The organism is Flavobacterium sp. UBA7682 (genome assembly GCF_002482945.1).
In the GTDB taxonomy this organism is placed as follows: domain Bacteria; phylum Bacteroidota; class Bacteroidia; order Flavobacteriales; family Flavobacteriaceae; genus Flavobacterium.
Map to the genome: position 1 here is coordinate 173,015 of NZ_DLGY01000046.1, position 50,765 is coordinate 223,779.

At 36.6% G+C, this 50,765-nt stretch carries 38 protein-coding genes and 1 tRNA gene (1 of these 39 cut by a window edge); 23 read left to right on the forward strand and 16 right to left on the reverse strand.

Features of this window, described 5'->3' with window-relative positions; translation table 11 throughout:
- Positions 1-822: the 3' portion of a diacylglycerol/lipid kinase family protein gene (locus B3C16_RS14540; RefSeq protein WP_291132885.1), read on the forward strand. 48 nt of this gene lie to the left of the window's left edge; only the last 822 of its 870 coding nucleotides appear in the window; its start codon lies off the left edge, out of view; the stop codon is at positions 820-822.
- 5 nt (positions 823-827) lie between these two features.
- Here B3C16_RS14540 and B3C16_RS14545 read toward each other — a convergent pair whose 3' ends face one another.
- Both B3C16_RS14545 and B3C16_RS14550 read right to left on the reverse strand, forming a co-directional pair.
- A complete protein-coding gene (locus B3C16_RS14545) occupies positions 828-1,841 on the reverse strand; it encodes a peptidogalycan biosysnthesis protein (RefSeq protein WP_349680465.1) in 1,014 nt (337 codons plus the stop codon).
- 188 nt (positions 1,842-2,029) lie between these two features.
- Positions 2,030-2,518, reverse strand: coding sequence for a DUF1761 domain-containing protein (locus B3C16_RS14550; protein ID WP_291132889.1), 489 nt, complete (start codon positions 2,516-2,518; stop codon positions 2,030-2,032).
- Between the two features lie 216 nt (positions 2,519-2,734).
- Here B3C16_RS14550 and B3C16_RS14555 point away from each other — a divergent pair, with 216 nt between their 5' ends.
- Entirely contained in the window at positions 2,735-3,589 is an 855-nt protein-coding gene (locus tag B3C16_RS14555) for a leucine-rich repeat domain-containing protein (protein ID WP_121311753.1), read from the forward strand.
- Positions 3,590-3,657: 68 nt separating this feature from the next.
- Here the strand turns inward: B3C16_RS14555 and B3C16_RS14560 are convergent, their stop codons facing one another.
- Entirely contained in the window at positions 3,658-4,104 is a 447-nt protein-coding gene (locus tag B3C16_RS14560) for a KTSC domain-containing protein (RefSeq protein ID WP_121311752.1), read from the reverse strand.
- Between the two features lie 61 nt (positions 4,105-4,165).
- Positions 4,166-4,238, reverse strand: a tRNA-Met gene (locus B3C16_RS14565).
- Positions 4,239-4,354: 116 nt separating this feature from the next.
- Between B3C16_RS14565 and era the strand changes: the two genes are divergently transcribed.
- The gene (gene era, locus B3C16_RS14570) at positions 4,355-5,239 is read left to right on the forward strand and encodes a GTPase Era (protein WP_121311729.1); all 885 of its coding nucleotides are present in this window, start codon (positions 4,355-4,357) and stop codon (positions 5,237-5,239) included.
- On the opposite strand, the gene B3C16_RS14575 is transcribed toward era, so the two are convergent.
- Complete coding sequence (locus B3C16_RS14575; protein WP_291132893.1) at positions 5,240-5,749, reverse strand: hypothetical protein; 510 nt, start codon at positions 5,747-5,749, stop codon at positions 5,240-5,242. It abuts the gene before it with no gap.
- Positions 5,750-5,846: 97 nt separating this feature from the next.
- Between B3C16_RS14575 and der the strand changes: the two genes are divergently transcribed.
- Together der and B3C16_RS14585 are read left to right on the forward strand one after the other, a co-directional pair.
- Positions 5,847-7,157, forward strand: a complete 1,311-nt coding sequence (gene der, locus B3C16_RS14580) for a ribosome biogenesis GTPase Der (RefSeq protein ID WP_291132895.1) — start codon at positions 5,847-5,849, stop codon at positions 7,155-7,157.
- A 145-nt stretch (positions 7,158-7,302) separates the two neighbouring features.
- On the forward strand, positions 7,303-10,074 hold the full coding sequence (locus B3C16_RS14585; protein WP_291132897.1) for an outer membrane beta-barrel protein: 2,772 nt from the start codon (positions 7,303-7,305) through the stop codon (positions 10,072-10,074).
- Positions 10,075-10,149: 75 nt separating this feature from the next.
- On the opposite strand, the gene B3C16_RS14590 is transcribed toward B3C16_RS14585, so the two are convergent.
- From B3C16_RS14590 to B3C16_RS14610, 5 genes are all read right to left on the reverse strand, one after another.
- The gene (locus B3C16_RS14590; RefSeq protein WP_121311725.1) at positions 10,150-10,953 is read right to left on the reverse strand and encodes a TPM domain-containing protein; all 804 of its coding nucleotides are present in this window, start codon (positions 10,951-10,953) and stop codon (positions 10,150-10,152) included.
- Entirely contained in the window at positions 10,950-11,390 is a 441-nt protein-coding gene (locus tag B3C16_RS14595) for a TPM domain-containing protein (protein WP_121311724.1), read from the reverse strand. Before B3C16_RS14595 ends, B3C16_RS14590 begins: the two co-directional genes overlap by 4 nt.
- Before the next feature lie 86 nt (positions 11,391-11,476).
- Positions 11,477-12,070 (reverse strand): LemA family protein, encoded by a 594-nt coding sequence (locus B3C16_RS14600; protein WP_291132900.1) that lies wholly within the window; start codon positions 12,068-12,070, stop codon positions 11,477-11,479.
- Between the two features lie 65 nt (positions 12,071-12,135).
- The gene (locus tag B3C16_RS14605; RefSeq protein ID WP_121311722.1) at positions 12,136-12,468 is read right to left on the reverse strand and encodes a MerR family transcriptional regulator; all 333 of its coding nucleotides are present in this window, start codon (positions 12,466-12,468) and stop codon (positions 12,136-12,138) included.
- 55 nt (positions 12,469-12,523) lie between these two features.
- Positions 12,524-13,504, reverse strand: coding sequence for a M23 family metallopeptidase (locus tag B3C16_RS14610; RefSeq protein ID WP_291132903.1), 981 nt, complete (start codon positions 13,502-13,504; stop codon positions 12,524-12,526).
- A 323-nt stretch (positions 13,505-13,827) separates the two neighbouring features.
- Here B3C16_RS14610 and alaS point away from each other — a divergent pair, with 323 nt between their 5' ends.
- From alaS to B3C16_RS14675, 13 genes are all read left to right on the forward strand, one after another.
- Entirely contained in the window at positions 13,828-16,464 is a 2,637-nt protein-coding gene (gene alaS / locus B3C16_RS14615; RefSeq protein ID WP_291132905.1) for an alanine--tRNA ligase, read from the forward strand.
- 200 nt (positions 16,465-16,664) lie between these two features.
- A complete protein-coding gene (locus B3C16_RS14620) occupies positions 16,665-17,462 on the forward strand; it encodes a hypothetical protein (RefSeq protein WP_291132907.1) in 798 nt (265 codons plus the stop codon).
- A gap of 126 nt (positions 17,463-17,588) precedes the next feature.
- A complete protein-coding gene (locus B3C16_RS14625) occupies positions 17,589-18,545 on the forward strand; it encodes a GSCFA domain-containing protein (RefSeq protein ID WP_291132909.1) in 957 nt (318 codons plus the stop codon).
- A 76-nt stretch (positions 18,546-18,621) separates the two neighbouring features.
- Positions 18,622-18,993, forward strand: a complete 372-nt coding sequence (locus B3C16_RS14630; protein ID WP_291132911.1) for a hypothetical protein — start codon at positions 18,622-18,624, stop codon at positions 18,991-18,993.
- A 25-nt stretch (positions 18,994-19,018) separates the two neighbouring features.
- Positions 19,019-20,860, forward strand: coding sequence for a PQQ-binding-like beta-propeller repeat protein (locus B3C16_RS14635; RefSeq protein WP_121311716.1), 1,842 nt, complete (start codon positions 19,019-19,021; stop codon positions 20,858-20,860).
- A 67-nt stretch (positions 20,861-20,927) separates the two neighbouring features.
- Positions 20,928-22,355 carry a hypothetical protein gene (locus B3C16_RS14640; RefSeq protein WP_291132913.1) on the forward strand — a complete coding sequence of 476 codons (1,428 nt, stop codon included), beginning with the start codon at positions 20,928-20,930 and terminating at the stop codon, positions 22,353-22,355.
- Between the two features lie 75 nt (positions 22,356-22,430).
- On the forward strand, positions 22,431-22,961 hold the full coding sequence (locus tag B3C16_RS14645) for a DUF6252 family protein (RefSeq protein WP_291132915.1): 531 nt from the start codon (positions 22,431-22,433) through the stop codon (positions 22,959-22,961).
- A gap of 158 nt (positions 22,962-23,119) precedes the next feature.
- Entirely contained in the window at positions 23,120-23,335 is a 216-nt protein-coding gene (locus B3C16_RS14650) for a hypothetical protein (RefSeq protein ID WP_147406794.1), read from the forward strand.
- Between the two features lie 50 nt (positions 23,336-23,385).
- Complete coding sequence (locus B3C16_RS14655) at positions 23,386-25,275, forward strand: tetratricopeptide repeat-containing sensor histidine kinase (protein WP_291132917.1); 1,890 nt, start codon at positions 23,386-23,388, stop codon at positions 25,273-25,275.
- Positions 25,217-27,238: a tetratricopeptide repeat-containing sensor histidine kinase gene (locus tag B3C16_RS14660; protein ID WP_291132919.1), complete on the forward strand. Its 2,022-nt coding sequence runs from the start codon at positions 25,217-25,219 to the stop codon at positions 27,236-27,238. Before B3C16_RS14655 ends, B3C16_RS14660 begins: the two co-directional genes overlap by 59 nt.
- A gap of 248 nt (positions 27,239-27,486) precedes the next feature.
- Complete coding sequence (locus B3C16_RS14665) at positions 27,487-28,134, forward strand: response regulator (RefSeq protein ID WP_291132921.1); 648 nt, start codon at positions 27,487-27,489, stop codon at positions 28,132-28,134.
- A 102-nt stretch (positions 28,135-28,236) separates the two neighbouring features.
- Entirely contained in the window at positions 28,237-29,685 is a 1,449-nt protein-coding gene (locus B3C16_RS14670; protein ID WP_291132923.1) for an SUMF1/EgtB/PvdO family nonheme iron enzyme, read from the forward strand.
- A gap of 73 nt (positions 29,686-29,758) precedes the next feature.
- Complete coding sequence (locus B3C16_RS14675; protein WP_291132925.1) at positions 29,759-32,872, forward strand: T9SS type A sorting domain-containing protein; 3,114 nt, start codon at positions 29,759-29,761, stop codon at positions 32,870-32,872.
- A gap of 43 nt (positions 32,873-32,915) precedes the next feature.
- On the opposite strand, the gene B3C16_RS14680 is transcribed toward B3C16_RS14675, so the two are convergent.
- The 5 genes from B3C16_RS14680 to B3C16_RS14700 form a co-directional block, all read right to left on the reverse strand.
- Positions 32,916-33,224 carry a rhodanese-like domain-containing protein gene (locus B3C16_RS14680; protein ID WP_121311707.1) on the reverse strand — a complete coding sequence of 103 codons (309 nt, stop codon included), beginning with the start codon at positions 33,222-33,224 and terminating at the stop codon, positions 32,916-32,918.
- A gap of 61 nt (positions 33,225-33,285) precedes the next feature.
- Positions 33,286-35,049, reverse strand: a complete 1,764-nt coding sequence (locus B3C16_RS14685) for an aromatic amino acid hydroxylase (protein ID WP_121311706.1) — start codon at positions 35,047-35,049, stop codon at positions 33,286-33,288.
- 246 nt (positions 35,050-35,295) lie between these two features.
- Complete coding sequence (locus B3C16_RS14690; protein WP_121311705.1) at positions 35,296-35,829, reverse strand: DUF4136 domain-containing protein; 534 nt, start codon at positions 35,827-35,829, stop codon at positions 35,296-35,298.
- Between the two features lie 117 nt (positions 35,830-35,946).
- Positions 35,947-37,929 carry a urocanate hydratase gene (locus B3C16_RS14695; protein ID WP_291132927.1) on the reverse strand — a complete coding sequence of 661 codons (1,983 nt, stop codon included), beginning with the start codon at positions 37,927-37,929 and terminating at the stop codon, positions 35,947-35,949.
- Positions 37,930-38,097: 168 nt separating this feature from the next.
- Positions 38,098-38,277 (reverse strand): DUF5522 domain-containing protein, encoded by a 180-nt coding sequence (locus B3C16_RS14700; protein ID WP_121311703.1) that lies wholly within the window; start codon positions 38,275-38,277, stop codon positions 38,098-38,100.
- Between the two features lie 719 nt (positions 38,278-38,996).
- Between B3C16_RS14700 and B3C16_RS14710 the strand changes: the two genes are divergently transcribed.
- Together B3C16_RS14710 and B3C16_RS14715 are read left to right on the forward strand one after the other, a co-directional pair.
- Entirely contained in the window at positions 38,997-39,758 is a 762-nt protein-coding gene (locus B3C16_RS14710; protein ID WP_291132931.1) for a hypothetical protein, read from the forward strand.
- A gap of 62 nt (positions 39,759-39,820) precedes the next feature.
- Positions 39,821-41,593, forward strand: a complete 1,773-nt coding sequence (locus B3C16_RS14715; RefSeq protein ID WP_291132933.1) for a T9SS type A sorting domain-containing protein — start codon at positions 39,821-39,823, stop codon at positions 41,591-41,593.
- Between the two features lie 56 nt (positions 41,594-41,649).
- Here the strand turns inward: B3C16_RS14715 and B3C16_RS14720 are convergent, their stop codons facing one another.
- Complete coding sequence (locus B3C16_RS14720; protein WP_291132935.1) at positions 41,650-46,986, reverse strand: GEVED domain-containing protein; 5,337 nt, start codon at positions 46,984-46,986, stop codon at positions 41,650-41,652.
- 549 nt (positions 46,987-47,535) lie between these two features.
- Between B3C16_RS14720 and B3C16_RS14725 the strand changes: the two genes are divergently transcribed.
- The 3 genes from B3C16_RS14725 to B3C16_RS14735 all read left to right on the forward strand — a co-directional run.
- Positions 47,536-49,335, forward strand: coding sequence for a T9SS type A sorting domain-containing protein (locus B3C16_RS14725; RefSeq protein WP_121314928.1), 1,800 nt, complete (start codon positions 47,536-47,538; stop codon positions 49,333-49,335).
- 112 nt (positions 49,336-49,447) lie between these two features.
- Positions 49,448-50,350, forward strand: a complete 903-nt coding sequence (locus B3C16_RS14730; RefSeq protein WP_291132938.1) for a 1-aminocyclopropane-1-carboxylate deaminase/D-cysteine desulfhydrase — start codon at positions 49,448-49,450, stop codon at positions 50,348-50,350.
- The coding region (locus B3C16_RS14735; protein ID WP_291132940.1) for a glucosaminidase domain-containing protein at positions 50,343-50,765 on the forward strand (423 nt) is incomplete at its 3' end. The genes B3C16_RS14730 and B3C16_RS14735, both read left to right, overlap by 8 nt.

Consider the following 50,765-nt stretch of genomic DNA (forward strand, 5'->3'; position numbering starts at 1 on the left):
GATAAAAGTGAGATTTTGAATAAAACTTTGGCTTTCGCCGAAGAGTTTCAGGTTGAGATTATAGTTTATGAAACGTCTGGTGAAAATGATGGCGAAGTCATAAAAACACTTTATAATTTGCACAAACCGGAACGTATTTTAATTGCAGGTGGCGATGGAACTATCAAAATGGTTGGCGAAGCTTTAGAAAAACAAGATGTAATTTTCGGAATTCTTCCGGCCGGTTCAGCCAATGGATTGGCAGTAGATTTGAATTTGCCTGCGACTATGGAAGAAAATCTTGCGGTGGCATTTCACAATCATTTTATGGAAATGGACATGATTTCTATAAACGGAAGAAAAAGTATTCATTTAAGCGATTTGGGTTTGAATGCCGAATTGGTGAGAAACTATGAAAACGGTTCAACACGCGGAAAGTTAGGTTACGCTTTACAAATAATTACGACTTTAACGGAGTTGGAAGAGCCTTTTTCGGTCAAAATTACAGCCAATCATCAAACAACAGAATGTACGGCAAGAATGATTGTAATAGCCAATTCTCAAAAATACGGAACCGGAGTTACCATAAATCCAAACGGTATAATGAATGACGGAAAGTTTGAGATTGTAATTTTAAAAAATCTCGATTTAATGGTTTTTGGAAAAATTATTACTGGAAATATGCCCGTAGATTTAGAAGATGTTGAAATTATTTCTACTGATAAAGCCACTATTACAACAACTTCTCCGGTTAGTTTTCAAATTGATGGCGAATATATAGGCGAAGAAACCCATTTGGACATTAGAATTTTGCCTTCTCAAATGAAAGTGGCTATTCCTTAAAATCTTTATTTAAAAGGATGACGCTGTTGCCAAGCCAAAGTAGGCTCTAATTGTGGGAATATTTTAGGCATTAATTTATTCACCCATTTATTAGTGTGATAAATAAAACCCGACATCAAAATAGGCTCGGCGCCAATAGAACTCTTGATTTCTAATGCGGTTCTTCCAAAGATAATTTTTTCAAATCGGTTTTCAATACCAAATTTGGTCATGTTGTACAGCATATTCAAATACAGCATTTTTTCCTTTTGGACTTGGTTGTCATAACCTAAGAAATAAGTTTCTAACACATTGCCATTCAAAAGCAGTGTGTGAAATCCAATTAATTCTTCGTTTAAAAAATAACCAACCAATTTAAATCGGTCACCACATTGTTTCTTAAAAGAGGAGAAATGATTTTTGGACAAGAAAAAAGTATTAAAGGGCGCATTTTTGGCAACATGATGATACAATTCGTAGATGCGTTTTTCGCTCTGAATTATTTCTTCCAACGACAATTCTTTAATCGTAATTCCTTCCGCTTTTTTATGGGAGCGTTTGTATTGATCTCGGTATTTTTTGGAAAAGGCGGCAATATAATCTTCATTGGTTTGCCAATTATTCTTCAGCTCAAAAATCATATTAGGTTGCGTGTTGAACTCGTATATATTTGAAAACTGGTGTTTTTTTAATTCGTCTGCACAATGTTGGTAGAAGTCTTTAAAGGAAACAATGTGTATTTTGATTTTTTGCTCTTTAAAGTATTTCGTGATGGCATTGGCACATTCTAATAGTAAATCACCAATATCTTTAAAATCGATTTCTTTAGTGAACTCATAACCGTTTTGCCCGGTAATCATGTTGTTACCTAAGAATAAAACGTGAGAAGCAAAATTTTTAAAGACAAAATTCCGAGCATAAGTTTTGAAACACTGATCTCTTTCGCCAAACGATTCCAGTTGGTTCAAATTGAGATATTGTGCCAGCGCCACGCCAATAAGTACTGACTTTTCATAAATACCAATGTAAAAACACTGCATGTTTGTAGGTGCAGAATCTTCAAGCACTTTTAAATAATGGGTTTGCAAAAAAATATTTTCGTGAGCAACCTTGTCCCAGGAATCTGGGAGTTGAGTAGTAGAAGAGTAAATCTTAAATGAATGTGTGTCCAAAGTAAAAAAAATCGCTCCACAAATGTAGAGCGATTGGTTTATAATAAAATGTTAAACTATTTCCAGCCACAGATGATAGCGCCCATAATCGTCATCGATACAATCCAATAACCGGCATTTACCAGAATGTATTTCCATGATTTTTGTTCGAATAAACCGTTTATGGCAGTAATCGGCAAGGCTAAAAATAATCCCGACATAAAGCCGTGTAAAGCACCGTGTTTGAAAGTTCTGAATTCATTACCATAATCCGCTAAGAAAGCAGAGTAAGAGGGTTTTGCTGTAGTTACAAATTCTGGTCCGCCAATCATTCCTAGTGCACCAAGCTGATGAACTACCAAAGCCGGCATAAGAAAGGCCAACATTAAGGAATAAAAAATAGTCAAGCCGAAAACTTTCAACATATTGGATTGTTTGGCTTTTTCTTCGGTCATTCCGGTTTCATTCATCCAAATGGTTCCGAATACTTTCGGGTTGTACCATACAAATCCAACTACAAGTGTAACTAGTGCTGAGACAAAAACTGCGTAAAAATTAAATGGCATAATGTTAGTTTTTAATTGGTTAGTGTTTCAAATGTATAAAATATTTTTTAATCTCATTTCCTCTGTAAGGAATTGTGATGGATTGTTAAATTTCAATAGTATTTGTAAGATAAGTATATTAAAATTAAAACATGAAGTGCATTTCATCGATTATATTTGTTTTTAAACGACAGTTCTTATAGTTTTACGTCGTCATTAACCTCAAATCTAAGTGATATGAAATCTATTTTTACTTGTTTAGCTGTGCTTTTGGTTTCAACCTCAGTATTCGCCGAAATATCTTCAACAGAAAAAAATGCTTTGATCAAATTATACAAAGCGACCAAAGGTTCACAATGGACCAACAAATGGGATTTAAAATCACCAACCACAACTTGGTACGGTGTTGAAATCAAAAACGATAAAGTTATAGGGATAAAATTAATGAACAATAACCTTGTAGGAGAGTTGCCAACAGAAATAGGTGATTTGACTTCCCTAGAAGTTTTAAATTTGTTCAGAAATGATATTTCTGGTGTTTTACCTGAATCTATAGGTAATTTAAAAAGTTTGACTAAATTGAATGTTGCTTTCAATAAAGTAACAGGTGCTTTGCCGGAAACATTAGGTAATGCTTCTCAATTGAAATCAATCGAAATGCATATGAACAGACTGACAGGTGTTTTGCCGGTAAATATTGGAACTTTAACAAATCTTGAAACGCTTTCTTTATTTAATAATGAAATCGAAGGTGCGATTCCAACTTCTTATTACCAGTTGAAATCTTTAAAAGTGTTGTTACTAAACAGTAATAAATTGACTGGGAAATTAGAGAAAGAAGTATCAAACCTTTCTTCTTTAGAAACCTTAAGTTTATTTGAAAACAAAATGGACGGACAAGTACCTTTCGATTTAGAAAAACTACACAACTTGAAAGAGATGAATATTTCTTACAATATGTTCAACGGTTTTGTTTCAAGAAATTTAGCTAAACTGGATACTTTAAATATGACGATGGTCAATGAGCAAGGTGTTGCTACTACTTTAAAAGTGAGTATAGATAAAAACTCAGCATTTGCTGCAGATGAATAAGATGTTTTGTGTTGGTTTATTAAGAAGAAAAAGGTCTCAACTTATTGTTTGAGACCTTTTTTTATGATTTATTCCGCAGCTACTAGTTTGGAAGTGCTTCGGTAAATGAATTCATTATAAATATGTCTTCGGGCAAAACGACTTGGTGATTCAGCGTTTACCATTTTAATGTAAATAGGTCTAAGAACACCAAAGTATTCAAAAGAATTGCCGTCTAAGAAAGTAATATACAAAACACTATTTTCATAATAAAAATCAGCAATGTTAGTGCTTGTAGTGATTCGTGTATACTCAGCTTTGTCTTTTTCCAAAGTTTCAGGGGCTATACTTACCAAGAAATGATAAGCCGCAATGATTTCTTTACTTTTTTCTTCTGCTGCCAGACGTTCAGCATCATCTGTAATAGCATCCGGATGTGAATCTTTCATGCTGTTTCTGTAAATGGTCTTTAACTCTTTAAGAGTTGCTGTCTTTGTAACACCAAGTAACGCTCTGTACTCGACAATTTTTTTCATGTTCATAAGAATACTTTTGATAAAAAAAGAAAGCCACTCTTTTCAGAATGGCTTCTCTTCGTAGCGGGAACAGGACTCGAACCTGTGACCTTCGGGTTATGAGCCCGACGAGCTGCCTACTGCTCTATCCCGCGATGTTTCGAGTGCAAATATACAACGAATATCAACACTTGCAACAAAAAAGATAAAAAAATCTTTTTTCTTCTATTGGACTGATATGACTACCTTTGCAAAAATTAAATCAAATTACATGTCACATAAAGCCGGATTCGTTAACATAATCGGTAACCCAAACGTTGGAAAATCAACCTTAATGAATGCTTTTGTTGGGGAAAGATTATCCATCATAACTTCCAAAGCTCAAACTACACGTCACAGGATTTTAGGCATCGTTAACGGAGAAGATTTTCAAGTGGTGCTTTCAGATACTCCCGGAATTATCAAACCGGCTTATGAAATGCAGAAATCTATGATGGACTTTGTGAAATCGGCTTTCGAAGATGCTGATGTGTTGATTTACATGGTCGAAATAGGCGAGAAGGAATTAAAAGATGAAGACTTTTTTAATAAAATAATTCATTCTAAAATTCCGGTGTTGTTGCTGTTGAATAAAATCGACAAATCCAACCAAGAAGAATTAGAAGAGCAAATTGAGTTGTGGAAAGCCAAAGTGCCTAATGCAGAAATCTTTCCAATCTCTGCTTTAGAAAATTTTAATGTTAAAGAAGTATTCGCCAGAATTTTGGACTTGCTTCCGGTGTCGCCACCGTATTACCCTAAAGATGCTTTGACGGACAAGCCGGAACGTTTCTTTGTAAACGAAACCATTCGTGAGAAAATCTTAATGAACTACGACAAAGAAATTCCATACGCAGTAGAAATCGAAACCGAAGAATTCTTAGAAGATGAAAAAATCATCCGAATTCGCTCCGTAATTATGGTGGAACGCGATACTCAAAAAGGAATTATCATTGGTCACAAAGGCGCTGCTTTAAAGAAAGTCGGTATGCAATCTCGTGAAGATTTAGAGAAGTTCTTCGGCAAGCAAATTCATATCGAATTGTATGTAAAAGTCAACAAAGACTGGAGAAGCAATGCGTATCAGTTGCGTCGTTTTGGGTACAACCAAAAATAATTACTCTTTGATGATGTCCAAAAAGATGGCTTCGAGTTCATCCATTTGTTCATGACCTTTTTCTCGAATCTGTCGGGCAATAACATAAAGTAAAAACCAAACAATCACCATGATAAACATCACGATGAAATCCATTAACATGGGTTCGTTAAGCGTGTAATTAGAATAAGCAAACATGCCAAATAAGGTAAAAATACCGGCGACTATGAAATGCAAAAACATAAACATCGTCCAAAGCGTTTGATCCGGACCAAACAATCCTCTTATGTGAGTGGCGTTTTTTTCATTACCTTCTTTTTCCTCTAATTCTACGCTTAAATGCGGCGACCAATAGTGTTTTTTTTCACCCGAAAAGGTAAACTGAACGTGGTTGTTTCTCACTTTCATTACGAAGTCAGTAGATTGGTTCTTTTGTCTGTAATTGACAAATTTCTCTCTGACGACAGCTATGTTTTGTTCGAGGTCTTTAAAAAACCGTGGACGAAGTCTAACCTCATGTTGGGTATCCATAAAAACGATTTTTTGGATGTTAATACGATACTAAAAGTAATAAAATAATTGAATTTGTGCTCTTTAATACTACCTTTGCACCATATTTAAAATGATTATGAACAATATTGTAGCCATAGTTGGAAGACCAAATGTTGGGAAATCGACTTTTTTTAACCGTTTAATCAAAAGAAGAGAAGCTATCGTCGACTCGGTTAGCGGTGTAACTCGTGATAGAAATTACGGTAAAAGCGAATGGAATGGAAAAGAGTTTTCTGTAATAGATACAGGTGGTTATATCAAAGGTTCGGATGATATTTTTGAAGGTGAAATTCGCCGTCAGGTGGAATTGGCGATTGATGAAGCCGATGCGATTATTTTCGTTGTCGATGTGGAAGAAGGTATCACGCCTATGGATGCCGAAGTAGCTAAGTTGTTGCGAAAAGTAACCAAACCAATCTTATTAGCTGTAAACAAAGTAGACAATGCGATGCGTGAAAAAGACGCTATCGAATTTTATAATTTAGGCTTAGGGGAATATTTTACCATTGCCAGTATCAGCGGAAGCGGAACAGGAGATTTGTTAGACAAATTAGTAGAAGTATTGCCGGAGTTACCGGAAGTTACTGATGAAGAGGAAGCTTTGCCAAGATTTTGTGTGGTAGGTCGTCCTAATGCCGGAAAATCATCTTTTATAAATGCGTTAATCGGTGAAGACCGATTTGTAGTGACCGATATCGCCGGAACAACTCGTGATTCGATTGATACCAGATACAACCGTTTTGGTTTCGAATTCAACTTGGTTGATACCGCCGGAATTCGTAGAAAAGCCAAAGTAAAAGAAGATTTAGAATTTTACTCCGTAATGCGTTCAGTGCGTGCGATTGAGCATTCTGATGTTTGTATTCTTTTGATTGATGCGACTCGTGGATTTGAAGGACAAGACCAAAGTATTTTTTGGCTGGCCGAAAAAAACAGAAAAGGCGTTATCATCTTAGTAAACAAATGGGATTTGGTAGAAAAAGACACCATGTCAACCCGTGATTACGAAGCCAAAATTCGTGAAGAATTACAACCGTTTACCGATGTGCCAATCATCTTTACTTCGGTAATAACCAAACAACGTTTGCTAAAAGCTTTGGAAGAAACGGTAAAAGTTTTTGAAAACAGAAAACAGCGTATTGCAACCTCAAAATTCAACGACTTTATGTTGAAATTGATTGAAGCTTATCCGCCGCCGGCCTTGAAAGGAAAATATGTAAAAATCAAATATTGTATGCAATTGCCAACACCAACACCACAATTTGTGTTTTTTGCCAATTTGCCGCAATATGTAAAAGAACCATACAAGCGTTTCTTAGAAAATAAAATCCGAGAAAACTGGGATTTCTCAGGCGTACCGATTGATATTTACATCAGAGAAAAGTAAAGTAAAGTCAAGTGTTTACAGATAACACTAATCTGTTAGTATTATCTGAAAATGTTAAATTTTTCGTAAGAAATTTTCACGTCACATACTAAAATAAGAATTTAGCCGTTATTAATCTTTCTAACTTAATAACAGCTATTTTTTTATGCCAAAATCTCTCTACCTCGTTTTAGCCTTTTTTATTACTTCTATTACTTTTGCACAATCAACAATTTCACTCAAAGGAAAAGTAGTTGATGAAACCAACAAATTACCTATCGAATCAGCAACAGTCTATTTGACTTCAGTCAAAGATTCTTCTGTGGTTGATTATACCATTACCAATAAAGTAGGTGGTTTTAATTTTAAGATCAGAAAATCGGATAAGCCGGTTTATCTTAAAATCTCTTACGTCAGTTATCAGGATTTTAAAGAAGACAAAGTTTCTTTAGAGGTTGACAAAGATTTTGGAATTATCGAATTAAAAGAAGCGGTAAACGCTCTTAACGAGGTAGTGATAAAATCTGAAATTCCACCGATTAGAATTAAAAAGGACACTTTGGAGTTCAATGCCGCTTCGTTTAAAGTGGGTGCCGATGCCAATGTTGAAGCCTTGCTCAAACAATTACCCGGAGTTGAAATCACACCGGAAGGTAAAATCACAGTCAATGGTCAAGAAGTCAATAATATTTTGGTCAATGGTAAACCGTTCTTTGGAAAAGATGGTAAGATCGCCACCCAAAATCTACCGGCTGAAATTATTGATAAAGTGCAAGTCGTTGATACGAAAACCAAATCGGAAGAAATTTCAGGTGAAGCTTCGGGTTCGCAAGAAAAAACCATTAATCTTACCATACAAGAGGACAAAAATAAAGGTCTTTTCGGGAAAGTTGTCGCCGGACATGGTTCGGACAAACGGTATGAATCCAGTTTGTTACTCAATTATTTTAAAGGCGAACAGAAAGTAAGTGTCTTGGCTTCATCCAATAACATCAATTCCATTGGATTCTCTATGGATGAGGTTTTTGATAATATGGGCGGTGGAAGAAATTCTTCGATTTATTATAACGATGACGGAAGTTTTGGGATCAACAATATGTCATTTGGTGGCAATCGCGGAATTACTCGTTCCAATATGGTCGGAATAAATTATCAAGACAAATGGTTGAAAAAAATTGACCAAAGCGGCAGTTATTATTTTTCAAATGCCGAAACTGAAAATGCCAACCGAACGAATAGAATCAACCTTTTGCCGGAAGGTAGAACATTCACCAATTCTAATACTATCACCAAAAACGGTAGTAATGGGCATAACCTCGATTTAGATTTTGAAATCAAAATAGATTCCTTGTCGACTATTTATGTCAATCCAAGTTTTCAAAGAAATAAAAGCTATAGTAAATCTTCCAGAAATCAAATTACGACTAATGAAACTTTTGATGAGTTGAATAGCAGTACCAATGAAGATTACAATGATAATGAATTTACTTCTTTTGGCGCCGAAGCCAGTTTCAGCAAACGTTTTTTAAAGAAAAACCGCGGATTATCGGTTAATTTTGAATCGGAATTTCAAAGAAGAGATGATTTTGTCAATACCAATTCGGCTACGCTTTTTGCCGATGCCACGCCGGATGATATCCGGAATCAGAATCGATTTGAAAAAGACAACAATGATTTTATAAAATTGGAAGTACGTTTTGGCGAACCTTTAACCGATTCACTTCGACTGAGTTTAACCTCTGAAGTAACGTATCGCAACGTTAAAAACAACTTGAATACCTTTGATTTTGACGGCGCAAATTATGATGATTTCAATGATTTGCAATCCAATGGTACATCGTCAAAAGCAACTACTTTTTTTCCTTCAACCGGATTGATTATCAGCAAATCTAAAACCAACGGTAGAATCAACTTCGGACCTGAATTTGTCACTTTTGATGCTCGTTCCAACTATTTAGGATTGACCACCAATAGAAATAAAAACTATGTTTATCCAAGAGTTAAAGGATACATCAGTCACCGTATGGGCAAATCAAAATCGATTTATTCTTTTTATGATTATGGCGTGCAATTGCCACAAGCGAACCAAGTTTTGCCAGTTGAGAATTTGTCAAATCCGTTGAGCACTTTTGTAGGTAATGATGATCTTCGACCAACACAAAAACACAATTTGTACTTTAGTTTTAACGATTATGATTATCAGTCACGTTCCGGTTATTATCTTTATTCGGGCTTTGATTTGAGTCGAGATGCCGTGGTTTCCTCAACCATTTTTGACGATAATTTTAAGTCGACAACGACTTACCAAAATGTGGATATGGTATACAATTCCTATTTAGGATTTAATTGGAATAAGTCCTATAAAAAGGAAAAGAGAACCTTGCGTTTTGGTGCGGGAATTAATTTTAACTACAATTCTAATAAAGGTTTAACCAATGCAGTAGCATTTGAGTCAAAAGGTTTACAAGTTAACCCAAAAGTCAATCTGACTTGGAGCATTGACCAATTGATTACGGTTTCGCAAAACTATAGCTATTCTTTGAATAGTACCGATTATGAAAATTATGTAATTGATAAGGCACAAAATTTTACTCATAATGCCAAATTAGAAATCACTTCTTATGTCCCAAAGCATTTTGTAATTGGAAGTGATTTTGGTTACCGTTATAATTCAAACATTGCCGATGGATTTAAGAAAGACTTTTATTTGTGGAATGTGAGTTTAGGCTACAACTTTTTCAAAGACCAATTCTTAGCCAAAGTAAAAGTCTACGATTTATTAGACCAAAACCAAAATGCTACCCGTACGATTTCCCCAACAGCCATTGTTGATGCAGAAAACACGGTATTAAAGCGCTACGTAATGTTCTCACTAACGTATAAACTCGAAAAGTTTGGCGGAAAGAAAAAAGAAGGCGGAATGATGTTTATGGATTAAATAAAAAAACTCGGTCAATTTGACCGAGTTTTTTGTTATTAAATCTGCTGACTGCAACTGCGGTCTAGGAATGAACTACCAACCGCCGCTTGCGCCTCCGCCGGAGAATCCACCGCCGCCAAAACCACCACCAAATCCGCCACCGCCGGAAGAGCCACTACCAAAACTTCCGCCGCCAAATCCGCCACCGCCGCGACCAAGACTGCTTAAGATAATTATGTCGGCTAAGTCAAAGCCACCGCCACGATTACCCGAGTTTCCACCGCTACCGCCTTTGCCTTTATTTTTGGCAATGATGAATATGATAACGATAACGATGATGATAATAGGTAATATAGGCGGGCTTCCTTTCTTAGATTTTTTTCTTTCGCCTTTGTATTTACCCTTGACAACTTCTATAATAGTCTCAGCACCTTTACTTAAACCATTATAGTAACTGCCGGCTTTGAACTCGGGTGTAATCACATTTCTGATGATTTCACCACAAATTCCTGCGGTGAGTCTGTCTTCTAATCCATAACCCGGACGAATACTTATTTTTCTGTTGTTTTTTGACACTAAAATGAATACACCATTGTCTTCTTTGGCTTGACCAATACCCCAATTTTGTGCCCAATTGGTGGAAACTACATCAATACTTTCTCCTTTTAAATCTTCTATCGTAACAACTACAATTTGGGTCGAAGTAGAATCTGAATATCTAACAAGATTTTCTTCTAATTGAATTTTTTCTTGAGGACTTAATAGCTTAGCATAGTCATATACTGAAGTTTGAAAATCAGGTTTTTTAGGTATCGTAAATTGTGCAAAACCTATTTGTGAAACCAAAAGACAAACAATGAGTTTAAGGAAAACGGGAATAGTTATTTTATAGTTCATTCTCCTTTTGATATTTCGTTTGATAATTCATCAGTGTCACCATCTTGGTAAGGAAAGTATTTCTGAAGCTGTTCTCCGGCTCTGAGTATGCCGTCAATTAAACCTTGTTTGTATTGTCCTTTTTTAAAGTTTTTGGTCATCACATCACGAGTACAATCCCAAAAATCATTCGGAACCAAATCGTTAATGCCCTTATCGCCACAAATCACAAAATGTTTGTCTTTGACAGCCAAGTAAATTAAGACACCATTTTTCAACTCAGTTTCATCCATTTTTAACAGATGGAAAACTTCCATCGCACGCTCGAAAGGATCGATGGAAGTGTGTTTTTCAATATGTACTCTAATTTCACCGGAAGTATTTTTTTCGGCCACGCGAATAGCTTCAACAATTTCTTGCTCTTCTTCTTTGGTTAAAAAATCTTCTACTTTAGACATTGTTTAGTTTTTTAAACATCAGATTTCCAAATTACCGCAAACTTCAATCTGTCTTAATTGGTGAAATCTGTGTTAGATTTATTTTTTTAGAATTTTACTTCTACCGGTTTTTCAGCACCTTCAACAGCTTGGAAATAAGCTTTTTCTTTAAAGCCAAATAGTCCTGCAAATAGGCTGTTAGGGAATGTTTTGATGTGCGTGTTGTAAGGTTTAACCGCTTCGTTAAAACGTGTTCTTGCCGTTAAAATTTGGTTTTCGGTACTTGCCAATTCGTCTTGTAATTTCAAGAAATTTTGATTGGCTTTTAATTCAGGATAAGCTTCAACCGTTACCAATAATCTTGATAATGATGATGTTACGCCTGATTGGGCTGAGTTAAAAGCGGCCAACTGCTCCGGAGTAATGTTTGTAGGATCAATTTTTACAGAAGTGGCTTTTGCTCTGGCTTCAATAACTGCTGTTAAAGTTCCTTTTTCAAACTCTGCAGCACCTTTTACAGTGTTAACTAAATTGCCAATTAAATCATTTCTTCTTTGGTATGCCGTGTTTACGTTACCCCAAGATTCATTGATTGTTTGTTCGTAACCAACTGCCGTATTATTAATTCCTTTAACCCAGCTGTAAATTCCAAAAATTACAACTGCTCCAATAATCCAAGGTAAAAATTTTTTAAAATCCATGTTTGTTTTTAATTTAAGGTTTGTTATTAGTTTTTAATTCTTTTTGTTTGTTACAAAAACCAAACCTAAAGTTGGTTCTTGATATTTAATAATTGCGCTTTCACCGTTTCCAGTTTGCTGATGATTTCATACTTGTCCAAAGTTTTCTTTTGTCCTTCTTTCAAATGTGTTTTAGCACCATCAAGCGTAAAGCCTCTTTCTTTGACCAAATGATAAATCAGTTGCAGATTTTTTACATCTTCGGGCGTGAACATCCGATTGCCTTTGGCATTTTTCTTGGGTTTAAGAATATCAAATTCTTTGTCCCAAAAACGAATCAGCGAAGCATTCACATTAAAAGCTTTGGCCACTTCGCCAATGCTGTAATATCTTTTTCCTTCTTTTAACTCTATATGCATATGTTTTATTTTTTTAACTGAACACTAAAAACTGATCACTGACCACTTTTTTAAATTAATCCAGTGATTGATTTTCCTGATTAGCCAATTTAGAAATAACTGTATACTCTGCCGCCGAAATATTCCCGTAATAAAAATTAATCGGGTTGACGACTTTTCCGTCTTTGTGTACTTCATAATGCAAATGTGGCGCTTCACTTCGGCCTGTACTTCCAACGTAACCAATGATGTCACCACGCTTTACTCGTTGTCCACGTTTGACTTTGTATTTACTCAAATGCGCATATAAAGTTAAATACCCATAACCGTGACTGATTTCAATATGATTACCAAAACCCGATTTCGAATTGTCAGCATTAATAACAACACCATCGCCGGTAGCAAAAATAGGGGTTCCGGTTTTCGCCGTGAAATCCATGCCTTCGTGCATTTTACGTACTTTGGTAAACGGGTCGCTTCGGTATCCAAAACCGGAAGCAATTCGCTTCATTTGCTCATTCTTTACCGGTTGTATCGCCGGAATCGCCGAAAGTAATTTGTTTTTCTCTTTGGCCAATTTCAAAATTTCATCTAATGATTTTGATTGAATTGCCAATTCTTTAGAAATGATATCCACTCTTTTTGAAGTATTCACTACTAACTCTGAGTTGTCAAATCCTTCTAATTCCTTATAGCGATTCACACCACCAAATCCAGCTTTTCGTTGTTCCGAAGGGATCGGTGACGTATTAAAATAAGCGCGGTAAATATTATTGTCTCTTTCTTCAACATCAGCTAAAACTTCCTGAACTTGGTCTATCTTTTTATTCAAAATAGCATAACGCAATTTCATCGTTTCAATTTCACGCGCTTGCAATCGGTCTTTGGGAGTTTCTAAATAGGAACTATTCAATAAAACCACAAAACACAGAAAACCAAATAATCCTGATGCGAGTAAAAATAAACCGATGTAACCCAGTTTTTTGGATAATTTCGGCTTGATTTTTCGGTAAGCCAAACTTTCGGTATCGAAATAATACTTTACTTTTTTCGCCATCTTTTATTTTATACTATTTTTGTGCTTGTTTTAAGAAAACAATGGTTATACGAACAAATTTAACAAATGTTTCAGTCAAACCCTAAATTTTAATTTGAAGTAGTTCAAATTAATTGTCATCTTGAGTTCAGTCGAGGGATTAGGAGCGAATGGTTCGGGCATTTTAGTAAATGCTATTCCTGCTTTTCGCAGTATCTTTTTGTCAAATCGAGCGCAGTCGAGATGCGATTAATAAAAAAGGATACTTGCTTCAATCAGGGCTAAAAAGTAAACTATTTTCTTAAATCTATTAATCTAAAGATCTAACAGTCTAATAATCTAAAATGAAATCACAAGACATTCGAAAAGCGTATTTACAATTCTTTGAAAGCAAAGGACATTTAATTGTTCCTTCGGCTCCAATCGTCCTGAAAGACGATCCAACCCTGATGTTCAACAACTCGGGTATGGCACAGTTCAAAGAATATTTTTTAGGAAACGGCATGCCTAAAAGCAAACGTATAGCCGATACGCAAAAATGTCTTCGTGTGTCAGGGAAACACAACGATTTGGAAGATGTAGGTTTCGATACGTATCATCACACCATGTTCGAAATGTTGGGTAACTGGTCATTCGGCGATTACTTCAAAAAAGAAGCACTCGATTGGGCTTGGGAATTTCTAACTGAAGTTTTGAAATTGGACAAAGACCGTTTGTACGTTTCCGTATTTGAAGGCAATCCTGCCGAAAATGTGGCATTCGACCAAGAAGCTTGGGACATTTGGAAACAGTACGTTCCCGAAGACCGAATTATTTTGGGGAACAAAAAAGACAACTTCTGGGAAATGGGTGACCAAGGACCATGTGGTCCGTGTTCCGAAATCCACATCGATTTAAGAACCGATGCTGAAAGAGCAGCTGTTTCAGGTAGAAGTTTGGTAAACGCCGATCATCCGCAAGTAGTCGAGATTTGGAACAACGTTTTCATGGAATTCAACCGCAAAGCCGATGGTTCGTTAGAAAAACTTCCGGCACAGCACGTAGATACCGGAATGGGATTTGAGCGTTTGTGTATGGCGATGCAAAACGTAACGTCGAACTATGACACAGATGTTTTTACGCCACTGATTGCTAAAATTGAACAAATTACAGGATTAAAATACACTTCCAACGAAGTCAAAAATATATCAGAAGAACAAAACAAAACCAATATCGCCATTCGTGTAATTGTGGATCACGTGCGTGCCGTAGCTTTCGCTATTGCTGATGGACAATTGCCGTCTAATACCGGAGCGGGTTATGTAATCCGAAGAATTTTGCGCCGCGCGATTCGTTATGGCTTTACGTTTTTAAATACCAAAGAACCTTTTATCAATAAATTGGTGGAAGTTTTGGCCAATCAAATGGGCGAGTTCTTCCCGGAAATCAAATCGCAACAACAATTGGTTACCAATGTAATTCGTGAAGAAGAAGCTTCTTTCTTGAGAACGTTAGACCAAGGTTTACAATTATTGGAAAATGTAGTGGCTCAAACCAAAGGAACGGAAGTTTCGGGTGCAAAAGCCTTTGAATTATATGATACTTTCGGTTTTCCGAGAGATTTAACCGCTTTGATTCTGAAAGAAAAAGGCATGTCGTTTAACGAAAGTGAATTCGATGCGTCTATGCAAGAACAAAAAAACCGTTCACGCGCCGCTTCAGAAGTTTCGACAGAAGATTGGTCGGTATTAATTCCGGGCAATGTGGAAACTTTCGTTGGTTATGACCAAATAGAAAACGAAGTAAAAATCACTCGCATCCGCAAAGTGGACAGTAAAAAAGACGGTATTTTATACCAAATCGTTTTAGACAACACGCCGTTCTATCCGGAAGGCGGTGGACAAGTTGGTGACAAAGGAACATTAGTTTCCGCCAATGAAACCATTGATATTATTGACACCAAAAAAGAAAATAATCTGATTTTACATTTCGCGAAGCAATTGCCGGAAAATATAAACGGAGCTTTTGTAGCGAAAGTTAATACCGATTTAAGAACATCAACCTCCAAAAATCACTCGGCTACGCATTTGATGCATTTGGCTTTGAGAAATATTTTAGGAACGCATGTGGAGCAAAAAGGATCGTTGGTGAATCCAAACTATTTGCGTTTCGACTTTTCGCATTTTGCTAAAGTTAGTGATGAAGAATTACGTCAGGTAGAAGCAAGCGTAAATGCCCAAATTGAAGCCCAATTGCAATTAACAGAATACAGAAATATTCCAATTCAAGAAGCTTTGGCAAAAGGCGCGATGGCTTTATTTGGAGAAAAATATGGCGATAATGTGCGCATGATTGAATTTGGTGATAGTAAAGAACTTTGTGGAGGAATTCACGTGAAAAATACCGCCGAGATTTGGCATTTCAAAATCGTTTCCGAAGGCGCAGTTGCGGCGGGAATTCGTCGTATTGAAGCGATAACGGGAGATGCCGTTAAAGATTTCTTTACACAACAAGAAAATGCCTTGGTAACCATCAAAGAAACTTTGAAAAATCCCCAAGATACCATCAAAGCTGTCGTTTCGTTGCAAGATGAGAACTCGAAATTGAAAAAGCAAATCGAGTTGTTGTTAAAAGAAAAAATAGAAGGACTGAAAAATGATTTAGTTTCCCAATTTCAAGAAATCAATGGTGTTAACTTTTTAGCAAAACAAGTCGATTTATCTATGAGTTCCACTAAAGAATTGGCGCAAGCCTTAGGAACTTCAAAAGGAAATTCGTTTGTGGTTTTAGCATCGATTGAAGATAACGCACCTAACATTCATTGTTATATTGCTAAGGAATTGGTGGCTGACAAAAGCTTAAACGCCAATGTGGTTATCAAAGATTTAGGGAAATATATCGATGGTAATGGTGGAGGACAACCATTTTTTGCTTCCGGAAAAGGGAAAAATATAAACGGTATCAAAGAAGCATTAGAAAAAGCAATCGATTTTGTGAAATAACACCTAAAATACTCATTTTAAAACCCTTTCATTTTTGAGATGAAAGGGTTTTTTTATTGGTATCATAGGTCAAAAAGTGCTAAACAACAGATATTTTAGTAGTATATCGAATGTTTTTTTGGTTTGGGAAGTGCTTATTTACATTTGAGCCGTATTAACAAAGCCCCAGCAAGTTGATATGATAAACTACTAATGCAATTATGAAAAAAGTTATACAAATTCTTTTAGTTTCCCTTTTAGTTTTAACGTTTACTTCATGTTCTTCGGATGATAATGGAAATCAGCCGGATACTAGTGTTGTATTGCTAAAAAAGATGGAATCTGATGTGATGGGCAATCACGGAGTCTATAATTTTAGTTACAGCGGAAGAAAGTTGACAAAGGTGAACTACGAAATTCATACGCCTGGTATTCAAACAGGTTATGATAAATACTTTTACACTGGTGAATTAATTACTGAGATTAAAACTTTTAACGGTAGCAATCAAAATACTTTCAGTACAGTTTTTACTTATAACGCCAATAATCAATTGGAACAAGTTGTTAAATTGAATTTACAGAACAGTACTGCTACAAAAATGGTATTCACTTATAATTCAAATGGAACGGTTGATGCTTTAAATTATACCGGAACTTTGGAAAGCCAAACAACACTTACTGCAGTTAGTGAAAAGTACTTCATTGAAAATAATGATATCGTACGAATTGAATTTACCGGTTCAATGTCACAAACAGCAATGGACTTCGAGTATGATGCAGCCAATAACCCGATGCGCAATGTAGCCGGAATGGATAAAATTAAATTACATACTTACGACAGCGATGGAAGATATGGAATTACTAAAAACCTTAAAAAAGTAACAACTTATTTTGCAACGGTTCAAAGCTCGCAAGTAGATTTCGAATTGGTATACGATGAAAATAATTATCCTTTGACAAGATATTCTTCAGAAACTTCTCCGGGACCTTTCAACTACAATTTCGAATATTATAAATAAATTAGATCAAACACCATAATCAAACCCAAAACCCTTTCAACTGTCAATGAAAGGGTTTTTTTATTCAGATTTTGTACTTTTGACCCGAGTGATAACGAACAGACGAAGTAAACAAATCAAAAATAAATGAATTTCACCACCAAAGTTCCTGTTGCCGCTTATGAATATCCAATAGATTATAGCTCTAAGATATTGTCTCTTGGATCGTGCTTTGCCGAGAATATGGGAGAAAAGTTCAATTATTTTAAATTCCAAATGACAACCAATCCATTTGGAATAATTTTCAATCCGGTATCGGTTGAGAAGTTGGTGGAAAGTATAGTGAATCAACGACTGTTTACCGAAGCTGATATTTTCTTTCACAACGATTTGTGGCATTGCTATGACGTTCATTCAGAGTTGAGTCATCCTGACAAAAAGGAGTTCTTAGAAAGACTAAATCTAACAATCCAACAATCTAACCATCTAATAATTCAAGCGAGCCACATCATCATTACTTATGGAACTTCTTGGGTTTACCGCCATAATCTGACAAATGAAATTGTAGCCAACTGTCATAAAGTACCGCAAAAAGAATTTACCAAAGAAATCCTATCGCCTGAAATCATTCAGAAATCAATTCAGAATACGATCTCCTTAATTCAAAAAGTCAATCCCGATTGTCGTTTTATATTCACCGTTTCACCGGTACGACATATCAAAGACGGTTTCCCTGAAAACCAACGCAGCAAAGCGCATCTCATTACCGCCATACATAATCTTCTTACAGATGTCACACTGAGCTTGTCGAAGTGCTACTTTCCTAGCTACGAAATCATGATGGACGAACTTCGTGACTATCGATTCTATGCTGATGATATGTTGCATCCAAGCCAAGCCGCGATTGATTATATTTGGATACGTTTTTTCGAAAACTATGTTGCACCTGATTGTTTCGAAACCATGCAAGAAGTTTGTAACATTCAAAAAGGATTAGCCCATCTCCCTTTTAATCCTAACACGGCAAGTCATCAACATTTTTTGGCAACACTTAACCAAAAGATTATCAAGCTACAAGCGCAATTTCCACACTTTCAATTTTAACAAAATACGACATTTGCCGTATTTCCTTCTTCAGTATTTCGCAATAGGTTTGTTATGTATTTAACAACCTAAAACCATGAAAACAATTAAGGCATTATTAGTATTCACATTTCTACTGTTGTCTACTCAACATGTATTGGCACAAAAACCGGTACTAACAGATGAAGAAGCGGTGACTGAAACCGTGACTAAGGAAATTGATGAGGTTTTCCAAGCAGACGATTTCCAAAAAAAGAAAAGCAAAAAATACGCAGATGTCAAAGGCACAATGGTCGTAGATATTGGCGTAGTGCAAAACGGAAAGGTTTCTTCCTTCTTTAAAGTAGACAGCGACATCAAGAACATCGATTTTATCAATTTCATGTCGGGCTACATTTTAGATCACAAATTCAAATTCAAATTGCAAAAGCAGCAACGATACAAAATTCGCTACACGATTACATTTTAACACCTAACAATAAAAACAATAAGTCATGAAGAAAATTACTTTAGTAATGCTGATGCTCTCTCTAGCCATCACATTACCGGCAAACGCCCAGTTTGGTAAATTAATGGGGAAAGGCAAAGGAGCCGGAAAAAAATCGGGAAGTTTTGGTACCGTTTGGGAATCAGAATTTGACAACAAAGCGACGCAGTTAGCAGTGGCTGTAAACGGAGGAGAATATGTTTTAGCAACAGATGATAATTCTGCTACGGTATTAGATGTCAATGGAAAACAAGTTTGGAGTGGTGATTACAAAAAAATCACAACCAATAAAACCAACAAATGTGATTACCAATACATTATCCACAAAGGCAAGGGGAAAGGCGGTTATTTATTTCTCTTTGACGAAAGAAAATTAGGAACGGATAGGGTTGCAGTCCTTGATGTTGCCACTGGGAAAGAGCTATGGAATTCAGAAGAATACCAAAATCTTATTCCTAAAGGAACTGCTGCAAAAGAAGGTTCTGACGAAGGCGAATTGGAAACGGTTAAATACATTTTCGAATTAGATGCTTTTTTAATTTCACAAAAGGCTTCTGTGATTTTGGTTAAAGCCAACACAGGAGAAAAAGTTTGGGAAACCAATCGTTTCAAAGGTGGTGTCGGCAAATATATTTATGATGGTAAAAGAAATGAAATCATCATGATTAATTTTAAACCAACCGCTCTTGGTGCTTTATTTGCCGGTTTTAAGAATCAATTGGTAAAGATTAATGCTACTAATGGAGATATTCTTTGGGATGCAACTTTTCTCGGAACTATCGAAAAAGAATTGGTTACTCGCAGAGCGATTGTCGATTTATGGATTAAAGAGGATAAATTATACATGTACTTAGATGGATTGCAGGTTTACAACATCAATAACGGACAAAAACTTTGGGAAGTGACTTATGAGAATGACATGAAGGGCGCCGGAGGAGGAATGTTCAGCGGTGGAAAACGTTCTAAGATATACAGAACTATAGCGGATCCTTTGTTTACAGACGATGCAGTTTACATTGTAATCTTGGGAACCAGAGACCGAACTAAGTATGTTGAAAAACACGATTTGGCTTCAGGAAAATTACTTTGGGCTTCAGAGAAAATCACGGGTTCATTTTGTATGCCGAATATTTATAAATCAGGAGACAAAGTTTTAGTTCAAGTTGGTGGAAAAGTCCAAGTTCAGGAGTTCAGATTAGAAGAAGTTTCTAATGGCTTCTCAGCCGGAATGGCACTTGGCGGTTTTGGTGGTGGTTCCATGAAACAATGGGTTCCTTATATCTATTGGGATTATAAAGCGCAAAAAAACTCTGTATTGTGTTTGGATGACAAAACCGGAAAAACAGCTTGGCGTTCTGAAAAATTTGACAAACGTATTACCGATTTTATTCTCGAAAACGATAAAACATTATTTGTGGGTGACGGAGATGAGTTTTACGGCTATGACATCGCTTCGGGAAATCAATTGTTTGATGTAAAACACAACGATGCTAAAGTTGGAAAAGCAACTGATGTTATCGATTTTGGAGATAAAGTAGTTGTACTTTCCGAAAAAGGATTGGCATCTTATAATAAAAAAGACGGTTCAAGAGTTTATGCTACAGAAAAGATAAGAGGTGTAGATTATTTCTATGAAATTGAAGGAAATTACTATTTGAGAGATCAAAGAAACAGCAAAAATATTATCTATGGTATTGACATGACCAATGGAGAAACCAAAGGTTCTGTTCAATCTAAGGGTAAAGGCGGAAGCCCAAAATATGGCGCCGGTATCGATATTTCAGATGATGGTGAATTCATCTTCGCTTTTAAAGGAAAAAAAGTAGAAAAAATTAAAGTTAACAATTGAGTTTTTTGAGGAAGTTGGTTGGGACTGCAATTCGTTGCGGTCCTTTCTATTTTAAATAACAATCATTATGAAAAAAATACTATTTCTTTATTCATTCTTATTAGTCTTTTATTCTGCCAATGCGCAACAAGTGCAATGGGCCAATAAACTAATTAAATTTTCATCAGATTTAGGAGGTAAACAGCATGGGATTAAAAGAATTTTAGGAAAGCCCGATGCTTTTCCTCAAGGTGGCAGTAGCCCAAATGCTTGGACACCCAAAAATGCTTTGGATGGTTATGAATGGGTGCAAGTTGGTTTCGAAAAGCCGCAGACTGTAAAACAGGTTGCTGTTTTTGAGAATCTAAATGCAGGTTGTGTTGTAAGTATTTCTGTTGATGACGGATCAGGAAAATACAAACGTGTTTGGTCGAGAAGGCCCAATTATAAAACGGTAATGTTCAAAGCGACTATTCCGGCAGACAGAAACTACTATTTCAAACGCAAAAGAAGAAAGATTCAGGAAAGCCCGGATGTTATTAATCCAGGAGTAGAATATGCTATTCTAGACGAAGCAGTTTCAGGTGTTGTGGCGGTTCGCGTGGAATTTAATTTTGCTTTGTTACCGGGACAAAAAGAAGTTGATGCTATCGGGATTTCCGATACTGAAACACCAATTCAACCTACAGTCAATACTACAGCGGCTTTTGAAAGTTTATCAACTGCCAAAACACTACAATTACCGGATATTGTTCCCACTAGTCCATCGGTGTCTTTTGATGGATTAAAACTTTTTGTAACCGGAATCAGTGAGGTGAAAAATGAGATTTTTTCTTTTACCAGAAATACTTCAGGACAATGGGCTAACAAGCAACTTGAATCTTCGCTCAATACCGGAGAACGTTATAATCACGTAAAATCTATTGGAACTCATTATTTGTTAAAAGGCGGTAATCGCTATACCAAAGGTACGACAGAAACCGGGTTTGAATTGTTTGTAATCAATAATGGAAATTATGAAGCTTTGGAACCAGTAAAAGTGACAGCTTATAACAATTATGACGAAACAGCAGAGGCTTTCCTAACTGCTGACAGAAAGATTTTAATTATGGGTATTGAAACCGATTTTTCTCAAGGCGCCAGCGATTTGTATTTCGCACAACAAAAAGAAGACGGTACTTATGGCTTACTGCAAAATATGGGCAAAGTAATCAATTCAGCGGCTGATGAAGGGATGTGCCAATTGCTGTCTGATAACAAAACGATGTTGTTTAGCAGCGACGGATTCAGCACTTTTGGTAGTTATGATATTTTTGTTTCTTATCGATTAGATGAGACTTGGAAAAATTGGTCGGAACCCATCAATCTTGGTAGTAAAGTGAATACCACAGATTTTGACGGATTGCCTTTTTATGACGAAAAAAATGAAGTGCTGTATTTCATCTCTAGTGAAAATGAAACCAATGTTTTAAAATATGTAAGTGTTCCAAAAGCCAATTTGATGAAAACTAACTAAATACGACAAATGCCTTATTGTTTGCCATTTGATAAAAGTGAAAATTTGCAGTAATAACCTTTAACTTTAAATATTATGAAAACAATTAAACAATTCGGAATCGTTTTAACAGTGGCATTGGCTACTTTATTAACAGCATGTAGTGGAAGCGATGATGGCGGTGGCGGAGGTGGAAATGCATCGTTAGGACAAGTAAAAGCCAAAGTAGCGGGTTCCAATTTCAGCTCTATGGAAGTAGCAACCTTTGCCCAAAAAATCGTTGCAGGCGGAACAACCACTATTATTGTTCAAGGCAGTACAGCGCAGGGCAAGGCAATTCAATTGATTCTTAACGGAACTAACGGTCAGCCGGGAACTTTTGAAATCAGCGATGATGCAGCTATTTCTGCTGTTGCAAGTTATACAGAGCTTAACCAAAGTAATCCTATGAATTCGCCAACTTGGGCAGCTCCTTATGAGGATTCAGGTGTAGTAGGTTCTATTACCATCAGTGAAATAAGCGATACTAATGTAAAAGGAACATTCAACTTTACCGGTAAAAACCAAAACGGAACTGATACGAAAGCAGTGACTAATGGGGCATTCAATGTGAATTTCCAAAACTAATTCATAGAAACATCTTATATAAAAATACGGCGTTTGCCGTATTTTTTTTGGCTTCTTTTTAACCGAATTTTGAAATTTATATTCGACTCAGTATGACTTTTTTTCTAATACTCGTTTTTTTAATTCAAATTGGGCTCATCTTCTATCTGAGAAACAAGATGCTCTCAGAGCGAAATGAGTTTCAATCTAAGCTAAAACCTTTAGAGGAATTTATCATTGAATTAAATAGTGAACACCAAAAGCAATCAATTCAGCTCCAACTTTCAGATGATTTAAAAATAAAGATGAAAGAAGTCAATGTCGCTTTGAGCAAAAATGTTTTCGAGTTAAATTATCAACTCTTGGAAGATTTGTATCCAAAAAAAGAGATTTAGCCATTGAAAATTTTAACATTTTTAATACATTTATGCTATACAATCTCCGGATGAAAAAATTTTACTACTTCACAATCATTGCATTGCTGTTTTCGTTTGAGACAAATGCTCAAGATATTCAAAAAATACTGATCAAAGCATTTACTTCTCAGGATTCCTCCGACTACTATTTTAAAGTAGCCAAGAAAAGCATTAAAAACACAGCCGATGAAGCACAATACTATTTTTGTAAAAATGCCCGTTGTTGTGATTATAACCAATTAGACAGCTCGATAGTTTATGGTTTAAAAGCGGAGAAACTTCTCCTAAATGGCGATTTAAATTCGCTTTTGACACTTTACAACAATCTCTCTAAAGTATACAGAAAGCAAGGTCAGTATGACAAAGCAATAGATTATTCTCTCAAAGGTATCAGAGTAGCAGAAAAAGAAAAAAAGAACAACTGGATAGCTTTTTTTAACGCCAATTTATCATTAACCTATCACGATTTTGAAAGTTATGAAAAAGGTATTTTCTATGGCAAAAAATCTTTAAAATACTGGGAAAGTCAAAAAAAGAAAGACCCAAGTATGATTAGCAATTCATTAAATGCTATCGCCATCAATTTTGATGATTGGAACAAACCTGATAGTGCGCTTTTTTACCACAAAAAAGTATTCAAATACTATAAAGGAAAAGATACTCTTCATATTGGTGAAACCTACAATAATATCGGGAATACTTTGTTGAAGCAAAAAAAATACAAAGAAGCTCAAAAATGGATTAGCACAGCTCTTAAAATCAATGATAAGAACTTTGAAATCAATAATGGTATTAAAGACGGAAATTATTATTACACAAGAGCAACCAATTATACTAATTTGGCAACCATAGCCTATGAATTGGATGATTTTAATAGAGCAGAAAAATTATTTGAAACGGCTCGTGAATATGCTGAAAAAAGCAAAAATGCGGAGAAATTAAGAGATTTTTATTACCACAGAGCACAATTCAACAAGAAAAGAAATAACTTGTCTAAAGCCGTTCTTGATCAAGAACGTTATATCAATATTAGGGATTCAGTTTTTGACATAGAACGCGCCCAAACCTTTTCTGAACTGGAAGCCAAATACCAAAATGAGAAAAAAGAAAAACAGCTCTTACAGTCCAAAGCACAAGTTAGAGAACGAGAATTGCAAATCAAAAATAAGAACACCCAATTCCTAATTCTTGGGTTGATTTCATTGGCCTTGTTGTGTATTATTTATTTAGTTTATCGCCAACAAAAGCTAAAAATCAAACAGCAAGAGCAAGAGTTTGAGCTCAAATCGGCGATAGCCAAAATTGAAACCCAAAACAAGTTACAAGAACAACGATTAACAATTTCCAGAGATTTGCACGATAATATTGGTTCGCAACTAACGTTCATCATTTCTTCGGTAGACAATATCAAATATGCTTTTGATATTCAAAATGCTAAACTCGACAAGAAACTTTCCGGGATTAGCGATTTTGCCAAATCCACCATTATAGAGCTTCGTGATACAATTTGGGCAATGAATAAAAGCCAAATCACCTTCGAAGATTTGCAAACTCGAATCCACAATTTTATCGATAAAGCCAAAGAAGCAAAGAACGAAATTCAATTCAATTTTGTAGTCGATGCCGAATTAAAAGAGCGCCAATTCACTTCCATTGAAGGCATGAATATTTATCGAACTATTCAGGAAGCCATCAACAACAGCATTAAATATGCCGATGCCGAAAAGATTGAAATTCAAGTGAAAAAATCCGAGGACAAAATCCAAATTACCATTGAAGATAACGGAAATGGCTTCGATTTAAACACCACAGAAAAAGGAAATGGCTTGCTCAATATGCAAAAGCGAATCGCCGAAATCAATGGAAAATTCGAACTGCAAAGCTCAAGTTCAGGAACCAAAATCAGCATATTATTATAAGTTTAAGAACATGGAAAAAGGTTTGGTTTTATTCTTTTTATTCCTGATTTCAATATCGGTTAGGGCGCAAAATGCTCAAAATGTTATTGATGGTTTAAAGAAAGATTTAAAAGCCAATCCGGATGCCAAAAGAACCGCAACCATCTATTCTGATTTGACTTGGTATTATTCTAAAATCGACATTGATTCTGCGTTACATTATGGTGGAAAAGCAGCTGTTGAATCTAAGAAATTAAATGATTCGACCTTAATGGCACAGGTTTATAGCGATATAGGGGCGGTTTATTTTATCAAAGGTGATTTTGTCAATTCGAAAACCAATTATTTATCAGCATACAAAATCAGAAAACTCAGAAATGATCAGAAAGGCTTAGCTAAAATCAATAATAATTTAGCCAATATATACGAAAAAACACATCAGTATAAGCAAGCTATGACTTCTTTTTTAGAAGCCTTAGCCTATTTTGAAAATACAAAAGACGAAAAAAACACGAGTATTATCAAAGGCAACATCGGTCTGATTCATCTCAAATTAAAGAACTATCCAAAAGCGTTGCAATACATCAGCGATGTAATTCAGTACCAAGAAAAAAATGATTTCAAGGAAGAATTATGTGTTTCTTGTTTGAACCTCGGGAATGTTTATTTGCACATGCAAGACACGATTAACGCCTTGAAGTTTTATGACAAAAGTGTAAAAGCTTGCACGGCTGTTGGTAACAAAAAAGGGATTTCGAGTGGATTTAACAACATTGCTTCTATCAAATCGGAACAAAAAAAGTCTAAAGATGCTTTGGCACTCTATCAAAAGTCAAAAGAAGTCAGAGAAGAACTCAATTCCAATTTAGACAAAGCCAATTTCGATTTGAATTTGGCTCTAGAATTTGCCAGGAACAAAAAATATGAGAAAGCCAAAAAGTTGTTATTGACCACCAAACCATTTTTTGAGCAAACCAATCACAACGAAAAACTACAGAAGAACTACAAATCTTTAATCACTGTTTATGCTTATTTAAACAAACCCGACAGCGTTGACTATTATTTGGACAAATTGGCGGTTTTAAATGAACAATTATTACTCAGTAAAGTCGAAAAACAAACGACCGAATTAGAAACCAAATACCAAACCGAAAAGAAAGAAAGATTACTCCAAAAATCAAAAGCCGAAATTGCTACGCGTGAATTGGAAATCAGAAAAAAAGAAACCCAGTTTTTGATTTTAGGCTTAATTTCATTGGCATTATTAATCATTGTTTATTTGGTTTATCGCCAACAAAAGCTCAAAAACAAACAACAAGAACAAGAATTTGAACTCAAATCGGCAATAGCCAAAATTGAAACCCAAAACAAATTACAAGAACAGCGTCTTGATATTTCCAGAGATTTGCATGATAATATTGGGTCGCAATTGACTTTTATTATTTCCTCTGTCGACAATATTAAATATGCTTTTGATATTCAAAATGACAAGCTGGATTCGAAACTTTCCGGTATTAGTAATTTTGCAAAATCGACGATTATTGAGCTACGAGATACGATTTGGGCAATGAACAAGAGCGAAATCACTTTTGAAGATTTACAAGCCAGAATCCATAATTTTATTGACAAAGCACAAGAAGCAAAGGAAAATATTAAATTCAATTTTGAAGTTAATCACTCACTAAAAAAAATAAAATTCACTTCTGTTGAAGGAATGAATTTGTACAGAACGATTCAAGAAGCCATTAACAATAGTATCAAGTATGCGAATGCAAGAAGTATTGCTATAAGCATTCAACCAACTGAAATAGATGTTTTAATTACTATAATAGATGACGGAAAAGGCTTTGAGATAGGAAACACAGAATTCGGAAACGGCATCAATAATATGCGAAAACGCATTGCTGATATCGGTGGTTTATTTGATATAAAATCAAGTGTAGATAAAGGAACAGCTATAAGTATAAAGTTGGAAAAGCATTAAATTCCGAATCCAACGGTCTAAGATAAATACGTCATTTGACGTATTTTTTTTATCCTTTTAATTGGTCAAATTTGACTAATCAAGTGGTATTGATTTTTCAAAGAAAAAAACACTTAGGTTGTTTTTATTGTTGTCCTTTTCATTCTGGGATTTATTCAAGCTAAATCACTGGTTTGAAAAGGACTTTTTTTGCAAATCAGTATGTTACTTGAAAAAAAATAACCAAATTTGTTATACAATTTCAAGCCATGTCAACAAGAATAGCCATAGTAGACGATAATGTTTTTTTACAAAAAGCAGTTGCTGAAAAGCTATCTTTTTTTGACGATTTGATTTTAAAATTTACGGCCATCGACGGCAATGATTTGCAGAAAAAATTAGAGGCCAATAAATGCATCGATTTGATTTTGATGGATATCGAAATGCCTGTTTGTAACGGAATCGAAGCTACCAAAATCATCAAAACCAAATACCCTCAAATTAAAATCATTATGCTGACGGTTTTTGATAACGATGAAAATATTTTCAATGCCATCAAAGCCGGAGCAGACGGTTATTTGCTCAAAGAAGTCAATCCGAAAGAATTACATCAAGGCATTATAGAAACCTTAAATGGTGGCGCCGCTATGAATCCTTCCATTGCTTTGAAAACATTGAAATTACTAAGAAATCCGGTTGATTTTGAACAAAAATCGGAACAAGAAATTAAATTAACCACAAGAGAAGTTGAGGTTTTAGAACAACTCAGCAAAGGATTAAACTACAATGTTATTGCCGACAATCTTTATCTTTCACCATCAACCGTTAGAAAGCATATTGAGAATATTTATACCAAATTGCAGGTGCATAATAAACTCGAAGCGATTCAAAAAGCCAAGAACAACAATTTGATTTAAAGTAAATTGAAAGAATATTTTTCTTAAAATACGGCAACTGTCGTATTTTTTTTTGTTTAAAGGCAAGGTAGATTTGTCTCATAACATAAAAATATAAATACAATGAAATCAAAAAATTATTTTTCGAAAATGGTTACGGCACTATTTTTTTTATTGGCATTCAATAGTAAAGCAAATAACGTCGAGATTACGGGAACGTCCGTTTCGGGTTCAAATATTACTTTCAATATCAGTTGGGAAAACAGTTGGAATGCCAGTGTTGCTCCGGCTAATTGGGATGCCGTATGGGTATTTGTCAAATTTCAGGATTGTAACACACGTTTGTGGGCGCATGCAGGTTTAAGTTCGGTTGCAGGGGATCATTCGGCAGCTTCGCCGTTGCAAGTAGATCCAGTAACTGACGGAAAAGGCGTTTTCATTAGAAGAAGTGCTATCGGTGGCGGTAATGTTTCTGCAACAAGTATTACATTAAAAATGACTATTCCGGCAGGAACATATAACTACAAAGTTTTTGGAATTGAAATGGTAAATGTACCTCAAAGTGCTTTCGAAATTGGAGATGGTTTGAGTGTAGCAACATTTAACAGTATAAGTGTTACGGCTACTACTCAATCTGCGGGAGTAACTTCTTCAGTAATCGGAGGTGGCGGACCACCAGTGCCGGCAACTTTTCCAATGGGATATAATTCATTTTATGTGATGAAATATGAAATCTCTCAATTACAATATGTTGAATTTTTAAACTCATTAACTTTTGCGCAACAACAGTCAAGAGTTACCTCAGATCCAACGAGTGTGGCGGGAACGTATGTTGCTTTTGGTAGTTATGCTTACCGAAACGGAATCGTAATTGAAACACCAGGGAATAATGCTGCAATTCCGGCTATTTTTGCTTGTGATGCCACTGCTAATGTGGTCAACAATAATAATGATGGACAAAGTGTAGCCATGAACAATTTGAGCTGGGCAGATTTAGCAGCTTATTTAGATTGGTCGGCTTTAAGACCAATGACAGAGTTGGAATTTGAAAAAATTTGCCGTGGTATAACACCTCGTGTGTCTGGTGAATATCCATGGGGAGATACTAACATTAATCCTTATTACAGTACTACAGTTATTAATCCATTGCAGCCAAATGAAATGGCAAATACTGTTTTGAATGGAAGATGTGCTCACGCTTTAGGAACTTCAAGTGGAGCGTATGGTCCATTGAAAGTGGGTGTTTTTGCAACTGCTTCTTCTGGGCGATCTTCCGCAGGTGCTTCTTATTATGGAGCAATGGAAATGGGAGGAAATGTTGTTGAGAGAACAGTATGTGTTGCTAATGCATCTGGAACTGCTTTTAATGGAACACTTGGAGACGGAACTTTAACTTCAATAGGAGATGCTAATCAGGCAACTTGGCCTTCAGTTACAACAGCAACGGGTATAGGACAAAGAGGAGGAGATTATGTTAATGTGGCAACTAATGTTAGAACTTCTGATAGAACTTATGCCAGTACTACAAATGCTGCCAGAAATTATACTTATGGCGGACGTGGCGTAAGATAACATTCTGATTTGATGTGCATTTCGATTTCTGAAATGTAATAAAATGAATTATAATAATTTAAAATCAAATTAGATGAAAACAACAAAAATATATTTAGTTGTTTGCTTAACATTTCTTTTGACACAGTTTAACACATTTGCTCAATATAACGGAGGAAACTCCGGCGGAGCTACAATTAATGAGTTAAGTGGAGCCAGTTGTTCAATTCCAGCGCATTTTTATGCCTATTTAGGAGGAATTAATGATGGTTCAGGTGTTGAAGAATTAAGTACAACAGCGTGTGGAACTGCGCCATCTCAATATGCCTATATGGGTGGGATTAATGATGGTGCAGGAACAGAAGAATTAAGCGCAATTGCCTGTGGAATTCCGCCTTCTTTCTATGCCTACATGGGAGGTGATAATGATGGTGCCGGAGTAGAAACTATAGAGAATTCAGTTTGTGCATTTCCCCCACATTTCTATGCTTATTTTGGAGGAGAAGGCGATGGCTACACTATGGATGTTACGGCACCAATTTGCCCAACACAACCGCCAGTAGCAAGTTTTACTGCTTCTACAACGGCTTTGTGCGTAGGTCAATCCGTAACGTTTACAGATACCTCTACGAATATACCATTTGTGTGGAGTTGGATTTTTGAAGGTGGAACACCAGCAACATCAACAGCACAAAATCCAACGGTTACATACAGCACTGCAGGGACTTATGCAGTAACATTTACTGCTACCAATTACAATGGCGGTGACAACGTTACTTTTACTAATTATATAACAGTAACTGCTGTTCCTGTAATTAGTACTACAACTCCAGTGAGTAGATGTGATGCCGGTACAGTAACTTTACAAGCAACGGCTACGATAGGAACCTTAAATTGGTATGATGCACCAACATTAGGTAACTTAGTAGGAACAGGCACAAGTTTTACCACGCCGAGTATTTCAACCACTACCATTTATTATGTAGAATCAGTGGTTGGTTCTTGTACGTCAACAAGAGTTTCAGTTACTGCAACGGTAAATTCTACTCCTTCATTGACTGCTACAACCCCTGCCGCCAGATGTGGAACAGGTAATATTTCGTTAACTGCTACAGCAACAACAGGAACCATAAGATGGTATGATTTACCAACAAACGGAACCCTGCTTTCCACAGGTGACACGTTGAATTTAGTTGGCCTCACTACAACAACAATTTATTATGTTGAAGTGACGAATGGTTTCTGTACATCGCCAAGAACTGCAGTTACAGCTACGATTAATTCGGTTCCAAGCGTAACTTCAACAACACCAGCGAGTAGATGTGATTCAGGAACTTTAACATTGCAAGCAACAGCTTCTGGTGGAACCTTAAATTGGTATGATGCACCTACATTAGGAAATTTAGTTGGAACCGGAACCACTTTTATAACGCCAAGTATTTCAGCAACTACTATTTATTATGTTGAAACTACTTCGGGTATCTGTAATTCTGTAAGAACAGCAGTCACAGCAACAGTAAATGCTACGCCAATTATTATTTCCACTACACCTAACAGCCGATGTGATGCCGGTACAGTAACTCTACAAGCAAGCGCAAGTGTTGGGGCTTTAAATTGGTACAATGCACCAACATTAGGAACATTAGTTGGCACCGGAAATTCATTTACGACTCCTAGTATAGCTGCAACAACAAATTATTATGTGGAAGCGGTAAATGGTCTTTGTTCTTCTGCAAGAACTTTGGTTGTTGCCACAGTTAATAACAGTCCAACGATTACGTCAACAACTCCAATGAGTATTTGTAGTGGCGACTCATTTACAATTGTTGCTACAGCAAGTGCAGGAACTGTAAACTGGTATAATTTACCTGCGGGAGGAACGTTATTGGCAACCGGTAGTAATTATTCTTTGGGAAGTTTGGGAGCTACTGCTACTTATTATGCGCAGGCCATTAATGGAAATTGTTCATCAGGAAGAACGGCGGTGGAAGTAACAGTGACCAACAGACCTACAAATACATCTTCAACTCCGGCTTCACGATGTGGCAATGGTTCGGTAACGTTATCGGCTACTTTTTCTTCGGGAACAGTTAATTGGTATGATGCGCCAACATTAGGAAACTTAGTAGGAACAGGTTCAAATTTTACCACACCAAGTTTATCTGTGACGACAAATTATTATGCGGAAGCCATTAATGCGAGTTGCACTTCTTTGGTTAGAACTGCGGTTACTGCCACTGTAAATGAACAGCCAATATTACTTTCGACCATTCCGGCAAGTAGATGTGGAAATGGTTCAGTAACATTACAAGCAACGGCAAATGTCGGAACAATAAATTGGTATAATGCTCCAACTGGCGGTACACTAGTTGCTACAGGTGGAAGTTTTACTACTCCTGTTTTAGGCATGACAACACCTTATTATGTTGAAGTAGTAAATGGCACTTGTGCTTCTGCGCGAACTACTGTGACAGCTACTGTTTATATTGTGGCAACAATAACATCAACAACTCCGGGAAGCAGATGTGATACAGGAACTTTGACCTTGAATGCAACTGCTAATTTAGGAACTTTAAATTGGTATGATGCACCAACATTAGGGAATTTGGTAGGAACAGGTACTAGCTTTACCACACCAAGTATCTCTGTTTCTACAAATTATTATGTAGAAGCAACGAATGGAACTTGTACATCATCACGAGTGGCAGTTACCGCTTCGATTGTTCCAACTGATGCTCCGACAGGATTGGCAAATCAAACATTCTGTGCAGGTGAAACAGTAGGGTTAATCAATGTTGTTGGTGCCAACGTCATTTGGTACGATGCGCCTTCAAATGGTAATGTTGTTTCATCAGGAACACCATTAGTTTCGGGAACAGTTTATTATGGTTCGCAAACGGTAGGTGCTTGCGAAAGTCCAACTAGAATTGCTGTTACGATGACTTTAGGTGGTTGTTTGGGAAGAGAAGAATTTGAAGCGAATAATTTAAAGGTTTATCCTAATCCTGTTGTTGATGTCTTAAACATCTCTTTTACAGGTATTATAGCTAAAGTTGAAGTGGTGAATCTACTTGGTCAATTAGTTGACGCCAAGTTTAACAATGCTACTGAAAGTCAAATCGATATGTCAAGACTGGCTAGTGGTACCTATTTAATCAGAATAACAATAGACGATAATGTCAAAACCGTTAAAGTGATTAAAAAATAATTAATAATTTAAATGGAAAAGCCACCTGTAAAGGTGGCTTTTTTTATAACTTATTTTCCAAACTTTGCCAACCACCACCATTAATTACTTCAACGCCGACAGATTTTAAGATTGAAACTGCTTGTGCACTGCGCATTCCGGAGCGACAACAAACAATGACCGGTTTGTCTAATTTTTTGATTTCGTTTAATTTACCGTTAATAGTGTCTAACGGAATGTTTTTAGATCCTTTGATGTGTCCGTCACGAAATTCACCAACGGTTCTTACATCAATAATAACAGCGGCTTTGTTTACAAAATCTTGAATACTTTCTGATTTGCTTCCTAAACCAAACATGCTTAATAGTCCCATATTGTAATTTTTTCAGCAAAGGTATTTGGTTGAGATTTGTTTCGCAGTAACAAAGGTTACATTAGTGCTGTAAACTTACTTTTTCTAAAAAAAGCCCCAGTCCGCCCGAGATTAAATGGGCAATTTCTGGACGATTTTGTTTTACTTTTTCGAGTTGTACTAACACATCATGAAGTAAAGTAGTATTATTGGTTTTATCGCAAAATTCTGCAATTTCAACACCAAGTAACCAATCATTAGGATGCTTTTCTTTTAGAATATCAAATGTTTTTTCGATTGAAATTACCGCAGGTTTTCCTTCGCGAATGTTTCTGATGTTGAGGTATAAGCCTTCTAATTCTTCCCTTTCAGGCGATTTTTTAGCTTTAATAGTATGACTTGAAGGTACATGATTAACCATGTCAAAACTATTCACATCAGCCGGACCTGAAAAAGCAGAAGTTACTTTTTTGCCTACAGCCATATCATAAACACCCCATTCAGGTTGGAATAAAACAATATCGTTGTGTGTTACAGTACAATTTTTAAAACTAATGATGATGATTTCGCCTTGAAGGTTTCTTGAACCGGTAATAATTTCTCCGGTAACGGTAATGTTGCCTTCAAATTCTAAAGTCACTTTTTCGGCTTCATAAATGTCATAAGCTCTTAAATCTCTTGGGCTCATATCTTCAATCGCCAAGTTGATGCCTTTTAGTTTTCCAATTGGAGAACCAAAACCTTCCGCGTGGTATTGTGTGCCGTGGCCTACTAATTCTTTTTCACGATAGGACAAAGCAGTTTTGCCGTTAGTTTGCACATAAACCGGTTTTCCTTCATGTTCAATAACATTGGTAAACAAACCTGAAATCTGAATTCCGGTACTCAATTCAATCGTTCCTAATGACTTGGAATTAATCAATTTTTGAATACCAGATAAACCTCCGGTACGCAATGCCATCGTGTTAGCAAACTCTTCCAAAACCAAACTTAATTCAGCAAAATCAGGCGTTACATACAACTGTGGTTGCGGTTTAGTAATGTCAAAACTTTGGTCTGCTGCCGAAATATCATAAGGGATTTTGGTGACATTGTCTGTCATGCACCAAGCACTTTCGCCTATCGAGGAAAGCAAACCGGCACCATAAATTTTTGGGTTATCAACCGTTCCGATTAAGCCATATTCTACAGTCCACCAATGCAGGTTTCTGATGCGGGACATTTCAGAGAGTTCTCCCATGTTATTTTGCAGAAACTCGACTTGGTCTTCGGCTTTCTTTATGTCGCTGGCAGGTGTTCCTTCCGCTTCTTTTAGGATAGATAATAAACGAATCGCTTCATACATTTCATAATCGCGCGAAGACGAAATGGCTTTACAACCAATTTCCCCAAAACGACGCAAATATTCCGCGTATTCCGGATTGGCAATAATAGGAGCGTGACCCGCGCCTTCGTGAATGATGTCCGGAGCCGGAGTATATTCGATGTGTTCTAGTTGACGAATGTCTGAAGCAATCACCAAAACGTTATACGCTTGAAATTCCATAAATGCATTGGGTGGAATAAATCCGTCCACAGCTACGGCAGCCCAACCGATTTCTTTCAAAATACGATTCATGCCATACATGTTCGGAATATTATCCACTTCCAAACCGGTTTTTTTCAAGCCTTCTAAATAAGATTCATGGGCAACTTTTGAAAGATAATCTACATTTTTACGCATCACATAACGCCAAACAGCCTGATTAATCGGAGTGTAATCGTCATAATCTTGCGGTTTGATAAACTGTTTCAAGTGCTTTGGTAATCTGTCAATCAAAGGGTTGCTTTCAAAATGGGCTTCCATAAATCTGGTTTTGTTGTGTTCGTAAATTTACAAATCTTAGGACAAACAAGTGTGATAAAAATCATAAAAAACTTTGAACAGCAATATTTTTAGGAGCTTAATCCGGCTTTCCATTATATCTTTTTCTTTTGCAAAGAAAAAGGATGCCATTGCAATCCGGGCTAGGAAAATCTGTCGTAATAAAAAAACCGTAACGTCTTGGTTACGGTTTATAGCTTAATCTGCCAACTGAATATTGAACACTGCCTACTTTTTCTGCGGTGGATATTGCTCTAATATTTTAGTCACAAACTCCTTAATCACTTCGTCTTTTTTATTGGTGTCTTTGGTTAAAACACCCTCGCCTTCACCTTGCCAAATCAGTTCTTTTTTCTTGGCATCAATAATATCGATGTAAAGTGTTCCTTCGGTGTGTCTCGATACAGAAGTGTTTCCGCCCCACAAGTAAGGATTCCAACCCCAGCCCCAGCCATAACCCCAGCCGGCATTGAATTGGTTTACATTAACTTCTTCTCTTTCCTTAGTAAAAAAAGAAACTAATAAGTCTGGTGTTTCGCTTTTAGAAAATCCTTTGGCTTCCATGGTTTCGTCAATAGAGCGAAGAATTCGTTTTTTATCCAAATCGGAAATCTCGGCTTTGTCAATTCCGGTTTTGTGAAAAGCATAAGTTTTATAAGGTGCAAAATCTACTTGCTTGTCATAATCGGAATTCACTTTGATGGAACTACACGATGCGAGAACAAAGAGTAGGAGTAACGGTAAAATTTTAATTGATTTCATATTTGTTTTTTTTTAGATTTTAGGCTTAGCTTCGCTCTGTTCGACCTTCGGTCTCGGATCTTAGATTGTTAGATTCGAAATTAATCATGATTATCTTGTCTAAGTCAGTCCAATAATCTAAAATTCTAACAATCCATCATCAACTATATTAGGGATGGTAACTTTTAATAAAGGTTGCGTCTGCATCGCTCTCTTAATAGCGAAAATGGCACCTTCATTTCGGGCCCAACTTCTTCGGGAAATCCCGTTGTTTACATCCCAGAAAAGCATTGATTCTAAACGTCTTGACGCTTCTTTTGAACCATCAAGAACCATACCAAAACCACCATTTATAACTTCGCCCCAACCAACACCGCCGCCGTTATGAATCGATACCCAAGTTGCGCCACGGAAACTGTCTCCGATAACGTTGTGAATCGCCATATCAGCAGTAAATCTGGAACCGTCATAGATATTGGAAGTTTCTCTGTATGGAGAATCCGTTCCGGAAACGTCATGGTGATCTCGACCTAAAACTACGTAACCAATTTCGCCACGAGCAATCGCTTGGTTGAAAGCTTCGGCTATTTTGATTCGACCTTCCGCATCGGCGTAAAGGATTCTAGCTTGTGAACCTACGACTAGTTTATTTTCTTGTGCGCCTTTAATCCATTGGATGTTATCGGCCATTTGTTGTTGGATTTCTTCAGGGGAGTTTTTCATCATTTCTTCCAAAACATCACAGGCAATTTTGTCAGTCTTGGCTAAATCATCCGGATTTCCTGAAGCACAAACCCATCGAAATGGTCCGAATCCGTAGTCAAAACACATGGGTCCCATGATATCCTGCACATAACTTGGGTATTTGAAATCGATGTGATTTTCTGCCATAATATCAGCTCCGGCACGAGAAGCTTCCAATAAGAATGCATTTCCGTAATCAAAGAAATAAGTTCCTTTGGCGGTGTGTTTGTTGATGGCTGCGGCGTGACGGCGCAGTGTTTTTTGGACTTCTTCTTTGAATTTCTCCGGATTATTCGCCATCAAATCATTGGACTCCTCGAAAGTATATCCGGTAGGATAATAACCACCAGCCCAAGGATTGTGAAGTGATGTTTGGTCGGAACCTAAATCGATGTGTAAATTCTCTTGGTCAAAGCGTTCCCAAACATCAACGACATTTCCTAAATAAGCAATCGAAACTACCTCTTGATTGTCTAATGCCTTTTTAACTCTTGGTACTAAATCTTCTATTTTTTCAATTACTTCGTTGATCCAACCTTGGGAATGGCGAATGTGTGTAATTTTTGGATTGACTTCGGCACAAACGGTTACGCAGCCTGCTATGTTTCCGGCTTTGGGTTGGGCACCACTCATTCCGCCAAGTCCAGAAGTCACGAATAAACCGCCTTTTGGCGATTTTTTTATTTTTCGGAAGCCGTTTAAAACCGTAATGGTTGTTCCGTGAACGATGCCCTGCGGACCGATATACATATAGCTTCCCGCGGTCATTTGACCATATTGAGAAACGCCCAACGCATTCATTTTTTCCCAATCATCCGGTTTGGAATAATTTGGAATGACCATCCCGTTGGTCACTACGACTCTTGGTGCTTCAGTATGCGATGGGAATAATCCCATTGGGTGACCGGAATACATGACTAAAGTTTGTTCTTCGGTCATTTCGGACAAGTATTTCATGGTCAAAAGATATTGCGCCCAGTTCTGGAATACCGCTCCGTTTCCGCCATAAGTGATTAACTCGTGCGGGTGTTGTGCCACGGCGTAATCCAAATTGTTTTGAATCATCAGCATGATGGCTTTCGCTTGTTCGCATTTTCCCGGGTATTCTGAAATAGGGCGCGCATACATTTTGTAATCGGGGCGAAGGCGGTACATGTAGATGCGACCGTAAGTTTCCAGTTCGGCTTTGAATTCCGGAATTAAAGTCGCATGGTGATGCGGTTCGAAATAGCGTAAGGCATTTTTTAACGCTAATTTTTTCTCGTCATCAGAGAGTATTTCTTTGCGTTTGGGTGCGTGATTGATTTCGGGTTCGTAAGGTTTTGGATTTGGTAAAACCGTTGGGATTCCTTGTAGTATTTGTTCTTGGAAAGTCATATTTTTTAGTTGCTGAGGTTCTGAGGGACTAAGGTTCTGAGTTTTTTTTGTGTTTCTAAGTTGTTGCGTTAGGGATAGAGGCGATATCCTCGAAGAGATAAAGCCGATAGCCCGACCTGAAAGGGAACGCCATTTTTTTTATTACTGAACACTGCGACTGAACACTGTTTACTTTTTTTTAATTGTTCCTGTTTTTTTATCAAATCCGTACGGACAATGACGGCAACCGCTTCGGCAGCAATAGCCGCGTTTTAAATGGTATTTTTCGGTGAAACATCGGTAACCTTCGGGTGTTAAGTAATAATCTTCGCCTTCGATTAATTTATTTTCATTATTTTGCTCGTTCATAGGCACAAATTTAAAGACTTTATCAGTAATGATTATAATCGTTTCGAAATATTTAATTCCAAAAGGTTTCAGAGGACTGACTGTTTTTCCGTTTGTGGTTTTTAAGTATCGGGAAAGTACAAGCGATTTGACTTTAATGAATCATGAAAAGATTCATTTGCGCCAGCAATTGGAGTTGTTGGTTTTGCCTTTTTTTATTTGGTATGGACTGGAGTTTTTGATCCGACTTTCATTGCTGAAAAATAGACATCTTGCCTACAGATCTATTTCCTTTGAAAAGGAAGCTTATCAGAACGAGAACAATATAATTTATTTGTCCGAGCGTAAGTTGTTTTCGTTTTTAAAGTTTCTTTAAACACCTCTTTTTTTATAAATTCATAGTTCGATTTTTCCTTTAGTAATAGATTGTATTTGTGAATTTGACATTCGCAAAGTTAAACAAAAATGGAAGTTAAGTTGTTTTAAGAAGTAAGAAATGGTGCATATTGCAATTAAAATAATGTAATTAAACTATAAAAATCGCAATTTGTCGACATTATTTTTGTTTCATTAAATATTATATTGTAGGTTTGTTGAAGAAATCAGAAAGAAAATTATAGGCCAATTGAAGCTTGCTAAAATGAAATATTCAAAAAATGAATCTCCTATTTTAATTCGGCAATAATTGGGCTGTAAGTTTTAAATACCACCTTTTGAATTAACCCCTAAATTTAAAAGACATGAAAAAAAATCTTTACTTGACCTTAATCTTGTTATCATTTCAGGCTCATTCTCAAATAGGAATTGGTACTGACACACCAGTTGCTACTTTAGATGTAAGAGAAATAGATCCTGCCACACCAACCGCCGAAGCGGGCATCGCTATTCCACAGGTAAGTGTTTTGCCTTCCTCGGGAAATAGATCCGGGCAAATTATTTTTTTAACTTCCAATAATACTTATTGCTTTTATGCCGGTTCTGACTGGAAGCCGATGTATGCTCAGGTTTACAATTTTGGTGATGTCAAACATGGTTTTCAAACGGGTGATCACAATGGATGGGTTTTGTTAGACGGAAGAGCTAAAAGTAGTTTGACTGTCAATCAACAAGCTGCCGCTACCGCTTTAGGTATTGGAACTAACCTGCCTAATCTTGCTGATAAAAGCATTGTTGGTGTTAGTGATACTAAAACACTTAATACTATCGGAGGAAGTTCTTCGGTAACTATCGACCAGAATCAATTGCCCAATGTTACTTTGACAACTAGTACTAATGGAGATCATACGCACAATACAGGAGCGGATGGAAGTGCTCTGTTAACATCGGTTTTGGGGATATCATTAGGATCAGTAGTTCGGCCTACAAGTGAAAGTCGCTCTACCACTTCGAGTGGTTCGCATTCGCATACAACATCCTCTATCAACGGAGGTGTTGCTCAGCAATCGGTTACGGTTCAAAACCCTTATTTAGCGATAAACGGATTTATTTATCTAGGCTTATAAAGAATACACTTTCCCCCAAAAGTGTATTTTTTGTAACTTATAAATATTTAAAAAAGTGTATTATGAAAAACCTACTTTGCATATTACTTTTATCTGTTTCCTTTGTGTCTACATCGCAACTTTATGTGAGTGACAACAGCTTTATATACAATAAGGGAAGGCTGATTTATGTGAAAGGAAAAATTGAACTTAACGGTGCAAGTCATTTGTATTTGAGAAATAACGGCCAATTGATTCAGGGAACTACAAGCGCTTCAGTCAACACAGGAACTGGGAAATTGTCTGTTTTTCAAGAGGGTACCGTCAATAATTTTTGTTATAATTATTGGTGTTCTCCGGTGGGTAATGCTTCAACGAATTCCGGCAATGAAGATTTTGGGATTACCATGTTAAATGTGCCGATTTCAAAGACAATGAGCAATCCGGCAACGATGAATAGTGGTTTAAATGGTGTTAGCGGTACAGGAAGTTTGTCGATTGCGAGTTATTGGATATGGAAATTTTTATCTTCCTCTAGTTATTCGCAATGGTTTCATTCCGGTGCCAATACCAATATAAGTGCTGGGCAAGGGTTTACGATGAAAGGAACAAGTGGTTTTGATCTTACAGATGTTGGTGAAACTGCAGTGAATAATTTTGGAAATGCCCAAAGATACGATTTCAGAGGGAAGCCTAACGATGGAAATATCACCGTTAATGTAGCGGCCAATGGTTTTACTCTGACCGGAAATCCTTATCCTTCAGCACTGCATGTGAATGCTTTTTTATTGGATGAAGCTAATTCGGCTTGTGATGGAGTAGCTTATTATTGGGAACAAGATAAAACGGTCAATTCGCATGTTTTGTCAGAGTACCAAGGCGGTTACGGAACTTATTCGCCTATTAGTTTGGAATCCGATGGCGTTTATGTTCCTGCAACATACAATACTTATAATGTAGATGGAACGTTGAATAATGCCGGAGCTTCTTCCGGATTGAGTGTGGAAAGAAAATATGCGCCTATTGGACAAGGGTTCATGGTGAAGGGTGTTTTTGACGGGAATTTGACACTCAAAAATGAGTATCGCGTTTATAAGAAAGAAGGTGACTATTCGCAATTTCAACGTCAGATGGGTAATTTGACTACAGAGACCAATGAAGTGATTGGTATTCCGCAAATTCATATCAATACGATTATGAACAATCAATATACCAGCCAAATTGCATTAGCATTTGTACCAATGGCAACAGACGGAGTTGATGTTGGTATTGATGCTAAAAGTCCAGTTGATAACAACGTTCCTAATGATGTTTATTTCTTTTTGAATAATGAAAAATTTGTTATTCAGGGAGTGGCTTTTGATGTTGATAAAAGAATTTCTTTAGGTGTTAAATCAACTAATAATGCTACTTTTAAGTTTGATGCTTCTCAGGTTTTGAATGTTGATGAAACCCAACCGATATACCTGTATGATGCGCAAGATGAATCGTATCATGAGATTAGAAATAACATCTATGAACTAGTTTTGCCAACCGGAATTTACAATAATCGTTTTGAGATTACATTTAAAGACAATTCTTTGAATAACAATAATAACGACATTAAATCTGATGTTGGTGTTTTTCAAAATAATAGCGCTCAAATGCTGATCATCTCTAATCCAAATTCGATTGCATTGCGTTCGCTTAGTTTTTATGATTTAAGCGGAAAGTTGATTTTCAATAAAGAAAATTTAGATTCTCGGGAAAACTATCAATTTTCAACCAGCGGATTGAGTAATGGTGTTTATCTGATTGAAGTAACTGCAAGTGATGAAAGGAGAATGGTTCAAAAAGTAATGATTACCTCTTTATAAAAAACAAAAGACCTTAGTTTGTAAGGTCTTTTGTTTTTCTAAGTAAATTTTAAAAATTAGTAAACCACTTTCCGGATTACGGTTTCGCCCGTTTGTAATTTTATCTTTAACAATAAACCTGCATTGTTTTTTCTCAAGTTAAAAAGGGTGAAATAATTGGTATTGATGTTTGGATAAGTATCTAGTTTTTGGCCTAAAAGATTATAAACAATTATGGATTCCATTTGAAGATTGTTAGAACTTACACTTACAACATCTTTAATTACAACTCTGACGTTGTTGTCTGTAGAGAACTCAGGATTCCCAAGTGTGTTGTTAAGATAAACTACTTTGAATCTATCCTTAATCAAACCGTTTGAAGCGGAGAATTGATAAGGACTGGCTTTTAAATTGTGGGTAATATTCAATAAATTATCTTTAAGGTAGATATCTTGTTCGTTGAATAAACCGTCAATGGCTGCCAAGGCAATAGTGTAAATTCCTGAGTTTGGAATGTTTACGCCAATTGGCACTTCGTCATAAATATTGAATGGTAGTGAGCGACCTTGAATAGAGTACAAGCTATCATCAATTAAAGAGTAGATTTGTGTACTCCCGGTATTTTGAGTCTTGCAATCGAAGAAATTATCTTCGCCCATGGTTGCTTCCTGAATATAGCCAAATAGGGTTCTCTCAGACTGACCAGTTGCGCTAATGATGTCTAGCCAAATTCTGTTTCTTTCTAAATTCTCAACATTATTGCCGCTTGAACTATTAGTTGTGTTAGAAGAAAATCTGTAAAAAGAACTATTGCTGTAAGTGGCGCTTCTCAAATTATTTGTAAAAGTTACAGTGTCACTTCCGGCAGTTCCGTCAATCATTTGTACAAAGAAACCTTGTCCGGAGCCAATAAATAAATCCGCCGCTGCCGCTGGACAGCAACTGGTGCCGGTAAAATTGTAAGTCAAATAATCTCCAGGACTATAGTTATAAACAAAAGAATCGTAAAACGGATTGGCAATCGCAGTGGGTAAAGTTCCATGCGTCCAAAGTCTAATATTGCCCATAAGTTTGGTGTTGTTATCAAACAAGAACTGACTCCCTCGAATAGCTGATGGGTAAGGGTTTCCGAGTAAATTCCAGTTGTCACTATAGTTGGTTATTTGAACACCATTAGTGCCATAATGCAACCCTGTGTTGGTGTCATTTCCTCTTTCTATAGCTACGGTTATGTTTCCGTTGTTGGGTACTCCTGTAAAAACACCATTTAAAGTTGCCGCAGTAGAAGAACTAAAGCTTGATGGGCCACTGGCGATATATCCTTTTCCGGCTATCATTGTATTACCGGCGGCATTTTCCCAATTGCCTTGACCGCCGTTAGGGTTTACTACTGTTGTGTTCCATTTATAAATTCCCCATGAAGTCAAGGGTGATGCAATATTACTCACGTTGAAACCGGCTACTGGTGATGACCAATAAACATAGTCAAGACTTCTGATAAAAGCATTCCGTCTATAAACAATGTTACCGGTATTAGCATTGTTATTTATTTGAACTAAACTCGCATTATTGTTGATTAAGAAAGTTCCATTGGCTTGGACATTTACCCAGTCAGTAACGGTTATGCTATTGTTTGAATTGATGGTTAATACGGCTCCGTCTAAAACAGTTAGCGAACCTGCTAAACCATTGTAGCCAGTTCCTGAAACAATAGGATCGTTTGCGGTATCAGGTATTACTACACAATCTGTTGCAGTAGGTAATGTTCCTCCTGACCAATTTGAAGTTGCATTCCAATCTGATGAACCGCCGAGCCAAGTTTTTCCATAGGAGACAATTGCACTTCCGCTAACGTTAGCCGCTACAGCAGGACAATTACTGTCACTTGTAGCGGTTAAAGTATAAGAGGTAGTAGTGGTAGGTGAAACAGTAAATGTATAGGGAGTTGCTGTAATTCCGGATACAGTTGTTGGCGTAGTTCCGTCAGTGTAAGTTACACTCCAAGGCTGATTTCCTGTTAAGGCTACACTTATAGTGGTGCTTGTGTCACAAATTGAACCCGCTCCTGAAATAACAGCTGTTGGGCCTTGAATAACAATATTCGCTGCAGTTCTAATACTTGGATAGGCAGAACAAGCTGCGTAAAAAGTATAGGTTCCCGGTGTGTTGGTGTTTGAAAGTCCTGAACCGGATACTCCAACAGGATTAAAAGGTGTTCCTGTGCCTATGGGAGTTCCCCCTGAAGCTGAAGTATACCATTGAAGTATGCCGTTAGTTCCTGATGCTAGTGTTCCTGGTCCAGTGATGTTCCAAGTGTAATTATTTGTAATGGTTGTGTTGCTAAATGAATAAACTGTAGTAATTAAAGTGTAAGTAACTCCTGCAGTTAAGTTTGCGGAGATTTCTGACTCCAAAGAAGTAGCTCCTCCATCATCATCTCCTGCTATCCATGTTCCGGTTGCGCAACTTCCTGGGGTGAAACCACCTGTTACGATATACCCCATTCCATCATAAGCTGATGTGTCAGCCATGGCAAAAACGTATGTGCCTGATACACTAACCTGGAAGTTAAGAGTGGTGTAATTTGCGGTTTCAGTATCAAAAGCGCAAGGATCTTCACTCGATATGAAAATTAGAGGCTGAAGCGCGATTGGATCTGTTGCCGCGTTCCACGAACCATTTATAGTATTCCCTAAATTGGTAGAAGCAGCACAACTAGCAGTAGCGGAAATTATTGTGCTTGCTCCTTGGCATATTGTTGCCCCTGTTGTTATGGGTGGGGCAATTAGAGTAGAAAATGTATAGGGTATCCATATGCCTTGACCGGTTGCACCACCACAATCTGAACGAACCCAAATGAAGTAGTTCGTTCCGGCAATAAGACTTGTTAAATTTACTGAAGTTACTCCGGCCGCTATATCCCCTGTTGGGGTTGTACCGGCTGTTGGGATTGTAGCAGAGGTTGATAGATAATAGTCATAACCATTTGCCGGAGCAGGTGAAGCCGGAGTCCAAGAGACTGTTGCAGTAGTTGTTGTTATTGAAGAAGCTGTTATTGCAGAAGGATTTCCCGAGCAAGGCAGCGATAAAATTGTTAAAGTGTAATCTTCGGTTTCGCCAAAGCTAATTTCACCACAAGATTCCGGACTTGAATCATCATAGTCTATTCTTATCCTCATTCTATAATTTCCAGGTAATGCAGACGAAGAAACAGCAAAGCTACCTGTTGCATCTAATACTGTGCCAGCAGAGGTGTAAACACGTTCTCCTGCATCATCAAAGTCTAAATCATTATTCCAATCTACCCATATAGAAAAACCATAATAGTCATAATAAAAATCGGCTGAAAAATTAATCGTACCATAAGGTAATTGACTAACAGTCATTCCTGTAAAGTCACCATATCCGGATGTAGAAAACCCAGTACTGTTATTGGTAATATTCGCTACACCGCCAGTAGTTGAAAAACTATCTATATATTCTCCTGTATAATATGAAGTTGCGGAGCAATATCCCGTTGTTGTTGAGCCTTGAGTATAAGTGCTGTTACAACCATTGGATGCTCTAATTCTATAATAATAAATGGTGTTTCCTGTTAATCCTGCTAAGTTGTAAGATGTAGTTGGGTTACTTATTGTGAATGGTGAACCGACTACGTTTGAGGTATAACCGGCATCTGTGGTTACTTGAAGTGTATATGTTACGGCATTGGCACCACCACCTATTGATGTTGGCCAACTAAAATTGATACTTGTTAATGTAGCAGTTGTAGAAACTGGCGAGGGCGCAACAGGACAAGTAACAGCATTTCCGGATAATGGAGCTGATAAATGATAAATTGGTCCTCCTATACAACTTGAGTTGTTGTAAGCATAGATATAGTAATAATAGCGGGTATTGCCATTTAAGCCTGACGTTGTAATAGAGGTGGAATTACTACTTTGAACAAAAGTCAAACCTGAACCTAATGTTGCAATATTATTAGCATCGTAAATTGTTCCGTTTGAAGGTGAAGTCGGAGGTGTTGATGAAGTAGATAGTATCACCAAATAGCCACTTGCGGTTCCTGAAAATGTTGCCGGGAAGGTTGAAGAAGTTACTGTGCCTGTTGTAAAACCTGTCGCTTGTGAGCTTGGTGCTGTACAATTGGGTAGCGTTGTCACGCAAATGGCAAACGAACCCTGTGATCCGATAGTATTTGCGTTACTGTGAACTCTAACATAATAAGTGTTGCCAATGGTAAGTCCGCTTAAAGTTGTTGTTTCAACGGAAGAACCTGTTGTAGTATTGACACAAGCTATGTTGGTTAATCCTCCGCAATTTCCACTATAAACTTGAAAAACGGCATTGTTAAGTGTGTTTGGTGTAACAGTAACTACATGATTAGTTGAGGTAGCCGTAAAATGATACCATACATCATCATCAGAGTTTCCATCACAGCTCGTAGATGATTGCGTGGCGCCGGAAGTATTTCCATTTGTACTTGTTGTACAAGTAGCAGTTGGGTTTACAGTTAAACCAACAGAAGTACTACAATCGTCATTTGATGGCGGTACTACACAACTTCTTGAAATGGTGAAGGTTCCGGTTGTGGTTGAGCCTGATAAGTAATGTGCAAGATAAACATAATAGGTAGTTCCGTTTACTGAGGTGAATGTGTATGTTTCTCCTGCAGTACTATTGTCTACGCAATCAATACTGGTAAAAGACCCACAGCTTCCCGAAGAAATTGACATTTCATGGTCAAATGAAGCCGTAGATGAAATAGTAGTGGCTTGTCCGTTTCCAACAAAAGTGTACCATTTGCCATAATTACTTATTGAACATCCTAATCCATGTGGAATGTTAGTTGTGCCTACAGTAGTTCCGGCAAGATTTGTAGTACCGCAAGGTAGTGACACTGCAGTGTCACATTGGCTAGTGGTGACGGTTACTGAACTTAAATTCATGTCATTATTATTAGAATTAACAACTCTAATATGATAGGTGTTAGTTGCAGTAAGACCGGTTAAATTCATTACTTCTGTTTGAGGACCTGCAGTCGTATTAGTATTAGAACAGTTGAACTGAGTAAGAGAGCCACAAGCCCCTGAATATGCGTATATTACTAGTTGTCTGTTGGTAGAAGTCACAGTTACAGTGGCGATAGAACTTGTGGCTACAAATTTATACCAACCATCTCGCGATGTTGAGCCTCCTGAACAACCAGTGGCAATAGTCGGGTCATTTACAACAGCGTTGGATATAGTTCCTCCTACTGCTGTGCCGTTTACAGTTAAAAGTGTCGCATTTAAACAATCTGCTCCTTGAGACTGTACTTTGCCCGAATGCAAAAGAATTGTTAGAAATGAAAAATAAAAAATAAACCTACAAATTTTAGATTCTGAATTTGAAAAAAAGTATTTATGTTTCATGTTTAATTATTAATGATAAGATGCTAAGCTTATACGGGTGCAAAGTAATAATATTTTGCAAATAGTTTAAATAAAAACATTAAAACTCAATAAATTAACGGATAAAGCGCAAATATTCTCAGTTAATTTTATGAAATGTCACAAAAATAATAATTGCAAAAATACATTCGAAATCTGTATTGTTTATATTGAAAAAAACTAAATAAAATTCTGTTAATCAATTTATTGTATTTTTTTTGCTATATCTTTTTTTTAGAAATAATTAAATAATTGTAAAAAAGAAAAGTTAAAGTTAAAAATATAATTTAGTATTCAATACTAATTTGATATGAAGTAACTTAGAATAAAAACTACAGAATAAGTTTGCAAAAAAAAGCATTGGCTTTAAATAAATAATTTTTCAATGTTTTAGAGTGTCATTTTTAAGAATGGTCTTGTTAATTAAAGGAAATCTATTTGGAGTTAAAGGATTTGTTTTTTATTTATTGATGTGTTATGCTTTTTTTATATATTAGTATTTTTAATGCTTGTTTTTAAGGTGTTTATATTATGAAAAAGCTTTTTTGTGTATTTATTTTATTCGTTTCAAATGTTCTTTTGGCTCAATTATACGTTAGTTCTAACAGCTACATGTTTGTAAAAGATCGATACGTTTTTGTAAATCAAGATGTCAATCTTCAAAGTGCCGGTAACGTTTATCTAAGAAATGAAGGGCAATTTTTGCAAGGAACCACAAGTACTTCATTAAACAAAGGGGAAGGTGTCTTGTCTGTTTTTCAAGAAGGAACTTCCGATAATTATGATTATAATTATTGGTGTTCTCCTGTTGGAAATGCTTCTAATTCAGATGGGAACGAAAATTTTGGAATCACTATGTTACATCGACCGTCGTCTGTAATTAATAGCAATCCTGCCACTATGCTTTCTTCTGGTTATGATGGTGTTTCAGATAATGGCTCATTATCAATAGCGACTTATTGGATTTGGAGATTTTTGTCTAGTGCTACTTATTCTCAATGGATACATTCCGAAGCCAATACAGATATTGAAGCCGGACAAGGTTTTACCATGAAAGGAACCAGTGGAAGTGATAATACCAATGTCGGAGAAGTAGCTTTAAATAATCCCGGAAGTGCTCAGAGATACGATTTTAGAGGAAAACCTAATGACGGAAATATAACGGTTGGAGTTGCTGCTGATAATTTCACCTTAACCGGAAATCCTTATCCTTCAGCTTTACATGTTAATGCTTTTTTGTTAGATGCTTCTAATGTTGATTGCACCGGGATTGCCTATTATTGGGAACACGATAAAACGGTAAATTCTCATTTGCTGTTAGCTTATCGTGGAGGATATGGAACCTATGCGCCGATTAGCATAAGTCCAACTGAATATGGAGTTTATGTGCCGGCTACTTTCAATTCGTATAATATTGACGGAACTTTAAATACTGTTGGCGCTTCTTCGGGACTGACATCAATTCAAAGAAAATACGCTCCTGTCGGGCAAGGGTTTATGGTTAGAGGAATTGCATCAGGATCACCAACATCCATAACTTTAAAAAACAGCCACAGAACTTTTTATAAAGAATCAGACGCTTATTCTGAATTTGAAAGAAATGGGAATAGTCAAAATAATGTTACTCAGTCCGAACCGATAAATCACATCGCACAGATACGTTTGAATACTATAATGGACAATCAATTTACCAGACAAATCGCTTTGGTTTTAATGCCTACAGCTACTGATGGTATTGATAGAGGAATCGATGCGAAATCGCCTGTTGAAGAAACTATTCCGAATGATGTTTATTTCTTTTTAGACAACAGCAAATTTGTTATTCAAGGCGTAGCATTTGATGTGAACAAAAGAATTCCAGTCGGTGTGAAATCTACCAATAATGCTACTTTCAAGTTTGATGCTTCGATGATATCAAATTTTGATGAGTCTCAGGATGTTTTCATGTATGATGCTCAAGATAATATTTATCACGATATTAGAAATAGTACTTACGAAGTGGTTTTGCCTACCGGTGTTTATAACAATCGATTCGAAATTACCTTTAAAGATGCCAACTTAAATAATGAGTCAAATATAAAATCGGATTTGGTTATTTTTCAAAATAACGCGGTGCAAACTTTTACGGTTTCTAACCCAAATGCATTAGATTTAAAATCGGTTAAGCTATACGATATCACCGGAAAGCAAATTTTTGACAAACAAAATTTAGGGGTTCAAAACAGCTACGAATTTTCAACAAATGGTTTGGCCGGAGCAGTTTATTTGGTTGAGGTTGTAACTAATGACAATCGGAAAATGGCACAGAAAATCATAGTTTCTAACCAATAAGAAATTTTTAAAAGCGATTTATAATCGCTTTTTTATGGAGAGAGAGAACAGTGTTTCGTACCTTTGTTACCCGAGACCTTTAGGTCGAACTGTACAAAGTAAAAACCACTTTTTGGAAAGTTATAATCAAAAAATTGAAATCGAGAACCCGGATTATTCGCTTTACATCAAGCGCGAAGATTTGCTGCATCCTTATATTTCAGGTAACAAATTCAGAAAACTGAAATACAATTTGGCACAAGCCAAAAATGAAAATAAGCCAACTTTATTGACTTTCGGAGGTGCTTTTTCCAATCATATTTTAGCGGTTGCTGCTGCCGGAAAGGAAAATGGTTTTAAAACCATTGGCGTAATTAGAGGCGATGAGTTGCGAGACAAAATCACTGAAAATCCTACCTTGCAAAAAGCCCAAGATTTCGGAATGGTTTTTGAGTTTGTTTCCAGAGAAGTTTACAGCCAAAAGAGCAACTGTGATTTTATACTGAAATTAGAAGAGAAATTTGGTGATTTTTATCTCTTGCCCGAAGGCGGAACCAATGATTTAGCCATAAAAGGATGTGAAGAGATTTTAACTGAATCCGATGGTATCTTCGACTATATTTGTTGTGCAATAGGAACTGGTGGTACGATTTCAGGAATTATAAATTGTTCAAAAAGTAGTCAACAAGTTTTGGGATTTCCTGCTTTGAAAGGTGATTTTTTAAGGGAAGATATTCGTAAATTTGTTCAGAATCAAAATTGGGAATTGGTTTCCGATTATCATTTTGGGGGTTACGCCAAAGTCACGCAGGAATTAGTACAATTCATCAATAATTTTTATCAAAAATATCAAATCCCTTTAGATCCGATTTACACCGGAAAAATGGTTTATGGTGTTTTAGATTTAATGGAAAAAGAATGGTTTCCAAAAGGCTCAAAAATACTCTTGATTCACACTGGCGGTTTGCAAGGAATTGAAGGCATGAACCGCTTATTAAAACAAAAAAACCAAATCGAAATAAAAACCTATGATTAAGAAATTTTTTTTATTACTCCTTATGATTTTTGTGGCTTCTTGTGGTTCAAACCAATCAGTAGTCAGAACGTCACAACCTGATCCAAGAAAAGCAACAACTCCGGTTGCGCAAAGAGTCAAGAAACCGATTTACAGACCAAATCAACCTAAAAAACCGGAAGCAGTTGCGCAAAAAACAACCACAACTATTCCGAACAATTCTAGTTCTACAGAGATTTTAGAAGCAACAACCAGAGTTAGAGTAACTACTGAAATGGTCTTGGCTTATATAGATAAATACAAAGCCATCGCCAAAGAAAATATGGAAAAAACCGGAATTCCGGCCAGCGTTACTTTAGGACAAGCTATCTTAGAATCAGGTGCTGGAACAGGTCCGTTAAGCATGCAGGCTAATAATCATTTTGGAATCAAATGC

Bases quoted from the DNA above. Each gene is read 5' to 3' on its own strand.
- B3C16_RS14655 (WP_291132917.1), top strand. From the start codon at position 23,386: ATGAAAAAATTTTACTACTTCACAATCATTGCATTGCTGTTTTCGTTT.
- B3C16_RS14665 (WP_291132921.1), top strand. From the start codon at position 27,487: ATGTCAACAAGAATAGCCATAGTAGACGATAATGTTTTTTTACAAAAA.
- B3C16_RS14680 (WP_121311707.1), bottom strand. From the start codon at position 33,224: ATGGGACTATTAAGCATGTTTGGTTTAGGAAGCAAATCAGAAAGTATT.
- B3C16_RS14645 (WP_291132915.1), top strand. From the start codon at position 22,431: ATGAAAACAATTAAACAATTCGGAATCGTTTTAACAGTGGCATTGGCT.
- B3C16_RS14555 (WP_121311753.1), top strand. From the start codon at position 2,735: ATGAAATCTATTTTTACTTGTTTAGCTGTGCTTTTGGTTTCAACCTCA.
- B3C16_RS14720 (WP_291132935.1), bottom strand. From the start codon at position 46,986: ATGAAACATAAATACTTTTTTTCAAATTCAGAATCTAAAATTTGTAGG.
- B3C16_RS14620 (WP_291132907.1), top strand. From the start codon at position 16,665: ATGAAAAAAGTTATACAAATTCTTTTAGTTTCCCTTTTAGTTTTAACG.
- alaS (WP_291132905.1), top strand. From the start codon at position 13,828: ATGAAATCACAAGACATTCGAAAAGCGTATTTACAATTCTTTGAAAGC.
- B3C16_RS14670 (WP_291132923.1), top strand. From the start codon at position 28,237: ATGAAATCAAAAAATTATTTTTCGAAAATGGTTACGGCACTATTTTTT.
- B3C16_RS14690 (WP_121311705.1), bottom strand. From the start codon at position 35,829: ATGAAATCAATTAAAATTTTACCGTTACTCCTACTCTTTGTTCTCGCA.
- B3C16_RS14610 (WP_291132903.1), bottom strand. From the start codon at position 13,504: ATGGCGAAAAAAGTAAAGTATTATTTCGATACCGAAAGTTTGGCTTAC.
- era (WP_121311729.1), top strand. From the start codon at position 4,355: ATGTCACATAAAGCCGGATTCGTTAACATAATCGGTAACCCAAACGTT.
- B3C16_RS14710 (WP_291132931.1), top strand. From the start codon at position 38,997: ATGAAAAAAAATCTTTACTTGACCTTAATCTTGTTATCATTTCAGGCT.
- B3C16_RS14700 (WP_121311703.1), bottom strand. From the start codon at position 38,277: ATGAACGAGCAAAATAATGAAAATAAATTAATCGAAGGCGAAGATTAT.
- B3C16_RS14650 (WP_147406794.1), top strand. From the start codon at position 23,120: ATGCTCTCAGAGCGAAATGAGTTTCAATCTAAGCTAAAACCTTTAGAG.
- B3C16_RS14635 (WP_121311716.1), top strand. From the start codon at position 19,019: ATGAAGAAAATTACTTTAGTAATGCTGATGCTCTCTCTAGCCATCACA.
- B3C16_RS14660 (WP_291132919.1), top strand. From the start codon at position 25,217: ATGGAAAATTCGAACTGCAAAGCTCAAGTTCAGGAACCAAAATCAGCA.
- B3C16_RS14575 (WP_291132893.1), bottom strand. From the start codon at position 5,749: ATGGATACCCAACATGAGGTTAGACTTCGTCCACGGTTTTTTAAAGAC.
- B3C16_RS14630 (WP_291132911.1), top strand. From the start codon at position 18,622: ATGAAAACAATTAAGGCATTATTAGTATTCACATTTCTACTGTTGTCT.
- B3C16_RS14625 (WP_291132909.1), top strand. From the start codon at position 17,589: ATGAATTTCACCACCAAAGTTCCTGTTGCCGCTTATGAATATCCAATA.
- B3C16_RS14600 (WP_291132900.1), bottom strand. From the start codon at position 12,070: ATGGATTTTAAAAAATTTTTACCTTGGATTATTGGAGCAGTTGTAATT.
- der (WP_291132895.1), top strand. From the start codon at position 5,847: ATGAACAATATTGTAGCCATAGTTGGAAGACCAAATGTTGGGAAATCG.
- B3C16_RS14605 (WP_121311722.1), bottom strand. From the start codon at position 12,468: ATGCATATAGAGTTAAAAGAAGGAAAAAGATATTACAGCATTGGCGAA.
- B3C16_RS14590 (WP_121311725.1), bottom strand. From the start codon at position 10,953: ATGAACTATAAAATAACTATTCCCGTTTTCCTTAAACTCATTGTTTGT.
- B3C16_RS14640 (WP_291132913.1), top strand. From the start codon at position 20,928: ATGAAAAAAATACTATTTCTTTATTCATTCTTATTAGTCTTTTATTCT.
- B3C16_RS14695 (WP_291132927.1), bottom strand. From the start codon at position 37,929: ATGACTTTCCAAGAACAAATACTACAAGGAATCCCAACGGTTTTACCA.
- B3C16_RS14725 (WP_121314928.1), top strand. From the start codon at position 47,536: ATGAAAAAGCTTTTTTGTGTATTTATTTTATTCGTTTCAAATGTTCTT.
- B3C16_RS14585 (WP_291132897.1), top strand. From the start codon at position 7,303: ATGCCAAAATCTCTCTACCTCGTTTTAGCCTTTTTTATTACTTCTATT.
- B3C16_RS14595 (WP_121311724.1), bottom strand. From the start codon at position 11,390: ATGTCTAAAGTAGAAGATTTTTTAACCAAAGAAGAAGAGCAAGAAATT.
- B3C16_RS14685 (WP_121311706.1), bottom strand. From the start codon at position 35,049: ATGGAAGCCCATTTTGAAAGCAACCCTTTGATTGACAGATTACCAAAG.
- B3C16_RS14550 (WP_291132889.1), bottom strand. From the start codon at position 2,518: ATGCCATTTAATTTTTACGCAGTTTTTGTCTCAGCACTAGTTACACTT.
- B3C16_RS14715 (WP_291132933.1), top strand. From the start codon at position 39,821: ATGAAAAACCTACTTTGCATATTACTTTTATCTGTTTCCTTTGTGTCT.
- B3C16_RS14675 (WP_291132925.1), top strand. From the start codon at position 29,759: ATGAAAACAACAAAAATATATTTAGTTGTTTGCTTAACATTTCTTTTG.
- B3C16_RS14545 (WP_349680465.1), bottom strand. From the start codon at position 1,841: ATGCAGTGTTTTTACATTGGTATTTATGAAAAGTCAGTACTTATTGGC.
- B3C16_RS14560 (WP_121311752.1), bottom strand. From the start codon at position 4,104: ATGAAAAAAATTGTCGAGTACAGAGCGTTACTTGGTGTTACAAAGACA.